Genomic DNA, 56,598 nt, shown 5'->3' with positions numbered 1-56,598 from the left:
GATAATTGCCGTCGTAGTTGACGTGCGCCGGCGTGATGTTGGCGCCGAAACTAAACGGCGTCGTGGTGCCGGCCCGGCAGGCGTATTCCCATTCCGCTTCGCTGGGTAGTTCGACCTGGCAACCGGGCAGTAACACTTGCAGTTTTTCCAGAAACTGTTGCACGTCCAGCCAACTGACCGACTCCACCGGCCGGTTAGGATCATCGTTGAACGCACTGGGGTTATTGCCCATCACCGCCAGCCATAAGGCTTGGGTGCAGGCGGTGTCTGCAAGCCAGTAGCCCTGGCTGATCGTCACCGGGTGCTGCGGGCCTTCGTTGTCATACCTTTCCGGCTCGTCGTCCGGCGAGCCCATCAAAAACGTGCCGGGTTCTATCCAGCGGAACATTTGCTTCACGATACCCACATCTCCCCCATCAACCTCGATGGCCGCCCAAAGTCCAAAGCGATCATCCCCCCAGGCATTGGCGAACGGCGGCGGAAACGGATCGGGGAAGCGGGCGGGGTCTATCATCGCGGATTACCGGGCTGGAAAATTGGTCGGTGACCCATGCAAACTGGATAATGCATCAGGTGCCGATAAAACGCCTCCAACAGCGGCCGACGGCACTCGCAACGCGGAAGAGGCGCCTGCTAAAGCCGGCGGCAGCCGTTGAGTTTTGCCGGCCGGCTGTGGATACGCAAAAACCGGGAGTGCTTCAGTGGCGGTTGCGCGGCGGTTAAACTCGTGTTGCGGCTGCAGGGCCGGTATCGCGAAAAAGTGCAGGGTCATGATCAGCGTTTCGGTTTGGGAGCCGATTTTGACTTCGCAGCCCGTTTGTCGGCAAACCCATCCCGATCGCTGTCGCCCCCGTGAGGCGCGCGGGGCTCGCTCCGCTCGCTCGACCAGGCGATCCCGCCGGGCTACCCGCTGCCTGACCGGGCCGGATGGACCTCAGGCACAGCCTAAAGCCCAGATCGAGGTTGGCGTAGTCGAGCCGGGACGCGAAGCGGTCGGCCGAGCGCGCCCCCCAGGCGAAGTCGAACCAGGAGCCGCCGCGAATCACAGGGGATTGATCTTGGCCTATCGGCCCGAGCGGGTCGGTTTGCGCCGCCTCACCGTATTCGCGTTGTCCATCCTTACACCACTCCCACACATTACCGTGCATTTCGTACAAGCCCCACGGGTTGGCCGGCAGGCTCTTGACCGGTACGGTCCGTTGCCGGTACTCGCCTGGCTCGCCGCCGGCATACGGATAATGGCCGGCGTAGTTGACTTGCGCCGGCGTGATGTTGGCGCCGAAACTGAACGGCGTGGCCGTGCCGGCCCGGCAGGCGTATTCCCATTCCGCTTCGCTGGGTAGTTCGGCTTGGCAGCCCGGCAACAAAACTTGCAGCTTTTCCAGAAACTGTTGCACGTCCAGCCAACTGACCGTTTCTACCGGATTGTTCGGGTCGTTTTTGAATCGGCTGGGGTTATTGCCCATCACCGCCCGCCACAAAGCTCGGGTACAAGCCGTGTCGGCCAGCCAGTAGCCCCGGCTGATCGAAACTGGATGTCGCGGACCTTCGTTGTCATACCGTTCCGGCTCGTCGTCCGGCGAGCCCATCAAAAAGTCCCCGGCTCTATCCAGCGGAAGCTTTGGGCTGCGGTGCCATGCGGGGTGACCACCAGCAATTCGGCCAATACGCCGTATTCGTCCAAATAGTAGGTCACGCCGGAGGCGTATTGGCCTTCCTGAAAGATACGGCTCTGGTCCTTAGTTTGCGGCGGCAGCGATTTGCGGAGCTGCTTTTCGATCAGCACGTTTTGACCGCTGCTATTTTTTGCCACCTTCAATTCGTAATCCCGCCATCGCCATTCCTTGCCGCAAAAGTCCGGCGCGACGACGCTCAGACAACTCTGTTCTACCAACCAAGCCGCCGCCCCTCGCGGCCTGCCGACCCGCAGCAGTTTCAAGGTCTCGCTGCTGGTAGTCAACGTGATTTCGTTGGCGTCGTTCAGGCTGCAAATCCGCGCGGACACCGCAGGCAACGGTAACCAGGCGCTACGCCCGGCGCAATCGATCCGCACGCCGCCGCCATCCACGCTGAGCGGATCGCCGAATGCGGTCTGCCGGGGCGGATTCGCCGGCACCGATTTCAGCGTGATCGCTTGTTGCCGGGCGTCGCGAACCAATCGGCAGGGCACCGACCCCACGCCGCGCAAACCGGCCAGCACGGCCGGATCGAGCCAATCCGGCGCACTCGTCAGGTCGCCGGTCGCCTCGGCGATCGCCGAAACCAACGGCGTCAGCAATTGCGGGTAGGTTTCGCCCATACGCCGGTCGGCGCGCTTGACGATGTCACTAGCCACCTGCCACCAAACGCCGGCGGTTTCGAGCGCATTCGGCTGATCCAGGGTTTTCGCCAGTTGCCGCATGAAGGTTTCGGCAGCTTGGGCTCTTAGCCGCGCGGCTTCCGGTAAATCCGCGTCGGCGACCGTCACGTGCGCTCGCCACAATAAGGTTTCTTCGTGATTCAGCACTGCCCGCAAATGGGCGTGATGCTTAAAACGCAAGGCTTCCAGGTCCAAATGGACTTTTTCAAGACTTTCGGAAAAGTGCGCCAGGTGGCGGGCCTGGGCTTCGCTGCGGATATGGGCGGCCGCACCGGCCTCGACGTCGGCGTGGCACCAGAACGCGCCTTCCAAGCCGGCGTTCAGCGGCGCACGCGGGTTGAGTTGGCGCATCGCCCGCAGCAAGGGCGGATCGATGCGGCGGGTGACGGCGGCCATCGCCAGCAGCTCGGCCAAGCCGGCCGGCTCGGCCGGATCGCCGCCGAAGGCGCGTTCCGGGTGCATCCGGGCGTCCGGACTCCAGCGTAACAGCGACAGCGCCTTGGGCAAATCGCGGTCGAGCTGGTCCGCGCCCAGCGGCAGCAAGGCCCAGGGCCGAGTTTGCGCTTGGCTCAATTGGCCGATGAAGCGCAGCCAGGCGTGATGGGTGGCCGACTGCGCGCCTTCCAGCAAGCCCAGGTCGCTGACCAGCAACACCGGCGTGCCGGCGGCCGGCATCCGCCAAGGCCGTTTGGCCGGCAGCGGGCCGTGGCTGCGCTGTTCTTCCAACCAGTCGCTCCAGGGATTCAGCGGCCCGTGGTTGACGATGCGCAGCGAGATGCCGCTCTCGCCGCATTGGCGCAGCAGGCGATCGGCCAAACGATGCATGTCCTGCCGGTAAGGCCACAGCCGCTGGCAAAAATCCAGCACCACCACCCATTGCGGGTGCCAGGTTTGCAGACGCCGGCGCGGCAAATGGCGCGGCAGTTGCTGCCCGGCGATTTGCCGGACCAGCGTCGAAACGTCCAGCCCGCCCAGCCGATCGTGGGCCAGATGGCGTTTCAAGGCCGGCAGCAGGCGAGCCTTGGGCACCAGGTCTTCATAATCGACCAGTCGGCGTTCGGCCAAGGGTTTGGCGTCGTCCTCGCTAATCGGCTCGACCGCGAGTCGCGGCGTTGGGTCCGGCTCGGCGGCCGGCGGCTCGCGGGTGTACCGTTCGGCTACCACGTGCGCGAACGGCATTTGCAGCGGGAGTTTATAGGGGCTGGCCGAGATCGCGGCCGGCGGGTTGCGGTCCGGTACCACCACGGTTTGGGCCGCGAGCGCCGGCTCGGCACGCGGTTGCTCGCGGTAGGCCAAGCCGTGTTCGCCGGCGTCGTCCAGCACCAACAGCGGGCGCGGTGCGCTGGCCAATAAGCGCAGCAGATCGGCGCGGGCCACCGCGCCTTGGGCGGGGCTAAAGCCGGCGGGTTTCACTCGGCGTCCGCCGCCGGCTGGCTGGCGATTTGCGGCGCGCGGCCTTGGTCCTGTTCGGCATGCTTGACCAGCGCGTAGGCGCCCAGGCGTTGCAGCCAGTCGATTTGGCTTTGCCGGCGTTGTTGCGGGTCCGCGATGGCTTCAGTCAGTTCGTGCAACGCGGTCAGCAAATCGATGTACTCGGCCAGACCGACTTTCGGATAGCCGGCCGATTCGGCCACGTGACGGTCGGCCAGCACTTGCTCGGCGGCCAGCAAGCGGGCTGCGTCGCTTATCGCCAGATGGCGATGCACCCGGCCGCGCTCGATCAGCCAATCCTTGAAGGCCCCATCGGCTTTGGGCGGATTCAGGTTCAGCACCGCGCAACGGCGGATGAAGGCCGGCGGCAGTTCGCGTTCTTCGTTGGTGGTGATGACGATCAGCGGCCAGCGCCGGTCGGGCGCGCGCACCGTCAGATCGGCCAGCGGCGGCACCTCGAAGCTGCGGTTGCCGAGCACGTCCAGCAAGGCGTTGGGCAGGTCGGCGTCGGCCTTGTCGATTTCGTCGATTAGCAGTACCGGAATCGCATCGGCGTGGTCTTGCAGGCATTGCACCGCCTGCCACAATCGGCCGAGTTTGACGTATTTTTTATTGGTCTTGTCCAACTGTTGGATTTGCGCGTCGGCCAGGCGCTCGACCACATCGACCCGGTACAGCAAATCCAGGGCCTCGAAGCGCGGATGTATCACTTCGACCCAGGGTTCTCCTCCGTTCAAATGCCGGGCCGCCGCCCGCGCGATCTGGCTCTTGCCGCTACCCGCCTCGCCGCGCACCAACAACGGCCGCCGCGCCGCGAACGCGAATATCAACGCATCGATTTCCGGCTGACTCCAGTAGTGGCCGGCGGCGGGGAAGCGGTCGCTGGACGCTAATTCAACAGCGGATTTTTCCACCAAATTTAAGAAAGGGTTCGTCATTTACAATTTCCTATCGCTTGTAGGTCGGGCTAGATGTTTTCCATCAGTTCCCATAATTCGAATATATGCGCGATCAGCGTGTTGGCATCCATTGCCAGTATTTCATTGCAGATTTCTTTGGACGGTAAGAATAAAGGCAAACTGTAATTCTTAGAAACCTCAACAGCGACGCCGGATGGCGGCGAGCCGCGCACCACCAGGGCAAGGCTCAAGTTCCGTTTTTTGATGTCTTTTATTCGGTTTTTTAACAAAGCCTTTTGTTGATCAGTCAGGCCATCAGAATCCAAACACAGTTGAGGGCTGAGTTTGGAGTTTTTGAATAGTGCGTTAAATACCGCGCATTCCAGCGATCCAGTCAGGTTCTCGCCATTGGGTAAGGCGTCGGTGTCGAGCACCCATTCCGGTCTTGGTAAGCTTGGAATATCGGCAGGGTCCGGCGCCTTCAGAATTAGCGTCCCGCCGAACAGCGCATTGACGATGACCGCGCACACGATGTTCTGATCATACGGAACCTCAATGACCTCGGCACCCAGACGTTCCATATTTGCCTTGGCGACTACCGCATCCACCGCTTGACGCGCCGCGATACAGTAAAGCAAAGCAGCCGCCTCTTCCGCCGCTGTTCTGTTCAGAGTTGGCGGTTGTTCCCGTAACGCCTCCCGAACCACAAAGAAGAGCTCGCCGATTTCGTCCTCCCCGCTACGACTTGCACAAAAGAACCGAATTAAATCCGCCGGTTTTCGAAGGGTTGGAACGCTCGAAAAATATTGGGGAAGGAATTTCTGAATACTCTGGACGAAAGATTCTGCTTCTTTAGTTTCCAACTTTTTAAGGGTTGTCGCGTCATGAGCGCAGACGGTTGGAGACGGCGTTGGAGCGACTTCTGATGCTGCCTGGAAATTTAGGTCTTTGGTGTAATGATCTTTGGGCTTGCTTTCGTTGAGCGCCAAACGTCTTAAAATCTTAGTGGCGAATTGCTCGGGTGACTTATCATCAAGCTCTGTGTAACCCGCATCGTACAGTTCGGCAATTTCCGCGCGGTCAAACCGAGTCAACATAACGTCGTCGTCACGGCGATTCTTTATCAGATCGAATATGGCGTCCCATTCCAATCCCGGCCATTCTTTCTGTAAATAATCTTGGCAAAGAACAACAACGACCAAATCAGACTCATCGTGATAAAACCTAGGTAGATAGCGCCCGAGTCTTGCCCGACTAAATTCTTCCTCATGATATTCGTCATACAGGATTTTCTCTTCGCCAAACCTCTCCGCCAAGATCCGCGCGGTCTGTTCAACGAAAGGTCGCTTTTCGCCGGCAAACGAAAAGGCGATGCGAAAACGTTTGGGAGGGGTGTCGGTGGCCATGACGCTGAAATTTCCTGGATTCGAATGGGCCGCATTCTAGCTCAAGTCTAGCCAGCCCGATCGGTTTACAGCCCTGCCTATGCTCAACCTCCTCCGCGCTTTTTTAACAGACTACGGAGAGGTTTACGGCAGCGCTCGCTCGGCCAAAATCCAGACATCGCCCACCGCAACGGCCGATCGAGTGAATACTTCACAGACAACGCGGGACTTGGGCTTATACCCTAAGTTGCGAGGCTAGGCCGTCGCGTTGGCGAGTTTAGTTTCCGTTGCTCGAATCTTACCGACGCGATGCAACGCTCATCACGCCCTGAAAACCCAAACTTTGCTTTTGACGAGGTATCACGATGAACAGATTAATAGGCGGAATATTGTCCTTACTCTTGATTAGTCCGGTGGGCATGGCCATGGAAAGCAATGGTTGGTGTGCGCCGGAATTCGCTAGCTGCGACGGCGGCGGAGACTTTGGCGGCTGGAGCAGCGGCGGTGGTGATTTCGGTGGCTGGGGCGGCGGAGGTGGCGGCGGTTTTGGCGGCTGGGGGGACGGTGGCGCTTCTTGGTTACCCGGTTGCCGCGATTCCGCCGATTACAATCTGGCTCGCGCCGCCAAGTATGTCGCGACCCGTTGCCAAAACGACGGCGGCGAGGTGTATCTCGATGGGGCTAACGGCTGGATATACGGCGTGGAGTGCACGATAGAGGGGGTGTCGGACTACACCAGCCTGGGCACGCCGGCCGAATGCTATATCTCGTGCGCCTATGACGGCAGTTGTCAATAACGAGCCTAAGCAGCCGTTCGACGCAAACCTAGGCTAACCGCTGATCCTAAAAAAATCGTTCGAACGCGTCAATCCGTTCGTGCCGAGTTTGTCGAAGCACGAACGGATATTAAACCTCACCCATTTGGCGAGCATTCCAAATCCCGCCCACCCATCGACTGGGCTCGGAACGGGGTTTGGAATGCTCGACTGATTTTTCTAGGCTGATCCGCTCACTCCGCCGCCGCGTCGGCGAGCGCATCGGCATCCGGTAACAAACCGGGAAACGAGCCTTTGCGGATGTTGAAAAACACCAGTTCGGGCAGGCTGACGGCGGCGCCCTTAAGGCCGTTGCGCAGATTTCGGCCGCTATCCCAGGGCCAGCTCAACAAACCGAGCGCCGCCTGTCCGCCGGCGGCGGCCAGATTGAAGCCGGCTTGCAAGGGCCGGGGCCAGACCGCATCCTGGGTGAAAAACACGAAGACCGCATCGTCGCCATGCCAAGCGTACACCGTCGAAGTCAGCGCATTGGATTCGCGTAACGCCACCCGCCAGACCGGCTCGGTTTGGTATTGGCGGTTCAGTTGGCGTTCGCGATACGGCGGCAGGCGCTCGCTGGCAACTACCCGGTAGCTGGCGCCAACGCTGTCGTAAGCCGCGAACGGAATCCGGTTGGCGCCGCTGTCGTCCAGATAGCCGCCGAGCAGCGTCCGCGAGGCATCGGCCAGCGCCTCGGCCGATCTCGCGCCGCCGGTTCGGCCGACCGTGGCGTTGAGCATCCGAAACAGCTCGGTCACGCAATTACGGCCGAGCAGGTCGTAACGGTACAGCTCGGTCAGTTGCGCGCGGTATTCGGTCAAGCGCCGCTCGGCCAGCGCCAGCTCGGCCGCCAGCGCCTCCGGCGCCAGCGGCAAGCTGAGCAATTCGGCGGCGGCGGGCGTGGCCGGCGTGGCTGTCAGTACCGCCAACGGTTTGGGCGGCGTTTGCCGCCCCGGCTCCGCGACTTGCAGCAGTGCGGTGGCGCCGCGTTCGATTTCGGCGTAACCGCGTTCGTCCAGCGCCTCGCCGTCCGTCAAACGGCGGCTAGCGGCGGCGAGCAAGGCCCGGCCGTATTGCAACGCGGCCGGTAAATCCGCTTCGGCCAAGGCCGGCGCGGATTCCCGCTGAAGGCTGCGATCCAACACGGTCAGTTCGCCGGACGCGATGCTGGCATCCAACGCGTGCAGTCTGGCCATGCCGACCAGCAGCGGATAGCCCCAATCCGGCCGCCGGCTGTCGAGCAAGGCTAATAGATCGGCAATCAAGTTTTCCCGAAAGCTCTCCAAGGTCCGAATTTGCGCCGCGTTTAAGGCCAGCTCGGGCAAACGCGCTTGCAACAGCGTCTCCGGGCGCGGCGACAGACCGGCTTGCAACACGTCGAGCGCGGCCAGATTCAGCAGTTGGTGTTCGTAACGTTGTCCGAAGCTAAGTTCGCCGACCTCGAAGCGTTCGGCGGAGATTGGCGGATTTTGCGCGGGCCGGGCCGGCGTCAGTGCATGCAGTTGTTCACGAATCCGCCGCCGTTTGGCAGCTAAAAAGTCCGCGCCGTAACGGTCCGCCGCGAGTTGCCGCAACGCGGCCAGACGCGGACTGGGCCGATCCGCCGGCATCGCCTGGGCTGGGCGGTAGCGTTCCAGAAAATAGCCCAAGGCCTTCAAAGCCAAACTCGGCCGGACCTCCTCCGGTTCGAGCAATCCTTGCAGCAAATCGCGGTCGGCCGCCAGCGCGCGCAGCCGGTCGAAGTGCTGGGTCTGTATCAATTGCGTGCGGCTGAAGGCTTGTTGCAAGTCCTGGAAAAACACCTCGGATACGGCGATGTGGTGGCGGTAAATCGCGCGGTTTTCCTGAAAGCCGTAGGCAAAACGGAAGGCGGCGAAATCGTCGCGGTACAGGCGCAGCCAGCCCGGTTCGACATGCTGAAAGTGATAGACCGCGTCGTCCAGGCGAAGCGCGGCGTGACCGCCGCTGGCGCTGCCTTCGTTGGCTTCGATGTACAGAAACTCGAACTCGCGCGCCGCTGCCGGCGCGGCGATTGCCAGGCAGATCAATGCCGCCGCCCAGCTTCGGCGGCGGCTTAAGCCAACGTCGCGGCGATTTATTTTTTCATCCCGTCTTCGATCGCCTGCTGCTTCATCGGGTCCTTGCCGCTCAGGCTTTCGGTGAAGGCGGAGATTTGCGGCTTGCCGAGATCGGCTTTTTCAAGCCGCGGCCTATGCCCAGATAACTATGACGGTCGGCTTCCCAGTTGCTGATGCCGTATTTGTCGGCCAGTTCGCCGACGTGGGCGCGGAAGGTATCCAGCGAGCCGGACGAGCCGACCACGAATTCAGCGGTGTAGTCGGCGACCGAGTCTTCGAACTTTTCCTGGTCGGTGCGCGACGAGTCGGAACTGGAGCTGATCGGGCTGGACGCCATATCGGATACGCTGCCGGAGCTGTCCGACGAGCTTTTCGAACTGTCGGAGAACGAACAGGCCGCCAACAGGCAGGCGGTCAGGCTGGACAAAATCAATGCTTTTACGGGTGTCATTTGCGGGTCATCCCAGATTGCCGGAGTGGCCGCCAGTATACCGGTTGGCTCGGCGGGATTTAAGCCCTCTGGTGAAAGTCGCGGGAGCCGGAATCAATACAGGCCGTAGGGCAAGACCGGGTTTTCGCTACCCTCGCCCCATCCGTGCATGTTACGCAAGAACGCTCCGGAAAGGCGTCGAGGAGCGATAGGTCCTTGACCCGGAGGCAATGCCGTTAAATTAAGCGCGGTTCCAGCCAACGCAAGCGGCAGGCTGAACCGCAAGCCGCTGGCTCAACCGTAAGCCGCTGGCTGAGCGGAGTCGAAGCCAGCCGTTCACTTCGACTTCGCTCAGCGAACGGATTAACTGAACAGCATTGCTCCCGGAGGGGCTATTCGAACTGTTACGGCAACGACAACAGGGGTGTCGCCGGCCTTAGTATCGGATGGTAACTCCGACAAAGGCCGAGCGGCCAAGTCCGGCCACGTTGCGGCCCCACGGCACGGTGACGTTGGATGCGGCGGTTGGGTTCATGCCGTAACGGTCGCCCAAATAGCTGCCGGCCAGCGGTTGGTAATATTGTTTATCGAGCACGTTATCCAGACCGATGTCGAAGCGGACCTTGCCCCATTCGTAACCGGTGCGGGCGTTCAACAGGATGTAGGACGGCGTGGTGGTTTCGTTGCGGATGGCCTGCACATCGTCCTTGCCGTCGACAAACTGCATTTCGATCGCACTTTGCCAGCTTTGCAAACGGTGATCCAGGCTCAGCTTCATGTTGAACGGCATGATGTGATAAAGATTGCCGCCGTCCATGCGTTCGCCGCGCACGTAACTCATCGTGGTGTGGGTAGCGAATTCGCCCACGCTGTTATCTTTATACAAGCGGGTGCGGCCGGATACGTCCACGCCCCACAAGCGGGCGTCGTGATTGGCGAACTTCAGGTAGACGAAGCTATTGGTCGCGGTTTGCGGGGTCGTACCGCAACCGGCCGCGGTACCCGGCGTGCCGGAGCAGCGGTCGGCGTCGATAAAGTTATTGACGTAGCTGATGTAAGGCGTGGCGCTGATTTCCCACAGGTTGTTGGCCGGCTCGTGGAAGGCGGCGGTCAGGCTGACGGTATGGGCGGTTTCCTCGGTCAGATTCAGATTGCCCGTGTAGCCGTTGCCGTCGCCGAACCAGCCTATCATCGCCATGTCCATTTTGCGCGGCCCCCAAGTGTAAAGCTCGTACATGTTCGGCATCCGGTTCTTACGGGCGTAGCCGAATTCGAACTGACTCATATCGTTGTGGGTATATTGCAATAGGGCTGTAATGTCGTAGGTGTCGAAATTGCGCTCCTTGTCGCGGGCATTGAAGGCATTCGCGGCGTTCAGCGCGGTGATCGCGCCGGCCCGGTCTATCGAGAACGTCGGCCCGGTGTTCAACAAGTCGGTATTGTAAGGATGGACGTTTTCGGCGTTCATGTTGGTGTGATCGTAACGCAGGCCCAGCAAGCTCTTCCAATGATCGTCCCAACGCGCCTCCCATTCGCCGAAAAAACCGACTCGGTCGCGCACGCCGTTGTGAATGTTCAACATCGCTTCCGGCGCCATCATCCAGTAAGCGCTACGGGCATCGTTGTTGTTGGCCGCGATGGCGGTATCGCCATGCACCGCCGGCCAATAATCGTTGATTTTATTGCCGTGAAATTCGTTGCCGACCCGGAAGGTGTCGCGTTTGTTGAACGGAATCTCGGCCATGATTTTATAGCCCAGATTACGACCGCGGGTTTCCATCGGCATCCGGTCGTTGGGTGGTGCGAAGGCGCCGCCGGAGACGCTGCCGTCCAGGAAGTGATTGTGCTTGTCCTCGCCGATGTCCATGCTGTGCTGGGTGCTTTCGTAGTAAAACCGGCTTTCCAGCGTGCCCCAGTCGAATTCGCCCTTGTGGCTGATATTGCCGAAGATGCTGTCGTTATTGGTCAAGTCCATCCGTTGATTGGGAAAGCCCTGAAACGGAATATGCTGCTGGCCGCCGCGTATCACCAGCAAATGCTTGTCGAATTTGAACGACAGCGCCGCCGAATGGTTTTGGTTTTCGTAGGCGGTGGAACTGACGATGTTGCCGTTACCGTCGTTGTAATTCATGCTCTCGGTGTGCGAACCGGTGTATTCCAGCCGAGCGTATTGGTTGGCCACCGCGGCGGCGATGCTGCCGCCGAACGCGTCGCCGTTGCTGCGGTAAAACGCCGAGGCACTCCCTTCCAGCAGTATGTCCTTGCCCGGTTCGGCAAACACCGGGTCCGGGGTTTTCACCGAGATAGTCCCGCCCAAACTGTCGCCGCCGAGGCTGACCGGCGCAATCCCGGTCAGAATCGTGATTTTGCCGATATTGCTGCGGTCGATGTAGGACAGCGGCGGGTTCATGTGGTTGGCGCAGGCGGCGGTCAAGGTCATGCCGTTGATGTCTATCTTGACCCGGTCGTCGTTCAGGCCGTGAATCGCCGGCAGGCTGGACACGCCCCCGGCGCCGTACAGACTGACGCCGGGCGTGTCTTCCAACAGTTTGGCGGTATCGCTGATCGCGGCACGCTTGCTGGTGACAATGTCGGCTTCCATTTCCGAGGCGTTCAAGGCTTTGACGCTGGGGAATTTGTCGGTGACGATAACTTGTTCGAGCACGGTCTCGCCTGGCATTTCCGGCTCGGCGACGGTTTCCGCCGCCGTCGCGACTAGCGGTAACAAGCCGAGTGCGATACCCAGTGCGGACGGGAATAATCTCCGTGAGGTTTTACGTTGCGAATCACAATGAACGGGAGATGAATAAGCTGGAATGTTCATGATCTGGTCCTTGTCTCGGGGCTTGGAAACAGCGACTGTCTCGCGTCAAATCGCGACGGAATCCACGTCTAATGATGAGTTTTGGATGACGCGTCCGCGTGGTTCCCAAACGATTGGCATAAAGCGGTCCCCACTTGCCGCCGGGCGGGGTGAAGACAATCGGACAGCTAAAGCTGCCTTAAACTAACGTTAGTCGATTACTGGCGAATTTCCACACGTTTTTAACGTAATTTCATTCAAAAACCTCCTCCTGCGACAATAAGACACACTAACGCTATATATAGGCCGACAGCTTGCCTAGCGTCGCGTCGCCGACGACTAGCCACTGGTTGCAATAATGCAACGGCAGGAACGTATCGCTATATTTGTATATTAATATTTTCTAAAATTAGACCAATATGCCGCATGTCGCCACCTTGAAGAAACAAAAAGTCTGGCTACCTCGTGATTGTCAGACGAAGCGCGTTGCACAACCCGAATCGACGAGACCGATGGACCGCCGACAAGCCGAAGCTAGGCTAGGCCATGCCACTTCCGCCTGGCTTCCGCCCGCTACAGCCCTTAAAATAGGTCGATCTTCAACCGCCCTGGCTATTTACCGATGAAAATCGTCTCCTGGAACGTCAACGGCATCCGTGCCGTGCAAGGCAAAGGTTTTGCCGAAACCCTGGCTCGAATCGACGCCGATTGCATATTGCTCCAAGAAACCAAGGCCCAGGAAGACCAGGTCGCCCAAGCCTTGGCCGGCATAGCCGGTTACCACGTTCACGCCAACTCGGCCGAACGCAAGGGCTATTCCGGCGTCGCGCTGCTATGCCGACGGGAGCCATTGCAGATTCTGCGCGACATCGGCCAAGCCGAACACGACCTGGAAGGCCGGGTCATCGCCGCCGAATACGAAGGCTTTTATTTGGTCAACGTCTACGTACCCAATTCCGGCGACGGGCTGTCCCGGCTGGAATACCGGCAGACCTGGGACCAGGCCTTCGGCGATTATCTGGCCGATCTGCAAAGCCGCAAGCCGGTCATCGTCGGCGGCGACTTCAACGTCGCCCACCAAGCCATCGACATTGCCCGGCCCAAAGCCAACTACAACAAGTCGGCCGGCTACACCCAGGCCGAGATCGACGGCTTCGGCGGCATTCTGGCGCGCGGTCTGGTCGACAGCTTCCGCCATTTCCATCCTGACGAAGTAGCCTACAGTTGGTGGAGTTACCGCGCCAACGCCCGCGAAAAGAACATCGGTTGGCGGATCGATTACCTGTTGGCCAGCGAGCCGTTGCTGCCCGGCATCCAAAGTGCTTTCATTCTGCCGGAGATTACCGGCTCCGACCATTGTCCGGTCGGCATCGACCTTCAACTGGCTTGAGCGCGCTGCACGAGCATAGGGCAGCCTTATTGGCGTGCCGGCGCTGTGCGGACATGGTCGGCCCGGTGGTTTGTTGTCAGCCGGTGATGTCGAAGGTGATGCTGATCGGCCAAGCGCCGGGCGGTAAGGAAGGCCAGTTCGGCAAGCCCTTCGCCTGGACCGCCGGCAAAACCTTATTCGGCTGGTTCGGCCGGCTGGGGTTAAGCGAAGAGCAGGTTCGGCAACGGGTGTACATGGCGGCGGTGTGCCGCTGCTTCCCCGGCAAACAGGCCGGCGGCGGCGACCGGGTGCCGAGCCCCGCCGAAATCGACCATTGCTCAACGTGGCTACGCGCCGAAATCGAATTATTGCAGCCACAATTGATTATTCCGGTCGGCAAACTGGCGATCCGGCAATGGCTGAAGGCGGACAAGCTCAGTGCGATCATCGGCGAACAATATCGGATCGAAGCCTTCGGCCACGCCGCCGACCTGATCCCGCTACCGCATCCCTCCGGCGCCTCGACCTGGCACCGCACCGAGCCGGGCATCGGCCTGTTGACGAAGGCGCTGGCTGCGATCGAACGTCATCCGGCTTGGCAAACTATCCGACCAAACGATTGATACCGCTGACCAGCGCCTTGAGCGAGGCCGTGACCAAGTTATCGTCGATACCGACGCCGTAGCCAGTGCGCGAGTCCGGCCCGGCCAGTTCGACGAAGGCGCAAGCGCGGGCGTCGCCGCCGTGCCGGCTGACGCCTAGCGAACGTTCCTCGTAACTACGCACAGTGAACGTGTAGCCCAGCACCGCCACCGCCGCAACCGCCGCATCCAGAGGGCCGTTACCCTCGCCGGTCAAATGGCGATCTTCCCCGTGCCATCGTACACCCAGTTCGACCCGCTGGCCGTCGGCGGTATCGGTCAAACGATGCCCGACATATTGCAACGGTTCGCTCGCCTCTAAATACGCCTCGCGCAACAAGCGCCAAACTAACTCGTGGCCGATTTCGCCGCCGGCAACGTCGGCGTGTTGCTGTACGATTTGAGCGAATTCAACCAGCAAGCGGCGCGGCAAAACGACGCCGTAATGGCGTTCCAGTAAATGGGCAACGCCGCCCTTGCCAGACTGACTATTGACCCGGATCACCGCGTCGTAGCCACGGCCGACGTCGGCCGGATCGAACGGCAGATACGGCACGTTCCAGTAAGCATCCGCCGTTCGCGCGGCAAAGCCCTTGTTGATCGCGTCCTGGTGCGAACCGGAAAACGCCGTGAACACCAAGTCGCCGGCGTAAGGCTGGCGCGGCGGCACCGTCAAACCGGTACAAGCTTCGAAACTACGCGCGACGGCGTCGATGTCGGAAAAATCCAGGCCCGGCGCGATACCCTGGGTGTACAAATTCAAGGCCAAGGTCACCAAGTCGACGTTGCCAGTACGCTCGCCGTTGCCGAACAAGCAGCCTTCGACCCGTTCGGCGCCGGCCATCAAGGCCAGTTCGGCGGCGGCCACCGCAGTACCTCGATCGTTGTGCGGATGCACGCTCAGCACCACGCTGTCGCGGCGGGCGATGCGGCGGTGCATCCATTCGATCTGGTCGGCGTAGACGTTCGGCGTCGCCACTTCCACCGAGGACGGCAGATTCAAAATGATCTTGTTATCCGGCGTCGCGTCCCAAGCTTCGACCACCGCGTCCGCCACCGCCAGCGCGTAATCCAGTTCGGTGGCGGTAAAAGTTTCCAGGCTATATTGCAATTGCCAGTCGGTGTCGGGTTTCGCGGCGGCCAATTCCTTGACCAAGTGAACCGAATCGACCGCCATCGCCAGTATTTGGGCTTTACTCATGCCCAATACCAGCTCGCGGAACGGTTGCGAGGTGGCGTTAACGATATGCACGATGGCGCTGCGAGCGCCGTGCAAGCTTTCGACGGTGCGGCGCAACAGCGGCGCGCGGGCGTGACTGAGCACTTCTATCGTCACGTCGTCCGGGATTCGGTTTTCGGAAATCAGTTGGCGGACGAAGTCGAAATCGGTCTGCGACGCCGACGGGAACGCCACTTCGATTTGCTTGAAACCGATACCGCACAAAGTCTCGAACAATCGGAGCTTACGTTCCGCGTTCATTGGCTCGAACAGGGCTTGGTTGCCGTCGCGCAGATCGGTGCTCATCCAAATCGGCGGCCGGGTAATGACGCGGTCGGGCCATTGCCGGTGTGGCAATACTACCGGCGGGAAGGGTCGGTACTTTAAAGAAGGGTTGCTTAGCATCGCTGGTCTCCTGTGTTTCGGTTGGCGATACGATAGGCCAAGCCGACGCGCAGGCGATTGCGTTGCTAATCTTACTTTGACGAAAATTTAAATGAATATTGCCAAAATATTTTTATATATTTAAATTAATTGCGTCATTTTAAATATTAGCGAAATTTCATGGAATTGGATCGTTACGACCGACAAATATTGACCATCCTGCAAAGCGATGGCCGGATCAGCAATCAGGAATTGGCCGACCGCATCGGCCTATCGCCGTCGCCGTGTCTGCGCCGGGTGCGGGTGCTGGAAGAAGCGGGGCTAATCCTAGGCTACCGGGCGATTTTGGACGCGAAGGCCTTGGGCTTGAGTCTGACCGTCTTGGTCCAGATTTCGATGGACCGACATACCCCGGAGCGATTCGCCACCTTCGAGGCGGCGGTCGCCGAGATCCCGGAAGTCATGGAATGCCTGCTGATTACCGGCCAGGCCGCCGACTACCAGCTCAAGGTCGCGGTCAAGGACTTGGACGCTTACCAGGAGTTGCTGCTGAAACGCATCACCGGCATTCCGGGCGTCAGCGGCGTGCATTCCAGCTTCGTGCTGCGCCGGGTGGTGGACAAAACCGCGTTTGCGTTGAGTCCAGCGGCTTAAAACGACCGGCTCGGCCGCTAATCCGCGCGTTCCGAACTCGTTGCAAGCGGATGGGCGACTATTTTCGCTTCGTAGCGGTGAGCGATGTTTTGCATCGTCAAAATCAACACCACGCCGGCCAGGATGAAGCCGATTTGCTGCAGCGATGCCTTGCTGTCGGTCTTGCGATGCAGCGACGGAATCAGATCGGCCACCGCAATGTAGATGAAACTGGAGGCCGCCAGGGTTAGGAAATACGGCAGGATGTGATGCAGATCGCCCAGGCTGAAATAAGCCAGTATCCCGCCGATTACGGTAGTCAGGCTGGCCAGCATGTTGTAGAACAAGGCTTTGCGGCGGGTGTAGCCGCTGTGCAGCAGGATGGCGAAGTCGCCGACTTCCTGCGGAATTTCATGAGCGGCCACGGCCAGGCTGGTGACGATGCCCAGTTGGGGATCGGTCAAAAACGCCGCGCCTATCAGTACGCCGTCGACGAAATTGTGGATGCCGTCGCCCAGGATGATGAACATCCCGGCCACCCGGCGCCCGTGGTCTTCGCCGGCCGGATGACCGTGTTCGTGGTGGTCGTGCGAATCTTCGCCGTGCGCTTCGCAGGCATGGGAATGACAGTGGCGCCACACCAACAGCTTTTCCAACGTAAAAAAGCCGAGGATGCCGGCCAGAATGGTGGCGGACAATCCGGCAATGTCTTGCCGCGCCACGTCCTCGAAGGCATGCGGAATCAGGCCGCAGAATGCGCCGGTCAACAGGGCGCCGATCGCGAAACTGATGCCGTGCGGCAGCACTTGCTGGCGCGCGCGTTCCGGCAACAGTAAGAACACGCTGGCCGCCAACACGCTGAGCACGCCGCCAATGGCGGTAAAAATCACGATCAACAGCAGCGTGTTCAAACTTCTCTCCAAATCAGACTGGCCATCCGGCCGGTCGCGGCGCCGTCGCGGCGGTAGGAATAAAACCGGCCGGCATCGGCGTAGGTGCAATAGTCGCCGCCGTAGACTCGGCCGACGCCCAGCGCCGCCAGTTGCCGGCGAGCCAGTTGGTAAATATCCGCCAACCATTTGCCGGTGCCGCATTCGGCAAAGGCCACGGCGCTGCCGTTGTTTTCGGCTAAAAAGGCGTCGCGGACGTCGTTGCCGACCTCGAAATGCGCCGGCCCGATCGCCGGACCCAGCCAAACCGTGACGTCCGAGCAGTCCATCGCCGCCAGCGTTTGTTTGACGACGCCGGCCCGCAGCCCCCGCCAGCCGGCATGAGCCGCGGCGATGACCCGTCCGCCGTCGCCGCAAAACAACACCGGCAGACAATCGGCGGTCAACACCGCGCAAACGGTATCGCCACGGTCGGTGAAGCTGGCGTCGGCTTCCGGCACGTCATCGACTTGATCGGCCTTGACCACGGCCACGCCGTGGACCTGCCGCAACCAAACCGGCTCGGCCGGCAAGGCCAACGTTTCGCGGATGATCGCGCGGTTGGCGGCGACGGCGGCCGGATCGTCGCCAACATGGCTGGCCGGATTCAGACAGGCATAACCGCCGACGCTGACTCCGCCGCTCCGCAGCGTAACGGCGGCGCGTACGCCGACGGGCAGCGGCCAATCAGGCTTGATCCAGCTCATTCTCGGCCAATAGCTTCAGCAGATTTTGCATATCGTCCGGCATCGCCACGGACCATTCGCAATACTCGCCGGTTTCCGGATGTTCCAGACCCAGCTTGGCGGCGTGCAAGGCTTGGCGCTTGAAGCGGCGCAGCGCTTCGGCCAAGTCCGGATTGCATTCGGCCGGCATTTGGAAGCGGCCGCCGTAAATTTGGTCGCCGACCAACGGGTAATTGATGTGCGCCATGTGTACTCGAATCTGATGGGTGCGGCCGGTTTCCAGTTTGACCCGAATCAACGTGTGGCGCTTGAAGCGTTGCTCGAGACGGTAATGCGTGATCGCTTCCTTGCCGTCGCGGCGCACCGCGTTGCGCTTGCGCTCGACCGGATGACGCCCGATCGGTTCGTCGACGGTGCCGCCGGCGGTCATCCAACCCTTTACCAACGCCAGATATTCGCGCTCTATGCTGCGTTCCTGCAATTGCTCGACCAGACTGTTATGGGCTTGCAAGGTTTTGGCGATCATCAGCAAGCCGCTGGTGTCCTTGTCGATGCGATGCACGATGCCGGCACGCGGCAGCACGGCCAGGTTAGGTTCGTGGTGCAGCAAGGCGTTGACCAGCGTGCCGCTCCAGTTGCCGACCGCCGGATGCACGACCAGTCCCGCCGGTTTGTTGACGATCAGCAACGAGTCGTCTTCGTGAACGATGTCCAACGGAATGTCTTCGGCGTTGTCTTCGATGACGATCTCGGCTTCGGCATCCAGCTCGACTTCCTCGCCGCCGTCCAGCTTTTCCCGCCCCTTCAGCACCTCGCCGTCCACCAGCACCCGGCCGGCCTTGATCCAGGTTTGCAATTTGCTGCGCGAGTAATCCGGAAAAATCTCCGCTAGACACTGGTCCAAGCGCATACCCGCCAGTTCTTCGGGAACTCTAGCCGTCAATATCGTCATAGTCGTTTTTAAGTTATACTCGCGGCATTAGGCCGCCAAAAGCTGCAAAAAACCTGCAATATTACAACGTGTTGATAAACGCATGCGACTTCTTTTAGTAAAAACCGTTTTTGTCGCCGCCCTGGTCGGTTCGCTGCCGGGCTGCGAGACGCTGGAAGCCTTCTCGAGTAACAAGGATAAATCGCAGGAAGAAGAATACGCCGGCTGGGACGATAAAACCTTCCACGAAAAAGCCAAGGAAGCGCTGGACAACAAGAATTACCAAAAAGCCGTCACCTTGTACGAGGCACTGGAAGCGCGTTATCCGTTCGGCGATTACGCCGCGCAGGCTCAGCTCAACGTCGCTTACGCCTATTACAAGAACGACGATCCGGAAGCGGCGATCGCGGCGGCCGACCGCTTCATCAAGATACACCCGCGCAATCCGCATGTCGATTACGCGTATTACCTGAAAGGGCTAATCAACTATAACCGCGGGATCGGCTTCATCGACCGCTTTTTGCCGACCGATTCGTCGCAGCGCGATCCCGGCAACGCCAAGGATGCCTACGATAATTTCCAGGAATTGATCCGGCGCTTTCCCAACAGTCAATATGTCGAAGACGCCAAACTGCGGATGGTGGCCTTGCGCAACAACATGGCGATGTACGAAATTCATGTCGCCGACTTTTACATGCGCCGCAAGGCTTACGTCGCCGCGGTCAATCGCGCCAACCACGTCGTCAAGGAATTCCAACGCACGCCGGCGGTACCGTTCGCGCTGCAGATCATGCAGGACGGCTACCGGAAACTCGGCATGGACGATCTGGCCGCCGACGCCGAACGCGTGTACCAAATGAACTATCCCAACGGCACGCCGGTCGCCAATTACAAGGAGTTGAGCACGATGGAACAAGTCTGGGACTCGTTGGGCTTGGACAAGTAAGCGATTGGCCCGCTTACCGAAAACTACCCTCTCCGTTCTGCTCTGGCTCGGTTGCTGTCACACGGCCGCATTGGCCGCTCAGCCGCTGTTTCAAAACCGTTTCTTCACGCTGTCGCAGGGTAACGAGTTGTTATGCGCGACCAGCGAGCAACAATTCCTACCGATCGACCGGCTGGCCGAGGCTATCCAGTTTTACGAAGCCGGACATCCCGATTTGCGCGGCCAAGCCGTGGCGGTGTTGACCGACCACAAAAACCCGGAACGTCTGGACGATTTAAGCGACTACCGCGCGGCCTGCGCCGGCCAGCCCGGCGGCGACTTGTGCGTGTTGGAGAAGTACTGGGGCGACCGCGAAGCGGCGGCGCGCGCGCTGGCGCTGTTTTACGACACCAAGACTGTCGTCAAGCACGCCGAAGATCCCAATTATTTGATCAAACCGTTTAGCGCCGATCATCTGCGGATTTTCGAGAAAGCCGTCCGTAAGATTCCGGCATTTTTGCGGCACACGATTACCAAGGCCAAGCCTGTCGAAAAACTCGAACAGGAAATCGCCGATCAGCCGGCGGCGATGCAAGCCTTGATCCGCGACGCCTACCAAGAAGATTACGACACCAGCATCTGGCAAGCCGACCACACCCATCCCTTGACCCTGGTGCCGGGCATCGGCTTTCGTTCGCAAACGGTGGCGCAAGTGTTCAGCGGCCAGAATCTGATCGTATTCACGGTCAAAGCCTTCGACAACGGTAAGGAAGGCTCGGTCTACCGCGACATCGGCGTCGAATATCTGGTGGATTTTCGATTGCCTATCGTGGTCCACGAAATCGCCCATACCATCGATAACTTCCATTTTTGGAACGGCGAGGACGATCTGTATTTTTTTTATAAATACCGCAAGATTTCCAACGACGCACAAACCCTAAAAATCATCGCCGACGCCAAATTGGCGCTGTGGCCGTCGAAATGGTTCGAAGCCTTCGAATTTCTGGCCGAGGTCAACGACGGCCGTTACGACGGCAACGTCCAGGAAAAACTGGCGGAACTGGTCGCCCAATACGTGCTAATTCCGGAACGCTTGCAACAAAGCGCGCCGGCCGCCTACCTATGGTTGCGCGACGACGTGTTTCGCGGCATCGAATATCAAGGCTACGATCGCTGCCCGACTCCGTTGACCAAGCCGATTTCCTGGTGGCAGCGTTATGCCAGCGGCAAGCGGCTGGGACGGTGACAGTCTGGTATGCTTGCCCCTCGACCAAGCCGGCGACTTAGGATGTACGCCTATCTCCGGGAGGCTGTTATCGGCTGTATATCGGAAAAAAGACAAACGCGACAACTATCGAAACGCTCCGGCTTGGCAGGACGACTTCCGCGGCGAGTCGAGCGACGGCGAGCGATACCTGATGCCGCCGGATTTAATTAACGAAGACGCCTGACACGATGAAAAAACCGCAACTCAATCCGCTGCAAGCCCAACTGCTGAAATCCGGCCTGGCCAACGACGCCAAGGCTCGCGAGGTGAAGGCCGAGAAACGCAAGCAAGACAAACTGAAACGCAACAACGGCGTGGAAATCGTCGACGAGATCAAGCTGAGCGCCGAACAGCAACGGCAACAGCAAATCGAGCGCGATCGGGAACTGAACCGCCAACGTAAAATGGCCGAAGAACAAAAAGCGCTGGCCGCCCAGATCAGACAAATCGTCGAAATGAACCGTATCGCTCAACAAGCGGACGGCGTGGCGTACAACTTTACCGACGACGGCAAGGTGAAGTCGGTGTATGTCTCCGACAAAGTGCGGACGGCTCTGGTGAACGGCCGGGCCGGCATTGTCCGCGCGGACAATCGCTACGAGATCGTGCCGGCCGAGGTCGCGCGGAAAATACAGTCCAGAGACGCCGGCCCTATCGTGGTTTTGAACCAAGCCACTCAGGACTTGCCGGCGGAGGACGATCCTTACGCCGCGTATCAAATCCCCGACGACTTGCTGTGGTGAAGCCTTAATCGCGTTTGGCGATGCGTTTGGGCGGATAACCGAAATAGCGAGTGAAAGCGGTGCTGAAATTACTGGCGTGGTGATAGCCGACCAACTCCGCAATCAAGCCGATGGGCTGACGGCCCGCCTCCAGCAAACGGTGCGCTTCGCGCATCCGAATCTCCAGTAACATGCCGTAGGGTGTCGTTTCGAAATAGCGATGGAACAATTGCTTGAGCTTGCAGGGATTGGTGGCTAGCCGACGCGCCAGCTCCTCGACGGTCGGCGGATCGACAAATTCGGCGTACAAAATATCACGCGCCTGATGGGCGATTTCCCGATCGCGCTGGCCGCCTCCCCCAACGTCTGGGGCTTCGCCAAACAAATGATCCAATTCGGCCGCGAGTATCGCCAAAGCCTGACCGTGCCGAAACATGGATTTGGCGGGCGAAGACACCGGGCAACGCAACAGGGCCTGCGCCGCGGTCAGGCCGGCGCTCGAAATCGGCCTGAAGCTGACTTGCCGGGTACGAGCGGCCGGCTCGAACAAGGTCGGCAGCTTGTCCGCGCCGAAGGCCTGAGCCAACCAAGTCATGTTAACCGCGAAACGCAATTGGGTGACCACTTGATCCGCCGCGTATTCCCTGACGCCTTCGGAGGCGTTAAAAATCGTCACCGACGTATAACCTTCGCGAAAGACAATACTTTCGCCCTGCGTGGGAGTATAGCGCGACTGCCCTTCCAGCGCCAAAGTCACCACCATGCGCGGCTCCGCCGCGTCGGTACGCGCCCAAACCGCAAGATCGCGGCTGGGCCGGTAGCGGGTTTCGATGTAATTCAACGCGGGCGCCAAGGAATAAACGCTGGAGACGCCTAGCCCGAGATTGTCCGGCAATCGGCTGAGCGCGCAATTGTCCTCCGCCGAAAAATCGGCCGGCAAATCCTGGCTATCGATACGCCAGCAAGCGGAAGAGTGGGCGTTGCGGTTCATAAGGCAATTGCACAGTGGGCTAATTCCGAGCAAAAGCAATTTATACGCCATTGCGTCCACGACCCGAGCTCGCCGAGAAATTCACCTAATGCAGCGAGGAACATATTAATATCTATGTTATATAACTCAATTTCTTATTTAAATCGCGCCATATCCCGGCTTAATTAAAGAGTTCGTTTTTAATATAAAAAAAGCCGTTTTGCATAAAATAGATTTTAATTTGCCGAATATATTGGGAGCTTGTTTTTTGTTTGGAACACGCCATGCCTACTCCCGCCATTCTTCGCAAAACCCTGTTTTTAGCACTTAGCCAATCGCTAATCAGCACGGCGACAATCGCCGATCAGAAGCCAGAGGAATTAACCGGCACCGAGGTCATCGCCGACCCCATCATCGAAGAGAATCATGTCGACGAGTTTTCCAACGTGTCGGCAGTCACTACCGAAGACCAGATTCGCGACCAGAACGCCGTCGACCTGGCTTCTGCGCTAAAGCGCACGCCGGGCGTGCAGATTTCGCGCTACAACCCGGTCGGCGCGTTCGGCGGCGATCAGGGCGGCGCGGTGGCAATCCGCGGCCAAGGCGCCGGCCGTCCCGGTAGCGAGATCAAGACCTACATCGACGACATCCCGATGTATATGGCGACCTGGAACCACCCCTTGCTGGATTTGCTGCCGGTCAACGGCATGCATTCGATCACGGTCTATAAAGGCCCGCAGCCACATATCAACGGCAACAACTTCGGCTCGATCAATCTGCGGACCAAGACTGCGGTCGAAGACGGATTGCACGGTAGCGGCCGTTTGTCGGGCGGTTTTTTCGGCACCATCATCGAACAGGCCGACGTACAGGGCAAATACGGCGACTTCGACTTTTCGGTGGCGCAAGGCTACGCCAAGTCGGACGGCAACCGCCAAAACGGCTACGGCGAATTGCGCAATGTACTGGGCAAGGCCGGCTATCAATTCAACGCCAACTGGCGCTCGGACGTGACCTTTTTGTACGCCGACAACCGCGCCGGCGATCCCGGTCAATACGGGGTGACAGCGCCGATCGGCGAATACGACACCGTGGCCGGCATGGTGGCCGCCAGCCTCAGCCATCAGCACGGCAGTTGGCAGGGCAAATTCACGCTGTACCATAACGGCGGCGACGGCAATTGGCTGAACCAGGGCGTTTACTGGGCCGGCTGGACCGGCGCGGCATTCGCGTCCGCGCCGCGCGCCCGCTCCAATTTGTTGTCGCAATACAGCATGGACGGCTTCCGCTGGAAGGAGCAAGTCTCGCCGTGGCAGGGCGCGACCTTGCTGGCCGGCATCGACAACGAATGGCTGAACGGCAAGATCAACAACCTAATTCCAGGCACGGACCAACAAATTTACCAATTCGCGACGCCGACCTTCCGACTGACCACGCCTTACGTCGCGCTTAGCCACGATCTGGTGCTGAACAAGGAATGGACCTTGGTACCTTCGGTCGGCGTGCGCTTTTACGACCACAGCCACTATGCCTCCAAGGTTTCGCCGCATGCCGGCTTGTCGTTGATCTCCGAGAACTTGACCTTATTCGGCAACGTGTCCAACGGCGTCAATTATCCGGGGATCGACGCCGCCGCGAATTCCGGCGCGCTGGCTAACGTGCCGTTCTTCAGCTTCTCGCCGCAAGGCTGGCAAGGCTTGGCGCCGGAAAGCGTCGATCACGCCGAAGTCGGTTTGAAGGCATCGCCGTTCAAGTCCACCCAAATCGATTTGAGCTTTTTTATCGACAACGTCAAAAACCGCTATGTGTTCGACGTCAGCCAAGGCGCTTATCTGAACTATGGCGCCTATTGGATGCGCGGCTTGGAAGCCTCGATCAAACAGGAATTGATCGCCGACTGGAGCTTGTTCGCCGGCTTAACCTTGCTGAACCCGAGCATCGAAAACTTACCCTACACGCCGGAGCAAGCGGTCACCGCCGGCATCAACGGCCCGATCGGACCGTTGCGCTTCTCCTTCGATTTACAATACCAATCGCGGACCTGGGCGCTGAATCGTAGCCGTAACATCAGCGACGTGAACACCCAGCGCGTCGAAGCGTTCACGGTCGCCAATACTCGGCTGGCGCTGCCCATCTCCGAGCTGGGCAAAAAGGGCGAAGTGTTCGTCAGCGTCGAAAACTTGTTCGACAAACGCTACGTCTATCGTCCCGGCTATGAAATGCCGGGCATCTGGGGCCAAGTCGGCATCGCCGCCAGCTTTTGATCGCTAAGTCGGCAAGGGCGGCCGCTCGCCGCCCTTCAGCGCGTTCCCGCCCGTCGAGCCGGATATCCGTCGATGCCTGGATTCAACCGTAATAACCACCACAACCTGATTCGATGACCGCAACCACCGGATTTTTCATACGCCCTGCTTCGCTAGCGACAGCGTTGACCCTCGCATTGACGGCGCCGAACGCCGGCGCCGATCAAGCCTTGCTGATTCGCGCCGCGCGGATTTTCGACGGCTATACCGTGCATACCCATGCGGCGGTTCGGATTGAACAAGGCCGGATCGCCAAACTGGATAGCGCGGAAGCCGTACCCGCCGACGGAGCCAAGATCCTGGACCTGGGCGACGCCACGCTGTTGCCGGGACTGATCGAATTGCACGCCCATCTCACTTATCGGCACGTGCCGGCCGACACGGTACTGAGCCACGGCATCACCACGGTGCGCGATGTCGGCGGCCCTTTGCATCCACCTTACGGTGGCGACGGTCATCTAAGACTCATGACGTCGGGGCCGATTATCACCGCGCCGGCCGGCTACCCTATCCCCAGCCTCGGCGAGGCCGACATTGCCATTCCGGTCAGCGACGAACAACAGGCCAGGGCGACGGTCCGTGAGCTGATCGCCGGCGGCGCCGTCGTGATCAAGGTGGCTCTGGAGCCCGGCGGCGAAACCGGCGCCCCCTGGTCGAACCATCATGCGCACGGACACGCTCACCAGCACGACAAGACTCACTCGGCTGCGGCGAAATCCTGGCCAATGTTGACCCCGAACATTGTCAAAGCCATCGTTACCGAAGCACACGCGCTGAATCGCAAAGTCACGGCCCATCTGGCCGAGCCGCGCGGCGCGCAAATTGCGTTGGAGGCCGGCGTCGACGAATGGGCGCACACACCTTGCGAAGAGCTGCCCGAGGCCCAACTAAGGCGCGCCGTCGCTCAGGGCGTCAAGATGGTTTCAACGATAGATACCTTGGCGCAGTGCGCCGGTGTCGCAAAAATGCCAGCCGCTTCGCGGCGCTGGGCGGCGAATTTTTGTACGGGGCGGAAATCGCCCATCCCGACATTCCTTGGGGCATAGACGCTCAGGAATTGCTGTACTTACGGCACCTTGCCGGCATGGATGCACTGGAAGTCCTGCGCACCGCCACCTCCAAGGCGGGTTTACATGTAAACCAAGCCTTGCTCGGCAGTTTAATGCCGGGGGCACCGGCCGATTTGATCGCGGTGCGCGGCGATCCCACCGAGAATCTGAAATTGCTGGAATATCCGGATTTGGTGATTTCCGGCGGCAAGCTCGTGGTCGACCGGTTTAGCGACGCCCACTAAACTCAAATTTTGGTGAAGATTAAGTCCCAAACCCCGTGACCCAGTCGAAGGCCGCGATTCTCGAACTTGGTGAGCGGCCGATAGTCCGGGCGCGGACAATAATCACCGGTCGGGCTGGCATTGTTCAATCCGGCATCGGCCGATAGCGTCGCCAACATGTCTTTTGCGTATTCCCGCCAATCGGTCGCGGCGTGAAAGTAGGCGCCGGTCGCCAATTTCCGGTTCAGCAACGCTAAAAAACTCGGCCGAACGATACGCCGCTTATGGTGGCGACGTTTATGCCAAGGGTCGGGAAAAACAGATGTACGCCCGCCACGCAACGGTCCGGAATCTTCCGTTCCAAAATCTCGATCGCATCGTGATGATAAATCCGCACATTCGCGATGCTCCGCTGCTCCAGCAACATCATCAAATGGCCGACGCCGGGCCGGTGCACTTCGATACCAAGATAATTCAAATCGGGATTAGCTTCGGCCATCGCCGCCAAACTGTCGCCATTACCAAACCCGATTTCGACAATCAGCGGCGCGGACCGGCCAAAGATCTGCTCGGCGTTGAATTCCGCATCGGGTGACAGACAGTATTTATCCCAATGGCTTTCCAAGGCCAACTTTTGGCCGGCGGTAGCTCGTCCTTGGCGACGAATAAAACTTTTGATGTGGGCGGGGTCGATTTTTTGGAGAACGGTCATCAGTCAAAAACCAAAGTCAGCCGCGTCGATCACGGGCTAGGTGATGTGTGGAAAGTAAAATTAGCGGCGGTAATTATCCGATTTGGCAGTGGCTTTTACTATGGAAATCTGCCTCAATGCTCAAAGACATGCTCGACTCGCAGACTAGTCCAGACTTAACTTCTCTAGTCTGACTCGCGCCGCTTTACCGAACTCGCTGTCCGCTTCATCGACGGCAATTCGTTGCAGTACGGTGCGACTCGGGTTTTCCAACAAGGCAATCGCTCTTAACCTGACCGAGGCGTGATGCGCCCGCAACGCGGCCAGTTCGGTCAGGTAGGCATTGCAGTGGCTCAACAGCTTTAGAATCACCCGCTCAGGATCTTCCGTGAACAAGTCACGGACCAATTCGCCGTATTGTTCCTGCAAGCGAATCAGCTCGCGGCGGTCGAGTTTTTTCGGTTCGGTCGGATCGTCGCGACAGGCCATGGGCGTCGTCTTTTGGCAAACAGGTCGAATGGATATGCAAGCGCGATTGTAGAGGGCCGACGCCGATCTGAACAGTCGCGGCTTAAGCCTGGTCGTCTCCAGCCTCGCAAGGCGGCTTGTCGGATTCGGCAAGCGTTTCCTGTTCCGTGCGGATCAACCAATCCAGCAACAGCGCGTAGCTGGTAGCCAATAGCGTCGGCCCCAGAAAAACCCCGATAAAGCCGAATGCCAACAAACCGCCGAAGATGCCGAACACAATCAAAACAAACGGCAGTTCGACATCTCGACTGATCAGTAGCGGCCGCAACCAGTTATCGATGGTACCGACAAAGGCCAAAAACCAGACCGCGATAAAGACCGCCCAGCCGGTTTCGCCTTCCGCCAATAGCCATAACGAGATCGGCAGCCAAACCACGGTGCCGGCGGCCGGGATGATCATCAAAAAACGCGAACACGCCCAACACGAAGGCATAAGGCACGCCGGCAATCACAAAGCCGAGCATCGAAGCCAGCGCTTGTACCAGCGCGGTGCCGAGTATGCCGTAGACCACGGCCAGCAAACTGGTCCTGACGATGTGCAGAATCCGTTGGGTGCGCTCGCCGGCCAAACGCTCGACCGCGATCACCACGTGGCCGGCGACATGCTCGCCGTCGCGGTAGAAGAAAAACAACACCAGGATGCTCAGACCCAGATGCATCAACTCGCCGGCCAGACCGATGCTCTGTTGCAACAGCCAGCCGCCGGCCCCAAGGGCGTATTGGCGAGCAAAATTGACGAGGCGACTAGAGTCTTCCCCAAAAGCCAGCCAGCTATCGGCCGCGCTGTCGCCGATCAGCGGTAGCCCGCGCAGCCAGACCGGCGGCGCCGGCCATTCGTGAGCGCTCTGGTTCAACCATTGCAACATTCGATTGATGTCGTCGGTAAATGTAAAACCCGCGGCGGCAAACGGCGTCAGCAGCAGCGCCCCTATCGGCAACACCATCGCCATCGCGGCGCGGTTGGCGCTCAAATTCCAAGCCCGCAAACGGCTGTAGAGCGGCCAGGTCACGTAACAGAGGATAGCCGCCCACAACAGGTCGAAGAAAAACGGCCGCAACACTTGATAGCAGGCGAACAACAACAGACAGAACGCGGCCAGACTGGCCAGTTTTTCGTAGCGGGAATTGGGCGGAAGCATGGCGGACTCGGATGCGGCGAGGGCATGGAAGGGCCGTCAATCGGCGGAATCGACAGCATAGCCGATTTTGAGGTCCGGGCATTCGCCAAATGCACACGGGAACGTCGCTTGCAGTGCCGGCGCGGGTTTCTTAGAATGCGGGACCATTGCCAATCCGGAGCAGGCGCCTTGACCGACAGCAGAGCATTCATTCCAATCAATATCGCGATATTGACCGTGTCCGACACCCGCACCGAAGCGGACGACGTGTCCGGCAAAACCTTGGTCGACGGCTTGCTGGCCGCCGGCCACAAACTTCACGAGAAACGCATCGTCCCCGACGACATTTATCAAATCCGCGCGGCGATCAGCCACTGGATCGCGGATGCCGACGTCAACGCCGTGATTACCACCGGCGGTACCGGCATCACCGGCCGCGACGGTACGCCGGAAGCGGTCAAACCTCTGCTGGACAAGGTCCTGGACGGTTTCGGCGAAGTTTTCCGGATGATTTCCTACCAGGACATCAAAAGCTCGACGGTACAATCGCGGGCACTGGCCGGCGTTGCCAACGCCACTTACATTTTTTGCGTGCCCGGCTCGTCCGGCGCCTGCCGTACCGCTTGGGACGCACTGATCAAAGACCAACTGGATTACCGCACCAAACCCTGCAATCTGGTGCAATTGATGCCAAGGCTGTTGGAGAAATGAACCAACGCCGGTTTTTGTTTTACGCGGCGATTTGCGGTTTCCTCGGCGTCGGCCTGGGCGCGTTCGGCGCGCACGGGCTGAAAAACGTTTTGTCCGAACACGGCTTGGACATCTACAAGACGGCGGTAAGCTATCAAATGTGGCATACGCTGGCCTTGGCGCTGGTCGGTGTGATGCCGGAACACCGCTATTTGCGCTGGGCGGGCTGGAGCTTATTGATCGGCATCGTTTTGTTTTCCGGCAGTTTGTATCTGTTGGCGATTTTTAATCTAAGCTGGTTGGGCATGATTACGCCGTTCGGCGGCGTCGCGTTTTTACTGGCTTGGGCGGCCATCGCCAAAGCAGCACTACAATACTCTGGAGGTTCCGATGGATAAACCGCCCGTTCGCCCCAGCGCGCCCGCGCCGGCATCCGCGCCCCGCCCTAGCGGCGGCCGAAATTCCCGAGATAGCGACGGCGAAGTCAAATTGCCGCCGCCGGTAGAGGACGCGATGATCAAAATCTTGCACGCGGTGATCCATTTCGCGGTGCGCATTCTCGCGGTGTTGATGGTTTTGGTGATACTTTGGGGCGTCGCCGACGTCGCCTACGTGATGTTTCAAAAACTGGTCGAAGCGCCGTTCATGATGCTGACCGTCTCCGACATTCTGGTGATTTTCGGCTCGTTCATGGCGGTGCTGATCGCGATTGAAATCTTCGTCAACATCACCGTTTACATCAAACACGACGCATTGCCGATCAAAATGGTGATCGCTACCGCGTTGATGGCCGTGGCCAGGAAGGTCATCATGCTGGACTTCAAGGAACTCGAATGGCATTACATCGTCGCGATCGCGACGGTGATCCTGGCCCTGGGCTTGACCTATTGGCTAATTTCTCCTAAACCCCAACCGGTGAAAACCGACGACCGATAAGCATGCGCGACGCCACCCCGCAAACCGTTTACCTGAAAGACTACACCCCGCCGGACTATTTGATCGATCAGGTCGAATTGGTTTTCGAGCTGGACGAACAACGCACCCTGGTTCGCGCCGGCCTCGACGTTCGGCGCAACCCAGACAGCCGGAGCGCGAGCGAGGCGCTGACGCTGTTCGGCGAAGAGCTGCTATTGGTCGGTATCTCGCTGGACGGCCAAGCGCTGGCCGCCGGCGACTACACGCTGAGCGACGAAACGCTGACGATACACCGGGTGCCCGGCGATCGGCCGTTTCGAATCGACATCGAAAACATCATCGATCCGCAAGCCAACACCGCGCTGGAAGGCCTGTATTTATCCAGCAGCATGTTGTGTACCCAATGCGAAGCGCAGGGATTCCGCAAGATCACCTGGTTTCTGGACCGACCGGACGTGATGAGCCGTTTTACCACCAAGCTGATCGCCGACAAGACCCAGTATCCGGTGCTGCTGTCCAACGGCAACAAAATCGGCGCCGGCAATCTGGATGGCGGCCGGCATTGGGTGGCTTGGCAAGACCCTTTCGCCAAACCCTGCTATTTGTTTGCGTTGGTGGCCGGACAATTGGAATGCGTCGCCGACGAATTTACGACGGTGAGCGGCCGGCGCATCGCGCTGGAAATCTTCGTCGAAGCTCATAACGTCGACAAATGCGGCCATGCGATGCAATCGCTGAAAAACGCGATGCGCTGGGACGAGGAGACCTACGGCCTGGAATACGATCTGGATTTGTACATGATCGTCGCGGTCGACCATTTCAATATGGGGGCGATGGAAAACAAGGGCTTGAACGTATTCAACACCAAGTTCGTGCTGGCCCGGCCGGATACCGCGACCGATAGCGACTACGAACACATCGAGGGCGTGATCGGCCACGAGTATTTCCACAATTGGTCCGGGAACCGGGTGACCTGCCGCGATTGGTTTCAGTTGAGCCTGAAGGAAGGCTTCACGGTGTTCCGCGACCAGCAATTCAGCGGCGATCGTTCGTCGCCGGCGGTCAAGCGCATCGAAGACGTCAATATGCTGCGTACCCGTCAGTTCGCCGAGGACGCCGGCCCGCTGGCCCACCCGATCCGGCCGGAAGCCTATATCGAAATCAACAATTTCTACACGCTGACCGTTTACGAAAAAGGCGCGGAAGTGGTACGGATGCTGCACACCCTGCTGGGCGCGGCCGGATTTCGTCAGGGCTGCGACATGTATTTCAAGCGCCACGACGGCCAAGCGGTGACTTGCGAGGATTTCGTCAAGGCGATGGAAGACGCCAACGGCGTCGAGCTGACCCAATTCCGCCGCTGGTATTCGCAAGCAGGCACGCCGGTGTTGGAGGTCGAGCAAGCGTTCGACGCAGGTCGGTTGACGTTGACCGTCAAACAAAGCTGTCCGCCGACGCCAAATCAACCGGAAAAATTGCCGCTGCACGTGCCGATCAAGCTGGGCTTCTTGGCGGCGGACGGTAGCCCGGCGCGCTTCCAGTACCGAGGCGAATTTTGCGAAGAAGCGACCGTGAGCCTGACCGAAGCCGAACAACGCTTTGTGTTCGAGAGCTTGACCGAAAAGCCGATCGTCTCGCTGCTGCGCGGCTTCTCCGCGCCGGTCACCTTGAAGATCGACCGAGACCCGGAAGAACTGGCGTTTTTGCTCAGTTACGACAGCGACACCTTCAACCGCTGGGAAGCCGGCCAGCAGTTGGTTTCGCGGATTATTTTCGGATTGATCGCCGATATTCAGGCCGGCCGGACGCTGACGGCCAACCCGGTGTTGATCGAGGCATTCCGAGCGATTCTGGCCGACGCCGGCGCCGATCTGTCCTACCGCGCCCTGTTGCTGAGTCTGCCTGACGAAGGTTATTTGGGCGGCCAGATGGCCGTGGTCGATGTCGAAGCCATCCACCAAGCCCGCGAATTCGTGCGTCTGTCGCTGGCCACCGCGCTATCCGCCGAATTCCAACGCGTGTACGCCGAACACCATCAGGACGAGTCGGGCTGTTTCGATGCCTCGGCAGTCGGACGGCGTCGCCTGAAAAACGCCTGCCTGAGCTATCTGACCGCGCTGGAAAAGCCGGATAGTTACGCTCTGGCCGAAACCCAGTTCCGTAGCGCCCGCAACATGACCGACCAGATTGCGGCGCTGTCGGCGGTCGTCAACAGCCGCAATCCGGCCAAGGCCGATTGTCTGGACAGTTTTTACCGGCAATGGCAACGCGAGGCGCTGGTCGTCGACAAATGGTTTACCTTGCAAGCCACCTGTCATATGCCCGAGACCTTCGCCACCGTGCAAAGCTTGATGCAACATCCGGCCTTCGATATGAAAACGCCCAACCGGGTGCGCTCGCTGGTCGGCGCGTTCAGCCAATCCAATCCGCTGCACTTCCATGCCAGAAACGGCGACGGCTACCGGTTTTTGGCGGATCGCGTCATTGAGTTGAATACCTTGAATCCGCAAATCGCCGCGCGGATGGTCGGCGGCTTCGCCCAATGGCGGCGTTACGATACCGACAGACAGGCATTGATGACACGCGAATTACGGCGCATCGTCGAAACCGAGCATCTGTCCAAGGACGTTTACGAAATTGCCAGCAAGAGTTTGGCGTAGCGGTCTTATTCACGTAAACTAATCGGCAATTACTCACGGTTTTCAGGCATGAACCCACGCACCGCCCAGGTCGAGCGCAACACGCTCGAAACCCAGATCACAGTCGCCGTCAATCTCGACGGAAACGGCAAGACCTCATTCCGGACCAGATTGCCGTTTTTGGATCACATGCTGGATCAGGTAGCCAGACACGGCTTGATAGACCTCGACATCGCATCTCACGGCGACTTGCACATTGACGCCCATCACAGCGTCGAAGATATCGGTATCACCTTGGGCCAAGCCTTCGCCCAGGCCCTGGGCGACAAGAAAGGCATTTTCCGCTATGGCCACGCGTACTGCCCGTTGGACGAATCGCTATCGCGCGTCGTAGTCGACTTTTCCGGCCGGCCCGGCCTGTTTTACGAAGTCGAGTTCAAACGGGCGCTGATCGGCAGCTTCGATGTCGATTTGCTCAAGGAGTTTTTCCAGGGATTCGTCAATCATGCCGGTGTCACGTTGCACATCGACAACCTTAAAGGCGGCAACGCCCACCATATTGCCGAGACCGTGTTCAAGGCATTCGGCCGCGCGATCAGAATGGCGATCAGCCACGACGAGCGCATGGCCGGCATCATGCCCTCCACCAAAGGCAGTCTATAATTCCGGCTTTCTCAGTCCAACCCGACCCCAAAACCTGTATCACATTATGTCGACAGTTGCCGTTATCGACTACGGAATGGGTAATCTGCATTCCATCGCCAAAGCGCTTCAGCATGCCGAACCGGCGACCGAGATTCGGGTGACCGCCGACCCGGCGATCATTACCGATGCCGACCGCGTCGTATTTCCAGGCGTTGGAGCCATTCGCGATTGCATGCAAGCCTTGAAAACCAGCGGTCTGGCCGATGTGATAGCCAGCGCGGCGGCCGAGAAGCCTCTGCTGGGTATTTGCCTGGGTATGCAAGCTCTGCTAACCGATAGCGAGGAAAACGACGGCGTGGCCTGCTTGGATGTGATTCAGGGTCGTGTTCGCCGTTTTGCCGACCATTTAACCGACGGTGCCGGCCAAGTGCTGAAAATTCCGCATATGGGCTGGAACCGAGTCCGCCAGCAGCCGCATCCACTTTGGGAAAGCATCCCGCAAGACAGCCGGTTTTATTTCGTTCACAGCTACTTTGCCGTACCCGACGTCTCCGAGCGGACGGCGGCAACGGCCGATTATCCGACTCCGTTCGCCTGCGCGTTGGCCCAGGACCGGATATTCGCCGTGCAATTTCACCCGGAAAAAGCCAGACCGTCGGCCTGCAATTGTTGCAAAACTTTTTGCATTGGGACGGAACCGCCTGATTTCCAGCCTCGATGTAACTACAGACCCAGTGATTTAACCTCCGAGATTGAACTATGTTGCTGATACCCGCAATTGACTTGAAAGAAGGGAAGTGTGTGCGTTTGCGTCAAGGTCGTATGGAAGACGACACCGTATTTTCGGAAGACCCGGTCGCGGTGGCCGGACGCTGGGTAGAAGCCGGCGCCAAACGCTTGCATTTGGTGGATCTGGACGGCGCCTTCGCCGGCCGACCGAAAAATGCCGAAATCATCCACGCCATCGTCGAAGCCTATCCGGAGGTGCCGGTGCAAATCGGCGGCGGCATCCGCGACGAAGACACGATTCAAGCCTATCTGGAAGCCGGCGTGCAATACGTTATCATCGGCACCAAGGCGGTCAGCGAACCGCACTTCGTCCGCGACGTCGCGATCGAGTTTCCGGGACATATCATCATAGGCCTCGACGCCAAGGACGGCCGGGTCGCGATCGACGGCTGGTCGAAGCTGTCGCGGCACGATGTTATCGACCTGGCGCAAAAATTCGAAGCCAACGGTGTCTCGGCGATCATTTATACCGATATTTCCCGCGACGGCATGATGCAAGGCGTTAATGTCGAAGCCACCGCGAAACTAGCTCGCGCCGTGAATATCCCGATCATCGCCTCCGGCGGCATTACCAATCTGGACGATATTCGCGCGCTCGGCGAGGTGGCTCACGAAGGCATCATGGGTGCGATCACCGGTCGAGCGATTTACGAAGGCACGTTGGATTTCGCCGAAGGCGAGAAACTGGCCGAATCCTTCAGTGGCGCCGATCTTTAATCGAAGCAGCATGAGCCTAGCCAAACGCATCATTCCTTGCCTGGACGTCGATAACGGCCGTGTCGTCAAGGGCGTCAAATTCGTCGACATCCGCGACGCCGGCGATCCGGTGGAAATCGCCCGCCGCTACGACCGCGAGGGCGCCGACGAAATCACCTTCTTGGACATCACCGCCACCCACGACGACCGGGCGACGATGGTACACGTCGTCGAGAAAGTGGCCGGCGAGGTCTTCATCCCGCTGACTGTCGGCGGCGGCATTCGCGTCCTGGACGACATTCGCCGCATGTTGAATGCCGGCGCCGACAAAGTCGGCATTAACAGCGCGGCGGTATTCCGGCCGGAATTCGTCAAGGAAGCGGCGGACAAATTCGGCTCGCAATGCATCGTTGTGGCCATCGACGCCAAAAAAGTCAGTCAGGACGGCGCGGCGGACCGCTGGGAAATCTTCACCCACGGCGGCCGCAAACCGACCGGCATCGACGCGGTCGAATGGGCCGTCAAAATGCAAACCTACGGCGCCGGCGAAATCCTGCTGACCAGCATGGACCGCGACGGCACCAAGTCCGGCTTCGATTTGCCGCTGACCCGTGCCATTAGCGAAGCGGTACCGATTCCGGTGATCGCCTCCGGCGGCGTCGGCAACCTCGACCATCTGGCCGACGGCATCCTCGAAGGCAAGGCCGACGCGGTGCTGGCCGCCAGTATCTTCCACTTCGCCGAATACACGATAGAGCAAGCCAAGCGCCACATGCAGTCGCGCGGCATCGAGGTCAGACTGTGAGCGGCGCCTGGCTGGACGAAATCGCCTGGACCGAGGACGGCTTGGTACCGGTCATTGCCCAAGACCATCTTAGCGGCCGAATTTTGATGTTCGCCTGGATGAATCGGGAATCGCTGGCGCTTACCGAACAAGAAGGATTTGCGGTATACTGGTCGCGTTCTCGTCAGCGCTTGTGGCGCAAGGGCGAAGAATCGGGTCACCGGCAGAAAGTCCTCGATATCCAACTCGATTGCGATGCGGATGTGATCCTGATTAAAATCGAGCAGGAAGGCGGCATCGCCTGCCACACCGGCCGGGAGAGCTGCTTTTACCGAAGCCTGAAACACGGCGAATGGCAAGCCGTCGACCCGATCCTGAAAGACCCGAAAACCATCTACAAATAACCCATCACACGCCGGCATAGCTCAGCAGGTAGAGCAGCGCACTCGTAACGCGAAGGTCGTAGGTTCGATTCCTATTGCCGGCACCATTCAAGTGGTTGATTTGTAAAAATTTTCAACAAGATTGCCCGTCGAGTTGAAGCAACAGTCCGCAGCAAGGCGCAAATTTAGGCGCAGTGCTGCTTAACTTTGCTCAATGAGGTGGCGCAATGAACCCCAAAAAATTATCCAATTCGATTGAATTTTTCGTTGTTGGAGGTGTGTGATGGCCTACATCAGACCCTTGGCAAACGGAAACTTCCGCGCCGATGTCCGCATGAAAGGCATCGTCAAAAACAAAACCTTTCCTACCGAAAAGCTAGCTCAAGCCTGGGCGGATAAGATCGAACGCAGTATCAAGACGATTCCGAACCTGGAAGCAACCCAATTGATTGCGCTATCCGATACGGATATTGAGGCAATGGGCGGGGCGGAATTATTCGCACAACTGGGCGTCGATCTGTTCACCATACGCAATCAGGCCCGACTGGAGGCGATCAATGCCCTATCCAAGAAAGAGTTGTTGCAATTGTCACCGCAAGAAATCGAGAACATGGGCGGTGCTGAATTATTCCTGCAAGCCGGCAAGCGAATCCGATACAAAACTTTCCGCGAGGTCTGCGGCGAATACTTGTCCAAATGGAACAAAAAGGATTACCGCAACCAAATGGCAAGAGTCGGGTACTGGTGCGATATTTTCGGCGACCGCTTTATGACCGACCTGGATGTGTTCGACATCCGCGAACATATAGACAGCATGATCGACGACGACATACGCGGCACAACGATTAATCGTAAGAAAGCAGTGTTATCGAGCGTCTTCAAATACGCAGTGAGTCGGGGTTACGTCGATACCAATGTTGTTCGTGATGTCGTGGTTGAAAACGATACCAAGCAACGTGACCGCGTGTTGAGTGCCGAAGAGCGCCAACGGTTGTTGAATGCTTGCCGCGAATCGCATTGGGATAAGCTTTATCTTTTGGTGTTGATGGCAATGACTACCGGCGCTCGCAAAGGCGAGTTGTTAAAACTGCGCTGGTGCGACATCGATTTTAAAAATAACTCGACCTACTTAGCCGATACCAAAAACGGCGAAGCCAAAGAATTGCATTTCCCACCGGCTGTTATGACGGAATTGAAACGGTTGCAGGAAGTTGGTAGTGGCTTACTTTTCGCGGGTGGCAATCCATCTGAACCAATGGATTTTCGCAAGGCTTGGAACAAAGCTTTAAAAATGGCTGATATTTCCGAAAAGGATATTTTGAATCCAGACGGCAGCGTCAAGATCGAAAAATTCACCTTCCACTGTCTGCGGCATGGATTCTGTTCTGCATTGTCGGACTCCGGCAAGGAAATCAATCAAATTGCCAAGTTGGCAGGCCACAAGAGCATTCAGACCACCATGCGCTATATTCACCAAGGACGCGAACAAAAGCGTCAGATCGTGAACGAGTTAGCTCAAGCGTTCAGTTTATAATCCAGTTCTGGCCAGTCTATCCCGATGGGGAGAAAAGCGAAGGCATTACCCGCCTGACTGGCAATGATTTGGACTTGAATGGAGTGACTGCATGAATAAACCTAAAGGGATACCAGAATGGTTTAACCTGGATAACTATCAAACACTATCTACAATCTCCCCTTTGGAATGGTATGAAAACCTTCATAAAAGACGAATGTTTTTTACTTGGACAAAGATCGCTGAAAAGAATTGGATGGAAGGCCAAACTTGGCGAATTGAAGATGCTAAAAAACGGCGAATGGAGATCATCAATATAATTACTAAAAAACCAGTCATAAGCGTCCAACCCGACAAAAAACCTTTTGGACCTCGTAACACCTTAAAGCCACTATCAAATCGCGATGTCATCAATAATTATGACAAGTTAAGGGAGAGCGCACCTCCAGTATTTTTTGACTATCTGGAACTTGAGAAACAATCCAGAGACGCAGCTTATACCATGAGTTATAGAAATGATGAGCTGAAAAAATATTTTGATGATTACTGTGAACCTTGGGGATTCGGGAACGCAATCTTGTCTGTAGGGTTGCATGCAACCGATGAACATATAATTCAAGATTTTAAAATTTGGTTGGCAAAAACCAGGAAATTATTAGCGAAAGCGTCCGCAAAAAGAGTTTTCACCAACGCTGATTTTTCGGAATGGACTGAATACAAAATATTGCCTTACCTCGATTTACAGATTTGGAGCATATATTCAGGTTCTCGCATCACGCAAGCCATGATTGGTAATGCCATATTCCCGGATGAGCTTGATGTCGATACTACGGAAAGAATTCGAAAAACAACGAAAAAAAGGCTGAGTGGTTAATGAATCACTCGGTCATTGATGCCTTTGGTGTTCAGTTAAAAAAAGAACTTGACGGTAATAAAACGGAATAAAAAGTCTACTTTTTTGTTCCGGTAACAAAACGCCAATTAACCATACCGGTACAAATAAGCATAAATTTCGTCCCTCGTTGTTATCCAGTCGTTTTGATTTAATAGCCAAAAATTGTCAAACAACATGAGGCTATATCATGCAAGACCAACCCGCAGTGACTCTAACTGACTTGGTGCCATACCAGTCTGTCCCCGATAAATTCCCCCACTTGTACAGCCGCAAAAGCTGGCAATGGGCGGTCAAACAACGTCAACACAACGGGCTTGCTAAAGCCTTTCGCAAGGTCGGTAAGCAGCTTTTCGTAAATACCCAAGTTTTGGCTGAGTGCATCGATTCGCAGCTGGCGGATTGATTCGCATAACAAATGCGATGCAAAGCCAGTTCTGACGTGGCCCTTATTCGATAAGGCGTAAATCTAGGCGCAAATTTCCCGGTTTTTAACAAAAAGACTTCAACTCGACGGGCAAATCGATGGGAAATTGCGCCGATGATTCCTAGCTGATATGGCAAAGCGAAAGAACAAGCTGAAACTTGATTTTGATCAGCGCGGCGGGGTCATGGTGGTTTCTCGCGCGATGCGCGAATCCTTCGCCTACGAAACAATGCCGCCCGAGGCCAAGGTATTGATGGATTTACTACACATGCAGTGGCGCAACGAAAGAGCTGTTGCTTTTGGCGTTAGAGAAGCAGCCAAGAAAATCGGCTGTGCCGTCAATACCGCTTCCAAATCATTCAACGTTTTGCAGGAACGTGGATTTATCGTTTGTGAGAACGAATCCCTGTTCAACAGCAAGAGCGGCAGCAAAGCGCGCGAATGGCGTTTGACCTGGATGCCGTTCGAACACCGAAAACCGTCGCATGACTGGGAGGAATGGAACGCGAAAAACAAACCAACCGTATCAAATTGAAGCACACAAGCCAATTTTGCGTGCCGTTTTTTGAGACACAAAGTTCTGTGTAATCGGCTTGTGTCTTAAAAAGCAGTACGCAAATAGCCAAATTCAACAGCTTATGCAAACCCTGTTTGATTCATTTTGCGACACACCTACATTAACCATACCCCACCCATCAAGTTGAACTGGATACATGGCTAAACTCCAAAATCCCAACCGCGCCAAAATCCACCGTAATTATTCGGTCGAGGAAATCGCGACGTTGTATTCGGTACACAAAAATACCGTGCGTTTATGGATCAAAGACGGTCTGCTAACGATTGACCAGAAGCGCCCGATCCTGATCGCTGGTGCTGACCTTCGTAGTTACTGGCAGAACAAACGGTCAAGCCGAAAACGCAAATGCCAGCCCTATGAAATTTATTGCGTTCGCTGTCGAATTCCACAAACTCCCGCCGGAAACATGGCGGATTATGAACCGCTCAACGCTGACACCGGGCGATTGATTGGCATTTGCCCCGAATGCGACGGCATCATCAACAAGTTCGTCAAATGCGCCCAGTTAAACAAAATTCGCGGGCAATTAGACATCACGCACACGAAAGCACTGAAACACATAAACGAGAGTTCCAAACCCCTCGTAAACAGTGACTTCAACCAGTGAGATGAAACCATGACTAAATACAACGCTCATAACGAGCGCATTAAACGCCAATACTTTGCATTTCTGAAAGAAGCCAAGCGCCAAAATGAAAGCTCGGTCGATGCCGTTGCCAAGGCCATTAGTCGGTTCGAGTTATACAACAAATACCGCGATTTCAAGGCCTTTCATTTTGAACAGGCCGTCGGCTTCAAGCAACACCTTGCCCGGCAGAGCAACCAGCAAACTGGCAAGCCGATCAGTAAGGCAACGCTGCATTCCACGCTGGGCCAATTGAAAACGTTTTTCCAATGGCTCGCCATGCAAACGGGTTATAAATCCCGCATTAGCTACAGCGATGCGGAATATTTCAACCTGTCGGAAAAAGACGTGCGCATTGCCACGGCAAAACGACCTTCACCCGTACCGACCTTGGAGCAAATCAAACACGTTATCAAAGCCATGCCCAATCAAACCGACATCGAGCGCCGCAACCGTTCCTTGATTGCCTTCACCTTGTTGACCGGTGCCAGGGACAGCGCCATCGCGTCGATGAAGTTGAAACACATCGACATCGTTGGCAGCTGCGTGTTTCAGGATGCCCGAGAAGTCAAAACCAAATTCAGCAAAACCTTCACCACCTACTTTTTCCCGGTCGGTGACGATGTTTTGGAAATCATCATCAATTGGGTTCGCTACCTAAAAGACGAACTGCTCTGGGGTAATGATGATCCGCTGTTTCCTAAAACCCATGTGACTGTCAGCGAAACCAGAGGTTTTACAGCCGCTGGTTTGGCAAGGGCGCATTGGAGCAACGCAACACCGATACGCACCATTTTCCGCGAGGCGTTTGAAGCGGCGGGCTTGTCTTATTTCAACCCACATAGTTTTAGGAAAACCTTGGTCAATCTTGGACAGCAGATTTGCCAAACGCCCGAGGAATTCAAAGCCTGGAGCCAGAACCTAGGCCATGAGGATGTTATGACGACTTTGTACAGCTATGGCTATGTGCAGCAGAATCGGCAAGGCGAGATAATTGCAAGTCTGGGGCAACCCCGAGCCTCTTCAAGTCACAATGCGGATGAGATCGCGCAAGCGGTAATCAAGGCAATGGCGACACGCCGGATACCATTAGTTGAGCCATAGCAAATTGATGTGACTAATAGCCTTCAAGGTCAATCAATCGGGCTTATCTAAGGTTTGGTGGTATAGAATGCCCAACCCGGCGCAAAACACCTGATGATACCAATTTATGGAAGAATACGACCACAACGATCTGCTGCAAACCAACCTCAATGCACTCTCCGATGCGGAGTGTCGCAAGCTGCTGACGCTGTACATGACTCAGCAAAAACTGGGTTTATATTGGGAGCGCAACCAGATTGAACACGACCAGGCATTGAACAGCGATGCGGTTTTTTTACGCTTGGCAGACGAACACGGCGAGGCGTTATCCGTCGGCGATGCGCCGTATCAAAACCTGATCATCGAAGGTGACAACTTTGACGCCCTGCGCTGTTTGCGCGCCACCCACGCCAACAAAATCCGCGTGATCTACATCGACCCGCCTTACAACACCGGCAACAAGGATTGGGTATACAACGACCGTTATGTGAATAAGGACGACCGTTACAAGGCCTCGATGTGGCTGGAATTTCTGTATCGCCGCTTGCTACTGGCGCGGGATTTGTTGACCAGCGACGGCGTGATTCTGGTATCGATCAACGACGAAAACCGAGCCAAGCTGGAATTGCTGATGGACAAGATATTTGTTGGGATGCGGATTGGTAGTTTTATCTGGAAAAAGCGTCGGTCTAGTAATGCTGCTGGAGTTGAGCATTTTTATTCTTGCGATCATGAGCATGTTTTAGCTTATGGCGGTGCCTTGTTTGAGTTTTCTGGTTCAGCAAAGAATTGGGATAAATATGATCAATGGGACGAGCAAGCACAAGATTGGTGGACTTCTACCCAATTGACATTAGGTTTTAACAGAATTCAACGGCCTAACCTTTATTACCCATTACACAACCCTTCCACAGATATTTGGTATCCATGCGATGCAAACAGGGTATGGGCAAGGGCTTCGGAAGCCATACTGAAAGGTAAAGAAGTTAGAACCGAAAGCATGGAAGAGCTAATTCGGCGGAATGGGGTTAGCTTTCCAGAAGAAAAGCAGCCAGCATTCTATACCAGTATTCAAGAAATTGAACTTGCGATTGAGGCAGGGAATGCGCCAAGACATCTTGATACTCAACGAGACCTTTCATTTTGGGTGGGTAAACTTATTGGCTATGGTAAGCCACGGTTTAAAACCTACAAAAGTAAAGTACGGAGTGATTCTCAACCGTTATCAAGTTTGATTACGGAAGCTGGTAAATCTGAAGATTATGATGCCTCATTGCTAAGCTACTCTATTTCTACAGGGCTCACCAGTGAAGGAACTCGCGCCCTACGGGAGTTTTCGATAGCTGAATCCTTCCCTTATCCCAAACCGTTATCACTAATAAAAAATCTACTGCAACAAACCACACAGCCGAACGATATTGTGCTGGATTTCTTCGCCGGTTCCGGGACGACCGCGCAAGCCGTTTTGCAGTTGAACCAGGAAGACGACGGTAATCGCCGCTTTATTCTGGTTTCCAGCACCGAAGCGCCACCCAATGACCCGGACAATAAAAACCTGTGTCGGGATGTGTGCCGGGTGCGGGTGCAACGGGTGATCGAAGGCCATAACGCCATCACCGCCACCGGCGGTAATTTCGCCTATTGCCGTATCGCTAAAATTCCGCCGGCGGATGTGTTGCAGGATTTGGATGCCGCGCTGATCTGGCATCGGCTGTGTTTGCTCTATCGGCGCGAACTATTGGCGTATCCGGCACAGTCGCTCAATACGGTTTATCAAGACGCGGAAACGGCGGTGGTGTTTTGCCCTCATCTGGATGAACCAGCCATCAGCGAACTTAAAGCCTTGGCCGGCAAGCGCTTGGCGTTGTATTCCGACCGGCCCGACACGGCGGCGGAATTGCTTAGTCCCTTTGTCAGTGTGCAAAGCCTTTCGGCCATCGATGCCGTGTTGTCGGAACAGGGATAAGCGATGATCGATTTTTCCGTGGCGCAAAATGCGCCGGTGGTTGAAGAGGCCTTCCAAAGCCAAATCATCGATAGCATGAGCCAGCATTTGCTGAATTCCTCACTGCCAGCCTTGCTACGCGCCCCCACCGGTTCCGGTAAAACCCTGATGATGGGCCGGGTGCTGGAACGGCTATGCCAGCAGGATAGCTACTTGTGGTTGTGGTTTGTGCCGTTCGTCAATCTGGTGCAGCAAACCGAGGAAGCCATTACCGCCAATTGCCGGCATTTAAAGCCGTACCTGATGGCGACGGAACGCCAGTATGATCACAAAAACGGCGATGTGCTGATTGCCAATGCCCAGCAAGTGGCTAGCAAGTCCCAGCAACGCAAAATTTTTAATCCTGCCGACGAATTCACCCCGGCCATTTTTGCCTTGATCGAACGCGCCCGAGTCAACGGCTTGAAAATCGGCGTGGTGATCGACGAGGCGCATATTGGCGTCAGCAGTGAAACCGAGTTTGGCAAGTTTTGCCAGCAGCTTGCACCGGACAAGTTGATTCTGGCGACGGCAACACCGAAAGATCAAAAACTGAATCATTTTTTGGGTTATAGCGGCTTCACGGCGTTTGAAACCTTTATAGTGAGCCGCGATCAAGCGGTGGCGGCGCGTTTGAATAAACGCTACGTGGTGGCCTATGTGTATCGCGTCGGCGAACTATGGAAAAGCTTGGCGGATATTCGTAAATCGGTGTTAAGGCAGGCTTGGCAGCGCCATCTGGCCATCAAGCAACTATTGCAGTCGCATAATATCGCCACTGTGCCGCTATTGTTGGTTCAGGTGGAAAATGGCAAGGATACGACAACCGAAGCCTTCAAGTATTTGGTCGAACAATGCAAAGTGCCACATAGCGCGATTGGCGAACACAGCGCGGATAACCCCGACCCGGTGTTGATGGCGAATATCGCCAACGACATTCACAAAGAAGTATTGATTTTCAAGGAATCGGCTGGCACGGGCTTCGATGCGCCGCGCGCCTTTACCTTGGCCTCCATGAAAACCGTTGTCGATAGCGATTTTGCCACCCAGTTTGTCGGGCGCATTATGCGCGTGGATAGGCAGATAAGAAGCGCCATGTTGCAGCAAGAACTGCCGGACGATTTGCAAACCGCCTTTTTGTATTTAGCCAATGCCGACACTCAAGAGGGTTTTCAGCGGGCGCTGGATTTGCAAAAAATTCAAAGTGATTTGCAGGGATCACCGGAAAAATTGAATGCTCACGAAACCAGCAGCGGTCGAATCGTGATTACCAACCGCCCGATTCAGCAGTTGCCGATTTCACCCAATTTGCCATTGCCGTTGTTGGACAAAGAAAATTTTCCGAACCCGCAACCGGCGCTCACTAATCCATCGACGACACCTTATCCGATAAAGCAGGAAAGCTTATTTGCGAACGATGACGATGACTATGACTTGGCCGACGTTTCTCTGGCGGATGCGAAACCCAAATTCAAGCTGGAAGCATCGTTATCTAGCGAAGCCGAAATCCTCGGCGGCTATCAAGAAATCAATGTGGCTGTTTATTCGTTGAAGTCGAATTTGCCCTGTTTTCAACGCGCGTTAATGTCGGAAAAACGGCCTGCTCTGGATAAGTTGGATGTGATCGCGCGAACAGTGGCGGAGAAGCTGACTTATTCGGCGGATCAGTTTAAAACAGCCCTCAGCGCCGCCCGAGACAAAATCAGCGCTACCGAAGTTTCGACCGAATTGACCAGCCATAATAAGCTGGATGAAAAGGATGTCCGGTTGGCGTTGAATCGTGATCAATTGGCAAAAGATGCCAAACGCATTTTAAAAAGTCTGCCTCAGTTGGAAGAGGCCGATCATAAAATCTTGCTGGGCATTCTGGAAAAGCGTTTGCAATCGGACGTAAGACAATGGCTGGAGTTGGGCAATGACGCAGTGACGGATACCGAAGTCAAAGAAGCCTGCCGCGATGCAGCCCATGTTTTGATTATTCTGTTGCAACAAGAATTGATCGAGCGTATCAATCAAGAAATTGCCAATCAGGTCATTAGTTACACGGCGGAACCCTTGCCGGATGCAATGATTTTTCCGGCTGATATTGCGCTGAATCAGTCCGCTAAAAACATTTACGGCCACTATCCGCCCTCCAAGGAAAACATGGCGGAAGTCGAGCAAGTCTTGTTGATCGATGAACGGCGTTTTCTTGTCGATAGAGTGTATTTATTGCCGAATCAATCTGTTTATAGCGTCGGCTATTTCGATTACACCTATGCGCTGAACAATGAAGAGTTAATGTTTGCCAAAGCGCTGGATGTCGCCGATTTTGTTTTATGGTGGCACCGCAATCCCGACAGAAAACCGTACTCAACCAAAATTGTACGTGCCGACAAAGCGAATTATTTTTACCCGGATTTTGTGCTGTGCGTTAAATATTATTCGGATGCCGAGGCCAAGATTCGTTTGGTCGAAACCAAGGAAAACGTCAAGGATGCCATGAACAAAGCCGCGCGGCCTTCGGCGAGTTATGGCAAGGTCATTTTCCTGACACGCAATAATCAAAAGCTGCATATCGTCAATGACGATGGCTCGCTGGGGGTAACCGTGAGCGAGAATCTAGCCGAATTGCGGGAACAATTGAGGGAAACGGGGTATTGAGCATGGCATTGGAGTTTAACGACATCCTGCTTTACACCGACGCCCAAGGCAAGGTAAAGGTCGAAGTCATCTATGAAGACGAAACCTTCTGGCTGAGCCAAAAAAAGATGGCCGAGTTGTTTGATGTCAGCGTGCCGACCATCAACGAGCATTTGCAGAACATCTTTAAAACCAGCGAATTGCAGGAGTCGGCAACTATTCGGAAATTCCGAATGGTTCAACGTGAGGGGCAACGCGACGTAAACCGCAATATCGACTTTTATAACTTGGACGCCATCATCGCCGTCGGCTATCGCGTCAACAGCCATAGCGCCACCCAGTTTCGCATTTGGGCCACCGCTACGCTGAAAGAATTCATCATCAAAGGCTTTGTACTGGACGATGAACGCTTGAAGCAAGGCAAACGTTTTGGGAAGGATTATTTCGACGAGTTGCTGGAACGCATCCGCGAAATCCGTGCCAGCGAGCGGCGCTTTTATCAGAAAATCACCGACATTTACCGCGATTGCAGCATCGATTATTCGGCTAATGCCGAACAAACCCAGCAGTTTTATCAAACCGTGCAAAACAAGCTGGAATGGGCAATTACCGGCCAAACCGCACCCGAGTTGATCCACAGCCGCGCCAATGCCGAAGAGCCCAACATGGGGCTGCAAACCTGGAAGAATGCGCCAGAAGGCAAGATTTTAAAAAGCGATGTGTCGGTCGCGAAAAACTATTTGCAGGAAAAGGAACTCAAAGCGCTGGAGCGGATTGTATCGATGTATCTGGATTACGCGGAAAACCAAGCAGCCAGGCAAATTCCCATGAAAATGGCCGACTGGATTCAAAAACTGGATGCTTTCTTGCAATTTAACGAATATGACATTTTGCAAGACTCTGGCAAGATTAGCCGCACTGTCGCGGAAAAACTGGCGCATCAGGAATACGAGAAATTCCGCGTAATCCAAGACCGAACCTTCGAAAGCGATTTTGATAAAAGCGTTAAAAAAATGCTGAAAAAAATGATTGATTCAAGCCGCGTCGATTTGGTTGTTCAGTTTTCTTTGCTGGTAGCAGGCGAAGAGGATGATAACTTTAGTCGGCAACTGGGGCCAATTCACCTTATCAAATACCTTTATCTGGCTGACCTTTGCTATGCCAAACGTAACAACGGACAGCCGTTTACCGGTATTGATTGGCAGTTTTACAACTTCGGTCCTTGGTCTGTTGCGGCTCATGCTCGAATAGAACCGGCCCTAAATGCTATTCATGCCAGCAGATTGGAATTTCCGAGTGATTACGGAGACAAAAGCGAATGGGTAAGATGGTCTTTGCACGATAGCCGATTACTCGATGAAAAACGGCGTGCGCTTCCACCAACAATCACTAGCAATTTAACAAGCTATGTTCACAAGTTTGGTAAAGATACGCCGAGCTTGTTGGACTTTGTTTACAAAACGAAGCCTATGCTTTCCGCTGCACCCAACGAATATTTAGACCTTTCACTTGAAGTTGAAAGCAATCTAGCGACAGAGGTTGCTAAGCCTTCACTACGAATGGAAGACCTATCCAATAAAAAGAAAAAGGAACTACAGCAGAAAATGGCTGCATTGCGTGAACTACATAAACAACGTAAATCAGACGCGCCAAAGCTAATTAATCCAGTACCAAACCCAAGATTTGACGCGGTTTATCATGACGGTGTTACTTGGCTGGAATCTTTGTCCGGCGAACAACTTAATCCCGGCGAGGTTACGGTAGAGTTTTCAACAGATGTTTGGAAATCGACAACAAGGAAAGGTGAAGATGTACCCTGAAGATAGCTTACAGTCGATTGTTGCCCCAAGTCCTTGGTGGACAGCAAACGGGAGCAACAAACTTTGCCGGGGTGCGCTTGTTTTTTCTTTTGCTCCTCATGTTGATCAGGTTCCCTATACCTTCGAGCCGATTGGACGTAAATCCGCTACGGAACATGATTCAGCGATTGTTTCAGTCTCACCGTTGAAGGTAAGCCAACCATTAAAAACAACCGCGTTACCAGTTGCGGCAATGACGCTACATGAAGGTGAGGTTTGGGCGGCTTATCGAGCTAAGAAACGACCCTGCTTAGTTTTTAGTGCTGAGAGCTTATTAGTTGATAAATCGCTCACTCTAGGCAAGCCAAATCACGCTACAGCCCCGACATTTTTGGCTGCCCCGTTTTACGGTGTGGATAAAAACGTGAAACGCTCGGGATACAGCCCTGAATTTGTAGAGAGAGTCCGTCATTGTGAGTATCCACAATTTCATTGGGATAAATTGCCACTTGCCAACGGCCCAGACGAGTCCATTCTTAGAATGGATCATCTGCAACCGTTTGGTGCTCATCATGATGCCTACAAAGTATCCGATTACAAGCTCAGCTCGGATGCTATGGATATTCTGGATGATCTTCTCCGTTGGCTAGTGTGGGGTGGCGTACCCGAAGAAAGCATGATCTTGGCTTACAGAGAAATGATCGACTCGATTTATTAAACCGTAAGCTAAGGCGCAAATTTAGGCGCACATACCAAACGAACTGACTCAAGACCAATCAAAGTAAAACAACTTGAAACCATTGATAATTAAGGAATATACTCTAGTTTCACGTTGTTTCAATTCGTCTAATAAGCACTCGTAACGCGAAGGTCGTAGGTTCGATTCCTATTGCCGGCACCATTTAAGTCAATAAGTTATAAAGCCTTTGAGCCCGCTAGAATCAGTCCTGGGACATTGTCGGGACAGTTCAGAATAAAACACCCCAATAACAGACAATAAATGCCATCGTGCCGCCCCGCTATGACTCCCCACACGAATGGCTCGTCATTGATTAGGAGACCGCCATCGCATCCCCACTGCTTCAACGCTTTCAGAACATATCCAGTTCCAAATGTTGTAATCGACAGTTATCAGCCAGCATTTTTGCATGGGAACAGTCAACTTTCTGGCAGCTTTTGCCCGCGTCAAAACCGGTTTACAATCCGCGCTGCATCTTGGCTTACCCGTAACCTGTTGTGTAAGAGCTATTTCGGCGAAGTATCGTAGTTTTTCGACTATCCGTATGATACGCGCCCTGGCTCAAACTATTCGAATCCTGAAAGCTCGGTCGGCCCGTCAATATGCAGCGCCGACCTCAGTATTGGCCTGCTAGACTCCGACCAACTTCAACTCGGCTTCCCGGTACTTTTCGGCGCATTTGCGGCTGACTTCCTCGGGGAGTTTTGGGCCGGGGGCGGTTTTGTTCCAGTCGAGGGTTTCCAAGTAATCGCGCAAATATTGCTTGTCGAAGCTGGGTGGGCTAATGCCGACTTGGTATTGCTCGACCGGCCAGAAGCGCGACGAGTCTGGCGTCAGCGCTTCGTCGATCAAATAGACCTTGCCGCTGTCGTCCTGGCCGAATTCGAATTTGGTGTCGGCGATGATAATACCGCGCGCCAGCGCGTATTCGGCCGCGCTGCTGTAAAGCCGGATACTGACGTCGCGAATCTGGTCGGCGACCTCTATGCCGACCAGGTTAACGGTATCGGCAAAGCTGATGTTTTCGTCGTGAACGCCGACCTCGGCCTTACTCGAGGGCGTGTAGATCGGTTCGGGCAGTTGCTGCGCTTGTTGCAAGCCGGCAGGGAGCGCGATGCCGCAAACCTGGCCGGTGCGCTGGTAGTCTTTCCAGCCGGAACCGATCAGATAGCCTCGGACGATGGCCTCGATAGGCAATGGTTTGAGCCGTTTGACGATGATCGCCCGGCCCTCGACGGGTGCCCGCAAGGCCGGGTCCGGAATCACGTCGGCCAGTGACAAATCGTCGCTCAAATGGTTGGGAATGATGTCGCGCATCCGGGCGAACCAGAAGTTGGACACCCGTGTTAAGACTTGTCCCTTGCCCGGAATCGGGTCCGGCATGATCACATCGAAGGCCGACATCCGATCGGTCGTGACGATTAGCAAATGTTCTGCGTCGATTTCGTACATATCGCGGACCTTGCCGCGACCCAGCAGTTTAAGATGAGGCAGGTAAGATTCGTAAAGTGCGGCGGGGGCGGTCGTCATTGGTTTGGCGTGGTCTGCAGTGAATATTCGAAGATTTTACCATCAAGCGACGGAGCTAGGCAGCGCCGGCTTGGAGCGGCGAATAGAGAAACCAGTGGGGAGAGTAACGAAAAAGACCCGCCGCCCCGGAGTGAGGGGCAGCGGACAAGCACAGAGCTATGGAACGAACGGCTTAAAAAACAACGAGGAGGTACAACTAAAAACTAGGCGCGAAACGAGCCGTTGAAATCGAGGTTGCTCGAGATCGTGGCGGCTCCAAACAGCATCGTGGAAATCACGAATTCGCCGGACATAAAGCCAAACACGCCGGTCGTGAAAAACAGGCCGGTCAGAATGTCACGGTAAAGGTTTTTGGATGATTTCATTTGGACTCCTAGACTGAAACAGTCGAATGCAATGAACACGACTTCACTATAAGGCCCAAGCGTTTTATTTACAATACAGCAATCCGTAGATGCTTTGTTTCAAATTTGGATACAATGTTGCCATCAAGTTGTCATCTGTGCCAGATATAAATTGAATGTTGATGATTCGCAACAGAATAAGTTAGGTTGCGACCGGTATGATTCCGGCGTCCGCGCGTGGCCATTTGATTGACGGGCTAAATCCGAATCAGCGCCTGAAGCGCGGCGAGTTGGTGTTTGGGTAGCTTGACGCGCAACGTCACCGAATCGGCGAAATCTTGGTGGACAATAACGCCGTCCAGCTTTTTCAAATGGTAGTCCAGCATTTGGAGACGCGAGTAATCCAGGGATAGTTCGCACTCGGCGAATTCGATATGTTCAACGATTTGCGCGGCGTCGATGACCTGCTTGGCGAGACTGCCATAGGCGCGGGTCAAACCGCCGGCCCCCAGCTTGACGCCCCCGTAATAACGCACCACCGCGACGCACAGGTTGATTAATTGCTTACCGTCCAAGTGTTGAAAAATCGGCTTGCCGGCCGTGCCGCTGGGTTCGCCGGCATCGTTGCAGCGGCCGATCAGTCCGTCCGCTCCGAGAACTCGGTAGGCAAACGCGACGTGACTGGCGCCGGAATGTTGGACGCGCAAACGCTCTATAAACAGCAGCGCATCGCGTTCCCGGGAGCAGGGGCAAACGACGCCGATGAAACGCGATTTTTTGATGAGTTCTTCGACCGCCCATTCGGCGGCTACGGTTTTCACGCTACAGCAGGTCGGCGATCTGGGGATGCCGACTATACAAAGTGCCCCGGAAGGTTTCGATTTGAACTTCGTCATTTCGGAGCGGCCGGGGAATGTCGACCACGATGTCGGCGACGATGCGCATCGGCGATGGGGATAAAAAAATCAGCCTGTCGGCCAATGCGATGGCCTCGCGCAAATCGTGGCTGACGAACAACACGGTGTGCGGGCGCTGTTGCCACAGCGTGTATAACAGGTTACGGACCTGACGGGCGCTCGGCGCGTCCAGCGACACGAAGGGTTCGTCCATCAACAGCAAGTCCGGATCGATCGCGAAGGCGCGTATGATCGCGACCCGACGTTGCATGCCGAGCGACAGGCGCTCGGGAAATTCGTGCTGAACATCGCCGAGCTGCATCGCGTCCAGCAAGGCATCGATCAATTCGATCGGCGGTTTGGCGGGAAAGACCAGCTCGATGTTGCGGCGCACGTCGTACCACGGCAGCAACCTGGGACTCTGAAACACGTAGCCGATTCTCGGCCGGCTCGCGAGGCGGCCGATGCGAATCTGGCCCTGGTACTGGCTGTCCAGGCCGGCGATCATGTTCAGCAGCGTGGTTTTGCCGCAGCCGGACGGTCCCAACAGGCAGACGAACTGGTCGCGCGCCACCCGGAGCTGCAAATCGGCGATGGCCTTATGCTGGCGGTCGGCGGCATGCTCGGGTCGGTAAGTCTTGTCGAGGATGCTGATTTCTATATCGGTCATCGCCGCCACCGTCGCGCCTTGGCATCCAGCGGTCTGAGCACCAGCCATTCCAAGATTTGAATCACCGCGACGAACGCAATCGTATAAGCCAACAAGCTGGCGACGTCGAACAACTGGAAAAACAGATGCAATTGATAGCCCATGCCGTTGCCGCGGCCAAGCAACTCGACGACCAGGATGATCTTCCAGATCAGCGCCAGACCGGAGCGGGTCGCGCTCATCACGAACGGATGCAGTTGCGGCCAGACGACGTGCCGCAGGGTTTTGGCGGGACTGAAACCGTAGCTGCGGGCCATGTCCAGTAAATCCCGGTCCAGCGCGCGGGTGCCCTCGCGTATCGTCACCGCCACGTTGGGCAATTTGTTGATGACGACCGCCAGGATCGCCGCGGATTCGGACAGACCGAACCAGACGTAACATAGGATGATGGTGACCAGGGCTGGGATGTTCAAAAATAACACCAACCAGTTGTCGAAAAAGGCATCCAGCTGTTTATGCCGGCCGAGTACCAAGCCCAGTCCGCAGCCCAACAACATCGCGATCGTAAAACTGATCGACAGGCGTAGTAACGTGACGCCTAAGTGATAAGGCAATTCGCCGGAAGCTACTGCCCGGTAAAGGGTGACAGCGACACGGCTGGGCGGCGGTAGGCTGGGATTGGCCGCCGCCGTGGCGACCAGACTCCACAGCGCGATCAGGAGCGCCAGCGAGGCCAGAGGCACCGCAACGCGGGGCAAGCAAAATGGTACCGCCACGGTCAGTCGGTCGACCAGAATGTCCCGGCTTGGAGACGATCGGCGCCGCCGGTCAACTTATTGCCGCTTAAGCCGTGCAATAGCGTGAAAATGGCCCGAGCAGCGTCTTGTTGCGGAGCGCCCCAGGCTTCCACCCGGCCTTGGCAATAGCGCTGACGCAAGCGGTCTTGCTCGGTCGGCGTCGCGGCGTCGGTGAGCGGTAGTATTTTTTGCCAGGCGACATCGGAGCTGCACAAAGTATCGCGAGCTTGCCGGCTCAAGGTCAGAAACTGCAAGAAATCGGTCTTATGCGAATCAGCCCAGTCCTGTTTGAACACGTAACCCAGGCTGGGAACGGTTTCGGTAATGCCGAGTTTGGCGATGATGTCTTCGCCGCTAAGCAAGGCTCGGTAACCGAGGCTCTCCAGATGCGCGGCGAACTGCCAATAGGTCAGCAAGGCGTCCAGCCGCTTGCTCTGCAATTGCTGGCCGAGCAACGGCGGAGCGGCGTAGACTTTCTCGACGCTGGCGTTCAAGTCGAGTTGCTGTTGCTTGCCCAAGGCTTGGAGTAACAGCCAGTTCTTATCGAGCTCGCCGCCGGCCACGCCGAGTTTTTTACCGGGCAAATCGGCTAGGGTTTTGATCGGGCTATCCGCCGGGACCAACAACACGCCGGAGGTATCGGCATAGGGATAAAAACTGTAGGCGTGGCCTTCCGCGCGCATTGCGGAAGTCCAAATCCAGTCCGAGACGATGACGTCGACCGCGCCGGCTTGCAATGCCACCTTGCCGGCCTGCTGATTGGCGATCGCCACCGCTTCCAGGCTGAAGCCGGCTTTTTCCAGCAAGCCCTGGTCGCGCATCGCCGCCAATTCCCAGTTCAGGGTACCGGCCGCCATGGTACCCAGGCGAATGGGCGTCTTATCGGCATACGCCGCATTGCCAATGCATAAAAACACTACGCTGAGTAAACAATTTTTGACGTTCATCGGTTTAAGTCGTAAGTTTTGTGTCGCGCGGATTTTAGCTCAGCCGCCGCCGATTGGAGAAGGTTTGTTGCGCGGGCATGCAACAAACGCGAATTTGGAGCGCCTAACATTAAATTTCGCGCTGTTTCGGGACAGCCGTCGCCGGAGTAGCCCGGCAGCCAAATGCAATTACAACGAAACATCAGGAGAACGTATGAATAAAACTAGGATACTTTGGGCAAGCGGCTTGTTGGCGATTCTAACGATAGCCATCGCCTGGCTGCTAGTGCCACCGGAATGGGATATGTCGATCGAACAACTCAATCAAGCTTCGCCGCCTTCAGCCGGCGCGACGATCGAACCTAAAACCTCGGACGGCGCGGTTTACGGCAAATTCCTAAAAGACAGTCTTTCCTTCATTACACCGGGCATTCCTCCGACCGGCAACTACTTCCTGGGACGGAACTATCAATGGAACGGCATGTTCAGCCCGCGTTGGCAACTGTATAGCGGCAAGGCTACAAGAGCCTTATTGGCGGCCGGACGCTTGGCCGACGCCCGCAAGGCTTTCATGGCAATGAAAGTGGGAGCCGATTCGATAGGCGTGGACGGCAGCGTGCCGTTCCAATTGCCCGAATCGATGCGAGGCTACACGATCACGCCGGGTATCGTTGCTCAAGCGGCCAGTTTTTTCTCGGCGAGTCCTGTTTGGCGGTTAAGGCGCTGAATCAATATCCGAGCGAAACAGCGGTCCAAGTCGGAAGCGATGCCGAGCGCAAGGCGGTCAGCGCCGCCCTGGCCCGGTCGCTGGCCTGGTTGGAGTCTCAAGACGAATCCTTGTACAACGCCGACCTTTACGCGGCAAATCGCTTGCTGTTCGATGCCGTGGCTTATCAAGCCTGCGGCTCCCTGTTCGAAGACGAATTCGCGCTGAATTTAGTTGAAGGCTACTTGGAAACCGCTTTGGAAAAATTCGACGGTACCGCCGGCTATTTCATCGAGAAATCCGGTTGGGATACCCACTATCAAGCCGTAGCGATCAATCAGATCAATGAGCTGCTGATGGCGGGCTATGACGGCGTTCATACTGAGACCCTGCAAGCCGACTTGAAGCTGGCCGCGCAGTGGCTGGCCGCCCGAGTCGGCGACGACGGCGTGCTGCACTCGGACGGCAATACCCGCACGTGCTGGAGCGGCGAAACTATTTTGGGCGGCGACAAATTGGTGGATGCCCGCGAAGTCTGGCGGGCCTTGGCCTATAGCGGCATGCGTTTCAAGGACGACGCCATGCAAAGCGCCGCCAATCGCCTGGCCAATTGGTTGCGGACCAAGCCGACCACGACTTGCGTCAGGTAAGCGGCGCGGCCGGATGCGTTCGCCGGCCGAAGCTGTCGGCGGACGCCGGTCTTCCGGTATAAAACCCTTGGTAGGACAAGCAGCCCTTGGCCTGTAGAAACTCGATTTGCTCCTGGGTTTCGACGCCTTCGGCAATCACGTTCAAGCCCAGATTCTTGGCCATGTTGATGATGGTTTCGACAATCACCGCGCCGTTGGGATCGACGGCGATGTCGCGGACAAAGCTTTGGTCGATTTTCAATTGGGAAATCGGCAACTTCTTCAGGTAGTACAGCGATGAGTAGCCTACCCCGAAATCGTCGATCGAGGTCAGGATGCCCATGCCTTGCAGGTCGCGCATTTTCTCGACGGTATCGTCGATGTCGCTGATCACGCAACCTTCGGTCAATTCGAGAACCAAGCGGCTGGCATCTATGCCGGTTTCGGCCAGAATGTGGCGAATGCGCGCGACGAAGCCGGCATGGCGGAATTGCCGGGAGCTGACATTGACCGCGATATGGCGTACCGGCACGGCTTGTTGATCCCAGCGGCGGATTTGCCGGCAAGCCTCTTCGATTACCCATTCGCCGATCGGCAGAATCAGTTGGGTTTCCTCGGCAACCGGAATGAATTCGGCCGGCGAAATCATGCCTTTTTCCGGATGCTGCCAGCGGATCAGCGCCTCGACGCTCAACACCCGGCCCAGGTGGTCGACCTGAGGCTGGTAATGCAGCAGAAACTGGCGGGACTTCAGCGCCTGGCGCAACTCCTTTTCCAAGGTCAGGCGCCGATCGGCCGACTGCTGCATCGACGGCCGGTAAAAGCTAATACTGTTGCGGCCGTTGGCCTTGGCGCGGTACATCGCGGTGTCGGCTTGCTGGATAACCGCCTCGGGTTGATCGGTCGCTTCCGGAAATAGCGTGACGCCGATGCTGGTCGAAAAATGGTGTTCGCCCCCAAAGACTTGAAACGGTTGATTGATGGTCTGCAGAATTTTTTCCGCCAGCATCGCGGCGTGATCGCTGACCTGTTCCATCAAGTGATAACGGCCGGGCACCATGACGATGAACTCGTCGCCCCCCAGCCGGCAGGCAGTGTCTTCTTCGCGGATAATATTCCGCAAGCGCCGGGCCACCTGGGTCAGCAAGTCGTCGCCGACATTGTGGCCGAGCGAATCGTTCAAATGCTTGAAATGATCCAAATCCAGAAAAAATAGCGCGCCATAGGTCTGCTGACGTTTGGCGGCGGCGATTTCTTGTTTCAGCCTGTCCAGTAGCAAACGGCGGTTAGGTAAGCCGGTTAACGGGTCGTAAAACGCCAGCTCGTGAATTTCCCGTTCCGCGGCTTTTTGTTCGCTGATGTCCGAAAATATGGCCACATAGTTCAACAAGCGGTTTTGGTCGTCGCGGACGCCGGTCACGGTCAGCCAGCCGGGGAAGGGCTTGCCGTCCTTATGTCGGCTCCAAAACTCGCCTTGCCATTGGTTCTTGTCCGCCAGGGCGCGAACAATCCCGCGGCCAATCTTACGCG

The 56,598-nt window shown here is 56.5% G+C and carries 55 protein-coding genes, 1 tRNA gene and 2 pseudogenes (2 of these 58 cut by a window edge); 33 read left to right on the top strand and 25 right to left on the bottom strand.

Annotation, left to right across the window (positions count from 1 at the left end; all coding sequences use genetic code 11):
- The 5 genes from ACP4CD_RS19020 to ACP4CD_RS19000 all read right to left on the bottom strand — a co-directional run.
- On the bottom strand, positions 1–514 hold the 5' portion of the coding sequence (locus tag ACP4CD_RS19020) for a formylglycine-generating enzyme family protein (protein ID WP_426992114.1). The gene continues 377 nt to the left of window position 1, outside the view; only the first 514 of its 891 coding nucleotides appear in the window; the start codon lies at positions 512–514; its stop codon lies beyond the left edge, outside the window.
- Positions 515–719: 205 nt separating this feature from the next.
- Positions 720–1,589 (bottom strand): formylglycine-generating enzyme family protein, encoded by an 870-nt coding sequence (locus ACP4CD_RS19015; RefSeq protein WP_426992112.1) that lies wholly within the window; start codon positions 1,587–1,589, stop codon positions 720–722.
- Positions 1,589–3,772, bottom strand: a complete 2,184-nt coding sequence (locus ACP4CD_RS19010) for a hypothetical protein (protein WP_426992110.1) — start codon at positions 3,770–3,772, stop codon at positions 1,589–1,591. Before ACP4CD_RS19010 ends, ACP4CD_RS19015 begins: the two co-directional genes overlap by 1 nt.
- On the bottom strand, positions 3,769–4,728 hold the full coding sequence (locus tag ACP4CD_RS19005; protein ID WP_426992109.1) for an AAA family ATPase: 960 nt from the start codon (positions 4,726–4,728) through the stop codon (positions 3,769–3,771). Before ACP4CD_RS19005 ends, ACP4CD_RS19010 begins: the two co-directional genes overlap by 4 nt.
- Positions 4,729–4,757: 29 nt before the next feature.
- A complete protein-coding gene (locus tag ACP4CD_RS19000; protein ID WP_426992107.1) occupies positions 4,758–6,095 on the bottom strand; it encodes a TIR domain-containing protein in 1,338 nt (445 codons plus the stop codon).
- A gap of 344 nt (positions 6,096–6,439) precedes the next feature.
- Between ACP4CD_RS19000 and ACP4CD_RS18995 the strand changes: the two genes are divergently transcribed.
- A complete protein-coding gene (locus tag ACP4CD_RS18995; RefSeq protein WP_426992106.1) occupies positions 6,440–6,871 on the top strand; it encodes a hypothetical protein in 432 nt (143 codons plus the stop codon).
- A 212-nt stretch (positions 6,872–7,083) separates the two neighbouring features.
- Here the strand turns inward: ACP4CD_RS18995 and ACP4CD_RS18990 are convergent, their stop codons facing one another.
- From ACP4CD_RS18990 to ACP4CD_RS18980, 3 genes are all read right to left on the bottom strand, one after another.
- Positions 7,084–8,937, bottom strand: a complete 1,854-nt coding sequence (locus tag ACP4CD_RS18990; RefSeq protein WP_426992105.1) for a hypothetical protein — start codon at positions 8,935–8,937, stop codon at positions 7,084–7,086.
- A 100-nt stretch (positions 8,938–9,037) separates the two neighbouring features.
- On the bottom strand, positions 9,038–9,418 hold the full coding sequence (locus ACP4CD_RS18985) for a putative lipoprotein (RefSeq protein WP_426992104.1): 381 nt from the start codon (positions 9,416–9,418) through the stop codon (positions 9,038–9,040).
- A gap of 415 nt (positions 9,419–9,833) precedes the next feature.
- Positions 9,834–12,221: a TonB-dependent receptor plug domain-containing protein gene (locus ACP4CD_RS18980; protein ID WP_426992103.1), complete on the bottom strand. Its 2,388-nt coding sequence runs from the start codon at positions 12,219–12,221 to the stop codon at positions 9,834–9,836.
- Between the two features lie 601 nt (positions 12,222–12,822).
- Here ACP4CD_RS18980 and ACP4CD_RS18975 point away from each other — a divergent pair.
- Both ACP4CD_RS18975 and ACP4CD_RS18970 read left to right on the top strand, forming a co-directional pair.
- Entirely contained in the window at positions 12,823–13,590 is a 768-nt protein-coding gene (locus tag ACP4CD_RS18975) for an exodeoxyribonuclease III (protein ID WP_426992101.1), read from the top strand.
- A 53-nt stretch (positions 13,591–13,643) separates the two neighbouring features.
- Complete coding sequence (locus tag ACP4CD_RS18970) at positions 13,644–14,192, top strand: uracil-DNA glycosylase family protein (RefSeq protein ID WP_426994710.1); 549 nt, start codon at positions 13,644–13,646, stop codon at positions 14,190–14,192.
- Here ACP4CD_RS18970 and leuA read toward each other — a convergent pair.
- Positions 14,173–15,834 carry a 2-isopropylmalate synthase gene (gene leuA / locus ACP4CD_RS18965; RefSeq protein WP_426992100.1) on the bottom strand — a complete coding sequence of 554 codons (1,662 nt, stop codon included), beginning with the start codon at positions 15,832–15,834 and terminating at the stop codon, positions 14,173–14,175. The genes ACP4CD_RS18970 and leuA overlap by 20 nt on opposite strands.
- A 159-nt stretch (positions 15,835–15,993) precedes the next feature.
- On the opposite strand from leuA, the gene ACP4CD_RS18960 reads away from it, so the two are divergent.
- Positions 15,994–16,467, top strand: coding sequence for an Lrp/AsnC family transcriptional regulator (locus ACP4CD_RS18960; protein WP_064030967.1), 474 nt, complete (start codon positions 15,994–15,996; stop codon positions 16,465–16,467).
- A gap of 17 nt (positions 16,468–16,484) precedes the next feature.
- Here ACP4CD_RS18960 and ACP4CD_RS18955 read toward each other — a convergent pair whose 3' ends face one another.
- Genes ACP4CD_RS18955 through rluD form a run of 3 tightly spaced genes read right to left on the bottom strand, consistent with a single transcriptional unit; the run spans position 16,485 to position 19,013 of the window.
- Positions 16,485–17,357: a ZIP family metal transporter gene (locus tag ACP4CD_RS18955; protein ID WP_064030968.1), complete on the bottom strand. Its 873-nt coding sequence runs from the start codon at positions 17,355–17,357 to the stop codon at positions 16,485–16,487.
- On the bottom strand, positions 17,354–18,082 hold the full coding sequence (pgeF, locus tag ACP4CD_RS18950; RefSeq protein WP_426992099.1) for a peptidoglycan editing factor PgeF: 729 nt from the start codon (positions 18,080–18,082) through the stop codon (positions 17,354–17,356). The genes ACP4CD_RS18955 and pgeF overlap by 4 nt, the downstream gene beginning before the upstream one ends.
- Positions 18,063–19,013, bottom strand: coding sequence for a 23S rRNA pseudouridine(1911/1915/1917) synthase RluD (rluD, locus tag ACP4CD_RS18945; protein ID WP_064030970.1), 951 nt, complete (start codon positions 19,011–19,013; stop codon positions 18,063–18,065). Before rluD ends, pgeF begins: the two co-directional genes overlap by 20 nt.
- Positions 19,014–19,095: 82 nt before the next feature.
- Between rluD and ACP4CD_RS18940 the strand changes: the two genes are divergently transcribed.
- From ACP4CD_RS18940 to ACP4CD_RS18925, 4 genes are all read left to right on the top strand, one after another.
- Positions 19,096–19,938: an outer membrane protein assembly factor BamD gene (locus ACP4CD_RS18940; RefSeq protein WP_426992098.1), complete on the top strand. Its 843-nt coding sequence runs from the start codon at positions 19,096–19,098 to the stop codon at positions 19,936–19,938.
- A gap of 70 nt (positions 19,939–20,008) precedes the next feature.
- The gene (locus ACP4CD_RS18935) at positions 20,009–21,163 is read left to right on the top strand and encodes a hypothetical protein (RefSeq protein ID WP_426992097.1); all 1,155 of its coding nucleotides are present in this window, start codon (positions 20,009–20,011) and stop codon (positions 21,161–21,163) included.
- Entirely contained in the window at positions 21,135–21,368 is a 234-nt protein-coding gene (locus ACP4CD_RS18930) for a hypothetical protein (protein WP_426992096.1), read from the top strand. The genes ACP4CD_RS18935 and ACP4CD_RS18930 overlap by 29 nt, the downstream gene beginning before the upstream one ends.
- 4 nt (positions 21,369–21,372) lie before the next feature.
- Entirely contained in the window at positions 21,373–21,927 is a 555-nt protein-coding gene (locus tag ACP4CD_RS18925; protein ID WP_426992095.1) for a DUF2058 domain-containing protein, read from the top strand.
- Between the two features lie 4 nt (positions 21,928–21,931).
- Here ACP4CD_RS18925 and ACP4CD_RS18920 read toward each other — a convergent pair whose 3' ends face one another.
- The gene (locus ACP4CD_RS18920) at positions 21,932–22,897 is read right to left on the bottom strand and encodes a helix-turn-helix domain-containing protein (protein ID WP_168028316.1); all 966 of its coding nucleotides are present in this window, start codon (positions 22,895–22,897) and stop codon (positions 21,932–21,934) included.
- Between the two features lie 263 nt (positions 22,898–23,160).
- Between ACP4CD_RS18920 and ACP4CD_RS18915 the strand changes: the two genes are divergently transcribed.
- The 3 genes from ACP4CD_RS18915 to ACP4CD_RS18905 all read left to right on the top strand — a co-directional run bounded on the left by ACP4CD_RS18915 (position 23,161) and on the right by ACP4CD_RS18905 (position 26,473).
- Positions 23,161–25,140 carry a TonB-dependent receptor gene (locus ACP4CD_RS18915; protein WP_426992093.1) on the top strand — a complete coding sequence of 660 codons (1,980 nt, stop codon included), beginning with the start codon at positions 23,161–23,163 and terminating at the stop codon, positions 25,138–25,140.
- Positions 25,141–25,253: 113 nt separating this feature from the next.
- Positions 25,254–26,225: an amidohydrolase family protein gene (locus ACP4CD_RS18910; RefSeq protein ID WP_426992092.1), complete on the top strand. Its 972-nt coding sequence runs from the start codon at positions 25,254–25,256 to the stop codon at positions 26,223–26,225.
- Entirely contained in the window at positions 26,180–26,473 is a 294-nt protein-coding gene (locus ACP4CD_RS18905; protein ID WP_426992091.1) for an amidohydrolase family protein, read from the top strand. The genes ACP4CD_RS18910 and ACP4CD_RS18905 overlap by 46 nt, the downstream gene beginning before the upstream one ends.
- A gap of 2 nt (positions 26,474–26,475) precedes the next feature.
- Here ACP4CD_RS18905 and trmB read toward each other — a convergent pair.
- The 4 genes and pseudogenes from trmB to ACP4CD_RS18885 all read right to left on the bottom strand — a co-directional run bounded on the left by trmB (position 26,476) and on the right by ACP4CD_RS18885 (position 28,810).
- A pseudogene (trmB, locus tag ACP4CD_RS18900) lies at positions 26,476–27,164 on the bottom strand (tRNA (guanosine(46)-N7)-methyltransferase TrmB).
- 144 nt (positions 27,165–27,308) lie between these two features.
- The gene (locus tag ACP4CD_RS18895) at positions 27,309–27,632 is read right to left on the bottom strand and encodes a hypothetical protein (protein WP_426992090.1); all 324 of its coding nucleotides are present in this window, start codon (positions 27,630–27,632) and stop codon (positions 27,309–27,311) included.
- Between the two features lie 82 nt (positions 27,633–27,714).
- The gene (locus tag ACP4CD_RS18890; RefSeq protein WP_426992088.1) at positions 27,715–28,047 is read right to left on the bottom strand and encodes an AI-2E family transporter; all 333 of its coding nucleotides are present in this window, start codon (positions 28,045–28,047) and stop codon (positions 27,715–27,717) included.
- Entirely contained in the window at positions 27,944–28,810 is an 867-nt protein-coding gene (locus tag ACP4CD_RS18885; RefSeq protein ID WP_426992087.1) for an AI-2E family transporter, read from the bottom strand. The genes ACP4CD_RS18890 and ACP4CD_RS18885 overlap by 104 nt, the downstream gene beginning before the upstream one ends.
- A gap of 168 nt (positions 28,811–28,978) precedes the next feature.
- On the opposite strand from ACP4CD_RS18885, the gene moaB reads away from it, so the two are divergent.
- The 15 genes and pseudogenes from moaB (at position 28,979) to ACP4CD_RS18810 (ending at position 40,346) form a co-directional block, all read left to right on the top strand.
- Positions 28,979–29,500 carry a molybdenum cofactor biosynthesis protein B gene (gene moaB / locus ACP4CD_RS18880; RefSeq protein WP_426992085.1) on the top strand — a complete coding sequence of 174 codons (522 nt, stop codon included), beginning with the start codon at positions 28,979–28,981 and terminating at the stop codon, positions 29,498–29,500.
- Positions 29,497–29,877, top strand: a complete 381-nt coding sequence (locus tag ACP4CD_RS18875; RefSeq protein WP_064029241.1) for a DUF423 domain-containing protein — start codon at positions 29,497–29,499, stop codon at positions 29,875–29,877. The genes moaB and ACP4CD_RS18875 overlap by 4 nt, the downstream gene beginning before the upstream one ends.
- The gene (locus tag ACP4CD_RS18870) at positions 29,870–30,415 is read left to right on the top strand and encodes a phosphate-starvation-inducible PsiE family protein (protein ID WP_168028327.1); all 546 of its coding nucleotides are present in this window, start codon (positions 29,870–29,872) and stop codon (positions 30,413–30,415) included. The genes ACP4CD_RS18875 and ACP4CD_RS18870 overlap by 8 nt, the downstream gene beginning before the upstream one ends.
- A gap of 2 nt (positions 30,416–30,417) precedes the next feature.
- Positions 30,418–33,054: an aminopeptidase N gene (gene pepN / locus ACP4CD_RS18865; RefSeq protein ID WP_426992084.1), complete on the top strand. Its 2,637-nt coding sequence runs from the start codon at positions 30,418–30,420 to the stop codon at positions 33,052–33,054.
- Between the two features lie 48 nt (positions 33,055–33,102).
- A complete protein-coding gene (hisB, locus tag ACP4CD_RS18860; protein WP_426992082.1) occupies positions 33,103–33,696 on the top strand; it encodes an imidazoleglycerol-phosphate dehydratase HisB in 594 nt (197 codons plus the stop codon).
- Between the two features lie 46 nt (positions 33,697–33,742).
- Positions 33,743–34,383: pseudogene (gene hisH / locus ACP4CD_RS18855) on the top strand (imidazole glycerol phosphate synthase subunit HisH).
- A gap of 54 nt (positions 34,384–34,437) precedes the next feature.
- The gene (gene hisA / locus ACP4CD_RS18850; RefSeq protein ID WP_064029231.1) at positions 34,438–35,184 is read left to right on the top strand and encodes a 1-(5-phosphoribosyl)-5-[(5-phosphoribosylamino)methylideneamino]imidazole-4-carboxamide isomerase; all 747 of its coding nucleotides are present in this window, start codon (positions 34,438–34,440) and stop codon (positions 35,182–35,184) included.
- Between the two features lie 10 nt (positions 35,185–35,194).
- On the top strand, positions 35,195–35,968 hold the full coding sequence (gene hisF / locus ACP4CD_RS18845) for an imidazole glycerol phosphate synthase subunit HisF (RefSeq protein ID WP_313730360.1): 774 nt from the start codon (positions 35,195–35,197) through the stop codon (positions 35,966–35,968).
- Positions 35,965–36,351 carry a phosphoribosyl-AMP cyclohydrolase gene (gene hisI / locus ACP4CD_RS18840; protein WP_426992081.1) on the top strand — a complete coding sequence of 129 codons (387 nt, stop codon included), beginning with the start codon at positions 35,965–35,967 and terminating at the stop codon, positions 36,349–36,351. The genes hisF and hisI overlap by 4 nt, the downstream gene beginning before the upstream one ends.
- Before the next feature lie 10 nt (positions 36,352–36,361).
- Positions 36,362–36,437: transfer RNA gene (locus tag ACP4CD_RS18835), tRNA-Thr, on the top strand.
- A 176-nt stretch (positions 36,438–36,613) separates the two neighbouring features.
- Complete coding sequence (locus ACP4CD_RS18830; RefSeq protein ID WP_426992080.1) at positions 36,614–37,864, top strand: tyrosine-type recombinase/integrase; 1,251 nt, start codon at positions 36,614–36,616, stop codon at positions 37,862–37,864.
- Positions 37,865–37,955: 91 nt separating this feature from the next.
- Positions 37,956–38,717 carry a DUF6387 family protein gene (locus ACP4CD_RS18825; RefSeq protein ID WP_426992078.1) on the top strand — a complete coding sequence of 254 codons (762 nt, stop codon included), beginning with the start codon at positions 37,956–37,958 and terminating at the stop codon, positions 38,715–38,717.
- A 208-nt stretch (positions 38,718–38,925) separates the two neighbouring features.
- The gene (locus ACP4CD_RS18820; protein WP_426992077.1) at positions 38,926–39,141 is read left to right on the top strand and encodes a hypothetical protein; all 216 of its coding nucleotides are present in this window, start codon (positions 38,926–38,928) and stop codon (positions 39,139–39,141) included.
- A gap of 151 nt (positions 39,142–39,292) precedes the next feature.
- Positions 39,293–39,697, top strand: coding sequence for a hypothetical protein (locus ACP4CD_RS18815; protein ID WP_426992076.1), 405 nt, complete (start codon positions 39,293–39,295; stop codon positions 39,695–39,697).
- A gap of 178 nt (positions 39,698–39,875) precedes the next feature.
- On the top strand, positions 39,876–40,346 hold the full coding sequence (locus tag ACP4CD_RS18810; RefSeq protein ID WP_426992074.1) for a helix-turn-helix domain-containing protein: 471 nt from the start codon (positions 39,876–39,878) through the stop codon (positions 40,344–40,346).
- A 132-nt stretch (positions 40,347–40,478) separates the two neighbouring features.
- On the opposite strand, the gene ACP4CD_RS18805 is transcribed toward ACP4CD_RS18810, so the two are convergent.
- Positions 40,479–40,634 carry a hypothetical protein gene (locus ACP4CD_RS18805; protein WP_426992073.1) on the bottom strand — a complete coding sequence of 52 codons (156 nt, stop codon included), beginning with the start codon at positions 40,632–40,634 and terminating at the stop codon, positions 40,479–40,481.
- Positions 40,635–40,643: 9 nt separating this feature from the next.
- On the opposite strand from ACP4CD_RS18805, the gene ACP4CD_RS18800 reads away from it, so the two are divergent.
- The 5 genes from ACP4CD_RS18800 (at position 40,644) to ACP4CD_RS18780 (ending at position 48,570) form a co-directional block, all read left to right on the top strand.
- On the top strand, positions 40,644–41,468 hold the full coding sequence (locus tag ACP4CD_RS18800; RefSeq protein WP_426992072.1) for a tyrosine-type recombinase/integrase: 825 nt from the start codon (positions 40,644–40,646) through the stop codon (positions 41,466–41,468).
- A 106-nt stretch (positions 41,469–41,574) separates the two neighbouring features.
- Complete coding sequence (locus ACP4CD_RS18795; protein WP_426992071.1) at positions 41,575–43,413, top strand: site-specific DNA-methyltransferase; 1,839 nt, start codon at positions 41,575–41,577, stop codon at positions 43,411–43,413.
- 3 nt (positions 43,414–43,416) lie between these two features.
- Positions 43,417–46,074, top strand: coding sequence for a DEAD/DEAH box helicase (locus tag ACP4CD_RS18790; RefSeq protein WP_426992070.1), 2,658 nt, complete (start codon positions 43,417–43,419; stop codon positions 46,072–46,074).
- A gap of 2 nt (positions 46,075–46,076) precedes the next feature.
- Entirely contained in the window at positions 46,077–47,873 is a 1,797-nt protein-coding gene (rhuM, locus tag ACP4CD_RS18785) for a RhuM family protein (RefSeq protein WP_426992068.1), read from the top strand.
- A complete protein-coding gene (locus ACP4CD_RS18780) occupies positions 47,863–48,570 on the top strand; it encodes a hypothetical protein (protein WP_168028335.1) in 708 nt (235 codons plus the stop codon). The genes rhuM and ACP4CD_RS18780 overlap by 11 nt, the downstream gene beginning before the upstream one ends.
- Before the next feature lie 651 nt (positions 48,571–49,221).
- Here ACP4CD_RS18780 and ACP4CD_RS18775 read toward each other — a convergent pair.
- From ACP4CD_RS18775 to ACP4CD_RS18750, 6 genes are all read right to left on the bottom strand, one after another.
- The gene (locus ACP4CD_RS18775) at positions 49,222–50,121 is read right to left on the bottom strand and encodes a phosphoribosylaminoimidazolesuccinocarboxamide synthase (protein ID WP_426992066.1); all 900 of its coding nucleotides are present in this window, start codon (positions 50,119–50,121) and stop codon (positions 49,222–49,224) included.
- A 203-nt stretch (positions 50,122–50,324) separates the two neighbouring features.
- Positions 50,325–50,486: a hypothetical protein gene (locus tag ACP4CD_RS18770; protein ID WP_168028338.1), complete on the bottom strand. Its 162-nt coding sequence runs from the start codon at positions 50,484–50,486 to the stop codon at positions 50,325–50,327.
- Between the two features lie 236 nt (positions 50,487–50,722).
- Positions 50,723–51,286 carry an IMPACT family protein gene (locus tag ACP4CD_RS18765; protein WP_313730352.1) on the bottom strand — a complete coding sequence of 188 codons (564 nt, stop codon included), beginning with the start codon at positions 51,284–51,286 and terminating at the stop codon, positions 50,723–50,725.
- Position 51,287: 1 nt separating this feature from the next.
- Complete coding sequence (locus ACP4CD_RS18760; protein WP_426992063.1) at positions 51,288–52,031, bottom strand: ABC transporter ATP-binding protein; 744 nt, start codon at positions 52,029–52,031, stop codon at positions 51,288–51,290.
- Positions 52,028–52,786: an ABC transporter permease gene (locus ACP4CD_RS18755; RefSeq protein ID WP_426992062.1), complete on the bottom strand. Its 759-nt coding sequence runs from the start codon at positions 52,784–52,786 to the stop codon at positions 52,028–52,030. The genes ACP4CD_RS18760 and ACP4CD_RS18755 overlap by 4 nt, the downstream gene beginning before the upstream one ends.
- 2 nt (positions 52,787–52,788) lie before the next feature.
- Positions 52,789–53,754, bottom strand: a complete 966-nt coding sequence (locus tag ACP4CD_RS18750; protein WP_064029206.1) for an ABC transporter substrate-binding protein — start codon at positions 53,752–53,754, stop codon at positions 52,789–52,791.
- Positions 53,755–53,947: 193 nt separating this feature from the next.
- Here ACP4CD_RS18750 and ACP4CD_RS18745 point away from each other — a divergent pair, with 193 nt between their 5' ends.
- Together ACP4CD_RS18745 and ACP4CD_RS18740 are read left to right on the top strand one after the other, a co-directional pair.
- Complete coding sequence (locus ACP4CD_RS18745) at positions 53,948–54,460, top strand: hypothetical protein (protein WP_426992061.1); 513 nt, start codon at positions 53,948–53,950, stop codon at positions 54,458–54,460.
- Positions 54,442–55,089, top strand: coding sequence for a hypothetical protein (locus ACP4CD_RS18740; protein ID WP_426992059.1), 648 nt, complete (start codon positions 54,442–54,444; stop codon positions 55,087–55,089). The genes ACP4CD_RS18745 and ACP4CD_RS18740 overlap by 19 nt, the downstream gene beginning before the upstream one ends.
- Here ACP4CD_RS18740 and ACP4CD_RS18735 read toward each other — a convergent pair.
- Positions 55,082–56,598: the final stretch of an EAL domain-containing protein gene (locus ACP4CD_RS18735; protein ID WP_426992058.1), read on the bottom strand. The gene runs 1,765 nt beyond the window's last position; the window shows 1,517 of its 3,282 coding nt (coding positions 1,766–3,282); the start codon falls outside the window, past its right edge; the stop codon is at positions 55,082–55,084. The two genes, ACP4CD_RS18740 and ACP4CD_RS18735, sit on opposite strands and share 8 nt — an antisense overlap.

The sequence above is a fragment of the Methylomonas stagni genome (assembly GCF_050154735.1).
Taxonomy (GTDB): domain Bacteria; phylum Pseudomonadota; class Gammaproteobacteria; order Methylococcales; family Methylomonadaceae; genus Methylomonas; species Methylomonas koyamae_A.
The sequence above is the reverse complement of the archived record's forward strand: the minus strand, read 5'-3'. Positions and strand labels throughout refer to the sequence as shown.

What these genes read in the sequence shown, in the direction of transcription:
- ACP4CD_RS19015 (WP_426992112.1), bottom strand. Translation starts at nt 1,589, where the DNA reads ATGGGCTCGCCGGACGACGAGCCGGAACGGTATGACAACGAAGGTCCG.
- ACP4CD_RS19005 (WP_426992109.1), bottom strand. Translation starts at nt 4,728, where the DNA reads ATGACGAACCCTTTCTTAAATTTGGTGGAAAAATCCGCTGTTGAATTA.
- ACP4CD_RS19000 (WP_426992107.1), bottom strand. Translation starts at nt 6,095, where the DNA reads ATGGCCACCGACACCCCTCCCAAACGTTTTCGCATCGCCTTTTCGTTT.
- ACP4CD_RS18995 (WP_426992106.1), top strand. Translation starts at nt 6,440, where the DNA reads ATGAACAGATTAATAGGCGGAATATTGTCCTTACTCTTGATTAGTCCG.
- ACP4CD_RS18985 (WP_426992104.1), bottom strand. Translation starts at nt 9,418, where the DNA reads ATGACACCCGTAAAAGCATTGATTTTGTCCAGCCTGACCGCCTGCCTG.
- ACP4CD_RS18980 (WP_426992103.1), bottom strand. Translation starts at nt 12,221, where the DNA reads ATGAACATTCCAGCTTATTCATCTCCCGTTCATTGTGATTCGCAACGT.
- ACP4CD_RS18975 (WP_426992101.1), top strand. Translation starts at nt 12,823, where the DNA reads ATGAAAATCGTCTCCTGGAACGTCAACGGCATCCGTGCCGTGCAAGGC.
- ACP4CD_RS18970 (WP_426994710.1), top strand. Translation starts at nt 13,644, where the DNA reads ATGGTCGGCCCGGTGGTTTGTTGTCAGCCGGTGATGTCGAAGGTGATG.
- leuA (WP_426992100.1), bottom strand. Translation starts at nt 15,834, where the DNA reads ATGCTAAGCAACCCTTCTTTAAAGTACCGACCCTTCCCGCCGGTAGTA.
- ACP4CD_RS18960 (WP_064030967.1), top strand. Translation starts at nt 15,994, where the DNA reads ATGGAATTGGATCGTTACGACCGACAAATATTGACCATCCTGCAAAGC.
- pgeF (WP_426992099.1), bottom strand. Translation starts at nt 18,082, where the DNA reads ATGAGCTGGATCAAGCCTGATTGGCCGCTGCCCGTCGGCGTACGCGCC.
- rluD (WP_064030970.1), bottom strand. Translation starts at nt 19,013, where the DNA reads ATGACGATATTGACGGCTAGAGTTCCCGAAGAACTGGCGGGTATGCGC.
- ACP4CD_RS18940 (WP_426992098.1), top strand. Translation starts at nt 19,096, where the DNA reads ATGCGACTTCTTTTAGTAAAAACCGTTTTTGTCGCCGCCCTGGTCGGT.
- ACP4CD_RS18930 (WP_426992096.1), top strand. Translation starts at nt 21,135, where the DNA reads ATGCCAGCGGCAAGCGGCTGGGACGGTGACAGTCTGGTATGCTTGCCC.
- ACP4CD_RS18925 (WP_426992095.1), top strand. Translation starts at nt 21,373, where the DNA reads ATGAAAAAACCGCAACTCAATCCGCTGCAAGCCCAACTGCTGAAATCC.
- ACP4CD_RS18920 (WP_168028316.1), bottom strand. Translation starts at nt 22,897, where the DNA reads ATGAACCGCAACGCCCACTCTTCCGCTTGCTGGCGTATCGATAGCCAG.
- ACP4CD_RS18915 (WP_426992093.1), top strand. Translation starts at nt 23,161, where the DNA reads ATGCCTACTCCCGCCATTCTTCGCAAAACCCTGTTTTTAGCACTTAGC.
- ACP4CD_RS18910 (WP_426992092.1), top strand. Translation starts at nt 25,254, where the DNA reads ATGACCGCAACCACCGGATTTTTCATACGCCCTGCTTCGCTAGCGACA.
- ACP4CD_RS18895 (WP_426992090.1), bottom strand. Translation starts at nt 27,632, where the DNA reads ATGGCCTGTCGCGACGATCCGACCGAACCGAAAAAACTCGACCGCCGC.
- ACP4CD_RS18885 (WP_426992087.1), bottom strand. Translation starts at nt 28,810, where the DNA reads ATGCTTCCGCCCAATTCCCGCTACGAAAAACTGGCCAGTCTGGCCGCG.
- ACP4CD_RS18875 (WP_064029241.1), top strand. Translation starts at nt 29,497, where the DNA reads ATGAACCAACGCCGGTTTTTGTTTTACGCGGCGATTTGCGGTTTCCTC.
- ACP4CD_RS18870 (WP_168028327.1), top strand. Translation starts at nt 29,870, where the DNA reads ATGGATAAACCGCCCGTTCGCCCCAGCGCGCCCGCGCCGGCATCCGCG.
- pepN (WP_426992084.1), top strand. Translation starts at nt 30,418, where the DNA reads ATGCGCGACGCCACCCCGCAAACCGTTTACCTGAAAGACTACACCCCG.
- hisB (WP_426992082.1), top strand. Translation starts at nt 33,103, where the DNA reads ATGAACCCACGCACCGCCCAGGTCGAGCGCAACACGCTCGAAACCCAG.
- hisA (WP_064029231.1), top strand. Translation starts at nt 34,438, where the DNA reads ATGTTGCTGATACCCGCAATTGACTTGAAAGAAGGGAAGTGTGTGCGT.
- hisF (WP_313730360.1), top strand. Translation starts at nt 35,195, where the DNA reads ATGAGCCTAGCCAAACGCATCATTCCTTGCCTGGACGTCGATAACGGC.
- ACP4CD_RS18830 (WP_426992080.1), top strand. Translation starts at nt 36,614, where the DNA reads ATGGCCTACATCAGACCCTTGGCAAACGGAAACTTCCGCGCCGATGTC.
- ACP4CD_RS18825 (WP_426992078.1), top strand. Translation starts at nt 37,956, where the DNA reads ATGAATAAACCTAAAGGGATACCAGAATGGTTTAACCTGGATAACTAT.
- ACP4CD_RS18820 (WP_426992077.1), top strand. Translation starts at nt 38,926, where the DNA reads ATGCAAGACCAACCCGCAGTGACTCTAACTGACTTGGTGCCATACCAG.
- ACP4CD_RS18815 (WP_426992076.1), top strand. Translation starts at nt 39,293, where the DNA reads ATGGCAAAGCGAAAGAACAAGCTGAAACTTGATTTTGATCAGCGCGGC.
- ACP4CD_RS18810 (WP_426992074.1), top strand. Translation starts at nt 39,876, where the DNA reads ATGGCTAAACTCCAAAATCCCAACCGCGCCAAAATCCACCGTAATTAT.
- ACP4CD_RS18800 (WP_426992072.1), top strand. Translation starts at nt 40,644, where the DNA reads ATGCAAACGGGTTATAAATCCCGCATTAGCTACAGCGATGCGGAATAT.
- ACP4CD_RS18795 (WP_426992071.1), top strand. Translation starts at nt 41,575, where the DNA reads ATGGAAGAATACGACCACAACGATCTGCTGCAAACCAACCTCAATGCA.
- ACP4CD_RS18790 (WP_426992070.1), top strand. Translation starts at nt 43,417, where the DNA reads ATGATCGATTTTTCCGTGGCGCAAAATGCGCCGGTGGTTGAAGAGGCC.
- rhuM (WP_426992068.1), top strand. Translation starts at nt 46,077, where the DNA reads ATGGCATTGGAGTTTAACGACATCCTGCTTTACACCGACGCCCAAGGC.
- ACP4CD_RS18780 (WP_168028335.1), top strand. Translation starts at nt 47,863, where the DNA reads ATGTACCCTGAAGATAGCTTACAGTCGATTGTTGCCCCAAGTCCTTGG.
- ACP4CD_RS18775 (WP_426992066.1), bottom strand. Translation starts at nt 50,121, where the DNA reads ATGACGACCGCCCCCGCCGCACTTTACGAATCTTACCTGCCTCATCTT.
- ACP4CD_RS18770 (WP_168028338.1), bottom strand. Translation starts at nt 50,486, where the DNA reads ATGAAATCATCCAAAAACCTTTACCGTGACATTCTGACCGGCCTGTTT.
- ACP4CD_RS18760 (WP_426992063.1), bottom strand. Translation starts at nt 52,031, where the DNA reads ATGACCGATATAGAAATCAGCATCCTCGACAAGACTTACCGACCCGAG.
- ACP4CD_RS18750 (WP_064029206.1), bottom strand. Translation starts at nt 53,754, where the DNA reads ATGAACGTCAAAAATTGTTTACTCAGCGTAGTGTTTTTATGCATTGGC.
- ACP4CD_RS18745 (WP_426992061.1), top strand. Translation starts at nt 53,948, where the DNA reads ATGAATAAAACTAGGATACTTTGGGCAAGCGGCTTGTTGGCGATTCTA.